Here is a 57,671-nt window from a genome sequence, read left to right on the forward strand (position 1 = left end):
CCTAAAAAGATTTAAATTTGACAAAAAATATTCCTTGTAAATATTACAATTACAAGGTCATAGTGTTTTCTGTTTAATTATTTGCTGTAAAACTGGGGAATTGAGAAAAATAATTTTAATTATTTCCCAACAATTAATTGACACTATCTGGGGATAATGTCTAATTGACATAAATATCATAATAGGATAAAATACTATAGTTATAAGTTTATAAGGAGGGTTCGGAAAATGCCGACAAAGTATATATTCGTTACAGGAGGAGTTGTATCATCTTTAGGTAAAGGAATTACTGCAGCCAGTTTAGGTCAACTACTAAAGAGCAGAGGGTTAAAAGTGACCATTCAAAAATTTGACCCATATATAAATGTGGATCCAGGGACTATGAGTCCTTATCAGCATGGGGAAGTTTTTGTGACCGACGATGGGGCAGAAACGGATTTGGATTTAGGTCATTATGAAAGGTTTATCGATATTAATTTAAATAAATACAGCAATGTAACCACAGGAAAAATATATTGGTCTGTTTTGAACAAGGAAAGAAAAGGGGAATATGATGGGAGAACAGTCCAGGTTATTCCTCATATAACCAATGAAATAAAGGATAGGATAAAAAGGGTTTCTAAAAATAGGGAAGTAGATGTGGTAATAACTGAAGTAGGTGGTACAGTAGGAGATATTGAGTCTCTTCCTTTTTTAGAGGCTATTAGACAGATTAAGAATGATGTAGGCAAGGAGAATGTAATGTATATCCACGTAACTTTAGTCCCATACCTATCCATGGCTGGGGAGTTAAAGACCAAACCTACTCAACATAGTGTAAAGGAGTTAAGAAGTATAGGTATACAACCAGATGTACTTATCTGTAGGACGGAATTGCCTTTATCTCAGGATTTAAAGGATAAAATAGCTTTGTTTTGCGATTTAGACCCATCAGAAGTAATAGAAAATATAGATGCAGAAACCATATATGAAATTCCACTGATGTTAGAAAAGGAAGGATTACCTCAATTGGTAATAAACCATCTTAATCTAGAATGCGATGAACTGGATTTAACTGAATGGAATGATATTGTAAAAAGAATCAAATCTTTAAAGGATAAAGTTACTATTGCCCTTGTAGGCAAGTATATAGAGTTGAAGGATGCTTATCTTTCAGTAGCAGAATCCTTAAGGCATGGAGGCATATTTAATGATGTAGAGGTAGAAATAAAATGGATTCATGCTGAAGATGTAGAAGAGGGAAATGTTAAGGAGATATTTGCAGGAATAGATGGTATTTTAGTTCCCGGTGGATTTGGAGATAGGGGAATAGATGGAAAGATTGCTGCAGTTAAATATGCAAGAGAAAACAAAATACCATTTTTAGGAATATGTTTAGGTATGCAATTAGCTGTAGTGGAATTTGCAAGAAATGTAGTTGGATTGAAAGAAGCTCATTCTACTGAAATCAATCCTAATACTGCCTATCCAGTAATAGATTTAATGCCAGAACAAAAGGATATAGAATTAACCAATGGAGCTATGAGATTAGGATTATATCCATGTAAACTCGTTAAAGAATCTAAAGCTATGGATATCTATGGGGAAGAAATAATATATGAAAGACATAGACATAAATATGAGTTTAATAATCTATTTAAGGAAAAATTAATAGAAAAAGGGCTAATGATAAGTGGTCTTTCTCCTGATGAAAGATTGGTAGAAATAGTTGAACTAAAGGACCATCCTTGGTTCATGGGAGTTCAATTCCATCCTGAATTTAAATCTAGACCTACAAAACCTCATCCTCTATTTGAAAACTTTATTAGAGCTTCAAAGGAAAACAAAACTAATAAATAGAGGAATTTTAAAATACATGTAGAATATATAATGTATAGTTTTTTATTGAAAAAGGGGGAGGTATTTTGTTTACAAACAAAAGCTACCGGAAAACAACCATTTTACTTATTATATTTTTGCTTTTCTTAAATGGTATTGGAGTTTATGGGGAGGGAATGTTTACAGATATAGATACCAATCATTGGGCTTATGATTATGTAGAAAAAGTTGTTGACTTAGGATTGATGGACGGATATGATGATGCTACTTTTAGACCTAATGAGGTAGTCAATACTGCGGATGCTTTGGTATATGTGACTAGGCTTTTTAACATACCTAAAGAAGAAGTACAGAGGATGAGAGAAAGATATTATAATCTACTTAATAGATATGAACTTTCTGAAATAAGAAAAGATGGACTTGCTATAGCCTTGTCCAAAGGGTTGGTAACGGAAAAATTTGTTGAAAACAATTTATTTGTAAAAGGGAAGATTAGAACTGCCACTAAGGTAGAGTTATCTATTTATATTGCTAAAGCATTGGGAATAGTAGAGGAAGAAGGAGAAGTATTTGTATTTTTCTACAAAGATACAGATAATATTCCTGAAGGAGCAAGACCCTATATAAAATTTTTAATAGATAATGGCATTTTAGATGCTAAAGGAGATGGAGAAGGGAAATTTAATCCAGGACAACCTATTATTAGATCCGTATTGGCCAAGATGTTGTGTCTATCCCATAGTAAAATAGATAGAAATCCAGTTGATATTCCAGAAACACCTGTAGAGGAGCCAATAGAAACACCAATAGAGAAACCCATTGTAGAAGACAAAGACCAATTAGTAGGAATTATTGTTGGGAAAATAGATAAGTTTATTTTTATCAATAGTGGACAAAGAGTAGATTCCTATACCTTTGATAAGGAAGCTTCCATAACCATAGACGGTAATGATGCTACATTCCAAGATTTACAACAGGGAATGAATATAAAAGCAGTAGTTTCTGAGGGTAATATACTGAAATCTTTAACGGTGGATAGCAGTAAAGAGATATTTACTGGAACTATAAGTAAAATATATTTAGGCACCATTTCTTCTATGGTGGTAGATTTAGATGATGGTGACACAAAGACCTTCCATATATCAAAGGAAACGGAAGTATTTATAAATGGTAAGGAATCTTATTTTTATAGTTTAAGAGAAGGGGATAGGGCGAAAGTTGAAGCTTTCGATAATTTAGCTCTATCCATAGCTGGTGAAAGTAAAGATGGAAAGGTCGCAGGAGTTATTAAAGATAGAATCTTTGATGAAGAATATATTATATTAGTGGAAAGGGAAGACAAAACTACTTATGAGTATCTTTTAAAAGAAAATCTATTGGTCAATAGGAATTTTAATGGAGTTTCAATAAAGGAACTAAGAAGGGGAGATGAGGTAGTTTTATCCCTATCAGAAGGTGAAGTAGATACTATCGAGGCTAAATCCGTTCCTGGGGAAGATGAAGGATATATTCAAGAAATTTTAATTTCAAAAGAGCCAAAACTTACTATACTAAATAGTAGTGGAGAATTAGTAGATTACTATATTTCTCAAGAGGCTTTGATAAAAATAGATAAGGAAATAAAGGGTATATATGATTTAAGATTAGATTATTTTGCTAAACTGAAACTGGAAAGCGATGAAATAGTAAATATTGAAATAGAAAAATAAGACAGGGGGACGGTTCTCCTGTCTTATTTTTATCGCTTTTATTATCTTTATTCCGTCCTTATAGCATCAAGGGCTGATAGGTTCATAGCTCTTCTTGCAGGATAATATCCAGATATTATACCTATTAAAGCGGAAAAGCCCATGGCTGCAAATATTAGCCATATAGGTATAATACTTATTTTGGTTTCTCCACCTATTCCCATAAAGTCACCGAAGGCAGGGCTAAACTTATTCACTAAGAATGATAAAATATGGCTAAATATTATCCCAACTATACCTCCCAGTAAACCTATCATGGCTGATTCAAACAAGAAAAGTTTCTTAATATCCTTTAAAGAAGCACCTATTACCTTCATTACACCAATTTCTTTAGTCCTTTCATATATGGACATGACCATGGTGTTGGTAATACCTATGGCTGCAACAAGTAAGGATATGGCACCTATTCCACCTAGTACCGCTTGGATTATTCCTGTCATCCTATTCATCTCATCTAACATATCATTTAAACTATAAGCTTCAAATCCATCATCTTTTATCTTTTGTTGTACAGCTTCAACATTTTTTATATCATCTACTCTTATCATAATTCTTTCATATTCCTGTTGGTTACGCTTATTTTGTCCTTGACTATTTCCTTCTGCTTTTTCCTTTTCTTGAATCATTTTTTGGACTACATCAATGGGAGCATATATACCCCAATCCGTTTCCCAATTTCCTTCTTCAAGAACACCTACTGCTTTAATATTATAATCCTTATATTTAGGACGTTGAACATGTTCTCCAGGCATGGTAGGTCCCATACCTGTATCCATATCAAAAGTCAAGACCATTCTATCATTCATAAGGTCTACATCAGGTTCTTCATATCTGCCTCTACGCATGGCTTTTTCATCGTAAAAATTATATTTCATACCACCACCAAAAACTATATTAAGGTTATCCCCAGCCTGTAATAAACGACCTTCTGCAATTTTAAAATCAAAATATTCCATAGCTAAGGGGTCTATACCTTTGATGGAAGTATGGGCAGTATACCTTCCACTTTTAATCATTCCCCAGGTTTCTATTATAGGTGTTACAGCGGTTACATGGGGTATGTTTTTAAAGCTGATTATAGCTTTATCATCTAATTTAGCTTCTCTATTGTTTCTATCAGAAGGCATTCCATCATAACCTCCATAACTTTTATGAACGTTTATGGTATTCAAACTTCCCATTCTAGATAATTGACCTTTAAAAGCCTCCTGCATTCCAAACCCTAGGGATAACATTACTACTATAGAGCTGGTACCTATTATAACGCCAAGTACGGTTAAAAATGTCCTTAATTTTCTTCTCCATAAATTTTTAAGTCCCATTCGGATTAGATCTATACTATTCATCTAAAGCCATACCTTTCTTTTTCCTTTTTTTGTAGAATATAAATCCACCAATGGCTACAGCTAATAAAATAATAGTTATCCAGAATCCTTTACTCTTAAATATTTTCTTAACCCCTCTTGGTTCTTCCATAGGTGGCATGTCTTCGGGGAATTCATCCATAGGCATTGGTTCCATTATATTTAGAGTAAAATCTTTTCTAATTTCCACATTTTCACCAGAAGAATCTTCATAGGTAAATACTAAAGCTCCAGTTAATTCTCCAGTTTCCGTAGGTATTATCATGCCTTCGAAGTATTCAGATCTACCAGTTTCAAAATTTCCTACATAATAACTACCATTTTCCGTTTGGAAATCTCCTTCTAGTTTTACCATCATATTGTAAAGGGTAACTTTTCCTGTATTATAGAATTCCACAAATACTGGGGTAGGTTCTCCTGCAAAGGCTTCTGGTGGAAGACTTAATTCTCCAACTTCCAATTTAGATTGTTGTACTACCGGGACGCCTATTAATTCTATAGCAGTAAACTCTTCTCCTTCATTATCTTCATATTCAAAATTAGCAGTTACGGTGTAGGTTTTGGCTTGGGCATCTGGAACTGTAAACATGGTAATGTTTTTTTCTACCCTTCCCTTTGGTGGGATGTTATCTATGTAGAAAGTATTACTGCTACCTACAGGAGTGAATACATTTCCGCCAGCACTAGCACCAGTAGGGTCTGTTTTTTCATCTGCAGTTAAAAATATTTTAATGTTTCTAACAGTTTTCTGGCTATTGGTGTTGTAAAAGGATAGATTCATAGTATAGTTTTCTCCAGCTTTTACAATGGAAGGTTCAAAACTATATCTATCTATTATTAATTTTGGTTTCCCTTTGCCATCTCCTTCACCAGCTTTGTTTACATAGGCACCTACATACTGAGTTAAAACATATTTATCTTCACTTCCTTGATTCAACTCATCTTCGTATTCAACGGTAATATTTATGGGATAATTCCTAGTTTGTGCTTCTTCAGTGGGAGTAAAGATAAAAGATAAACTTTCAGATTCACCAGCTTTAATTGAGTTTATCTTCTTAATATTGGTAGTCTTTGGTACCAAGGCTGGATCTGTACTCTCTAGTTTAACTAGTATATTAGAAGCATCCATTTCACCAGAATTTAATAAATCGAATTTCAATGTAAAGTCTCCATTAGGTTTAATTCCAGTTGTGGGATAATCCATATTTTCTATTACAATATTTGAACTATTGCTACTTTTACCACCAATGGTTAAATAAATATTTTGTGTATCTTCTATAGTATTTCTCTGGCTGTCCTTGTAAGAAAATTTAACAGCTAATTCATGGCTACCCAGTCTAATATTATTAGCAGCTTTTAAATTGAAATTGGCAGCTGATACGGATTTGCCAGGTACTCTATTAATATAGGATACATTAGATCCAGTTTGTACATAAAATCCTCCATCGCTTTTTAGACCTTCCAATGTAACAGATAAATCCCTAGCATCAATTGTCCCTTTGTTTTCAAAGATTATACTGACCTTTGCTTCTCCACCTGGACCTATTTCATCAGGGTTAGTTGATACCTTATTAATAATAAGTCTTGGTGGAGTACTTCTACTGGTAACTCGTACATAGACGGTTTCGTTAAACTCCCCATCATAATCATAAGCATTTTTATATTTAATATTAATTTTAACTGGATAGTTCCCTGCTACAGCATCGGCTGAAATAGCCAATTTTATCTTAACATTTACTGTAGAATTGCTATTGATTTGAGCTATGCTTTGGGAATTGGTTAATTCACTTACTGAAAAAGGGCTACCACCTTCAAATATAGGTGTTATGACTACATTTTTTGCCTGATAGCCTGTGTTTTTTAGGTTAAAGGACAAGGTCATGGTCTTATCTGCATCTCCACTGGGGATATCACGATTTTCTATGCTAAATACAGGCATCAATTTAGATTTGTCAAAGTCATCTTCATCAGCCATTCCCACAGTGGGTAGTTGTAACAATATCAACAATAATACTAAAAATATACTAATCAATTTTCGCATTAATTTTGCGCCTCCTTTTTATGATTTTCTACTATTTTTTCGATGCTACCATCTCTTAGGTAGATTACTCTATGACCATATGGCGATATTTCAACATCATGTGTTACAATAATCAGAGTTTGTTTATTTTCTTTTGCCATATCGGTTATCAAATCCATTACTTCCAAAGTGGTTTTAGTGTCTAGATTTCCTGTAGGTTCATCGGCAAATACTATTTTAGGTTTGCCTACAAAAGCTCTAGCAATACTTACCCTTTGTTGTTGACCACCACTCATCTCTGATGGTTTATGATTAAGCCTATCTCCTATTCCTACTGCTTCCAACATCTCCTTTGCCATTTTATTTCTAGTTTTTCTGGGTATTCCTCTAAAGGTAAGGCCTAGGCTAACATTTTCCAAAGCTGATAGGGTAGGGATTAAATTATAGGATTGAAATACAAACCCTATATTAAGCTGCCTAAATTTAGCTAATTGTTTTTCATTCATCTTTTCGATATGATGTTTACTAATAATTATTTCACCTTTGGTAGGTTTTTCTAAACCCGCCATCATATTGAGTAAAGTACTCTTGCCAGAACCAGAAGTTCCTAATAGACAAACAAATTCTTCCCTTTTTATAGTTAAGTTTATATCCCTTAAGGCATGGATTTTTTCGTCTCCCATCTTATAAACTTTACTCAAGTTTTTTAGAACAATTAAATCATTCAATAATGTATTCACCCCCCATTCTGTCTAATACTATTATATTATCATAATATGCATATTAATTAGTTACAATATTGTTAAGATTATCAGCTAGTACTAAAAAGTTGTAATTGACAATATTAGGGATGTGTTTTATAATTACCATAGCAGGCCTGACCGACCAGTCAGTCAACTAAATAATATAATAGAAAAGAGGGAATAGAATGCTATCCAAATTTAGTGTAAAAAGACCATATACAGTAGTTGTAGCAGTAATTGTAGTATTGATTTTGGGGGCCATATCCTTTATTAATCTAAATACAGATTTGCTTCCTAGTATAGACCTACCTTATGTTGTAATAATGACAAATTATCCAGGGGCAAGTCCAGAAGAAATAGAGATGATAGTAACAAAGCCTATTGAACAGGCTACTGCTACAGTGAATAATATAAAAAACGTAAGTTCCATATCCAGAGAAAATTCATCCATTGTCATATTGGAATTCAATAACGATACCAATATGGATTCGGCAACCATAGAAATCAACGGCATGCTTGATTTAATTAAGCCAGCTTGGGATGATTATTCAATAAGCTCCCCTATGTTAATGAGATTAAATCCAGATATGTTGCCCGTTATGATTTCTGCAGTAGATGTGGAAGATATGGATATAGTTGAAATTTCAGAAATGGTAAGAGAAAAAATAATTCCTGAGTTAGAGAGTGTCAATGGAGTTGCCTCGGTAACGGGAATAGGATTACTAGAAGAGAAAATTGAAATCCTCATAGATGCTGAAAAGATAGAGGATTTAAATAAAAAAATATTAAATATTGTAGATTCTGAACTCTCAGAAGCAGAAGATCAGTTGATAAAAGCTAAAAAGGAAATTGAAGATGGAAAATCAAAATTAACCTCTGAAGAAGAAAAACACAGTAGAAGTTTAGTTGAAGGTGAAAAGGCCATAACTACAGCAAAAGAGCAGATTTCTTTAGCAGAATCCAAGATATTAGCTGGTAAATCCGAGTTGATTAGAGCTGAGGATGAATTACTAAAAGGATTAAAGGAAATTGATGAAAAAGAAGAAGAGTTAAAGGCTGCAGAAGAAGCATTATTAGCTTTAGGAGGGAATTTAGGAAAAGAAGGTAAGGTTAAGTTAGAAGGTATAAAACAGACTTTAGAATTACTATCAGAAAAAAGAGCTGAGGCAGACAAAGGCTTAGAAACAGTATCCAACAAGATGGCAGAAGTGGAAAAAGAGGAAAATCTAATTAAATCTAAAAAATCTGAAATTGCTATCCAAGAACAAGAGTTAAAGACTGGTAGATTACAATTGACTATGGAAATGGATAAGGCAAAGGCTCAATTGGAAAGAGGAGAAGAAACATTAAATGAAAAGATAGAAGAATTTGATAAAGCTAAGGAAGAGGCTTTCAAAAAAGCTTCTTTAGATGGTGTTATTACTCCAGATATGATTTCAGGTATATTAGCAGCACAGAATTTTTCTATGCCAGCTGGCTATGTATCTAGTGAAGAAGGTATAAAATATCTTGTAAAAGTAGGAGATAAAATAAAAGATGTAAACGTTATGGAAAATTTATTGCTATTTGATACTGGAGAGGATGTAATTGGGAAGATTTATTTAAAGGATGTTGCAGATATATCCAAGAAAGATAATTCTAAAGATATATATTCAAAGGTAAACGGTAATGATGCTGTAATGTTAGTCTTTCAAAAACAAAGTACTTTTTTAACTTCAGATATTTCCAAGGACATTAGGGAAAAATCTAGGGAATTATCTTTAGAGTATGAAGGATTAAGTTTTACTGATTTAATGGACCAAGGTATGTATATTGATATAGTGGTAGATTCTGTATTAAAGAATATAGTCTATGGGGGATTATTAGCTATATTAGTCCTTATATTATTCCTAAGGGATATGAAACCTACATTTATAATAGCAGTATCTATACCCATAAGTATAATTTTTGCTATTGCTATGATGTACTTTACAGGAGTTACTATAAATATTATCTCTTTAGCAGGATTAGCCCTTGGAGTAGGTATGCTAGTAGATAATTCTATAGTTGCCATTGAAAATATTTATCGTTTAAGACATGAAGGAAAGACTGCAAAGGAGGCAGCTGTTGAAGGGGCTAAAGAAATTTCAGGTGCAATTATTGCTTCTACCCTAACTACTGCTTGTGTGTTTTTGCCTATAATATTTGTTAAAGGACTTTCACGACAGTTGTTTGCAGATATGGGTCTAACAATTGCTTATTCACTGTTTGCAAGTCTTATAGTAGCTCTTACTTTAGTACCTACTATGGCCTCTGGAATGTTGAAAAACACTACAGGCAAAGATAAGCCTACTTATGAAAAATTTATTAATGGATATGAAAAACTATTGAGAAGCTCTTTAAACCATAGAGGTCTTGTTATGATTTTAGTTACAGTATTGTTTGTAGTAAGTATATTTGGTGGATTATCTAGAGGAACATCCTTCATACCTGAAATGGATGCCCCTCAAATGTCCATGTCTATAGAAATGCCTGATGATGCCACATTTAAAGATACAAGGGAAATGACCGATACTGTAATCAATCGACTACTTGAAATAGAAGAGATTGAAACTATAGGTGCTTTTCATAGTGATGCTATGAGTAGATTAGGTGGTGGAACTGATAGGGGTTCCATGTCCTTGTATTTATTACTTGATGAAGAGAAAAATATAAGCAATGATGAAATCAAGAGAGAGATAATTGAATTAACGGAGGATCTTGATTGTACCATTAATGTAAGCGCAAATACCATGGATATATCTGCCATAGTGGGTTCTGGAATAGAGGTAGTAATAAAAGGGAAAGAGATAGATACATTACATGATATAGCCTCGGATATGGTGAAATTACTAGAAGAAACAGAGGGGATAACCCAGATAGATGATGGTATAGAGGAAAATTTAACTGAAATTAGAATTGCAGTTGATAAAGAAAAGGCAATGGAGAAGGGATTAACTGTAGCCCAGGTCTTCTCACATATTAATTCAATGATTGGAAAAGATAAAACCTCTACCATATTATCCATTGAAAACAAAGACTATCCAGTAATTGTATTAGATAAAAGACATGAAAGCATTACAAAGGATGAATTAGAAGATTTAACCATAAATACCAAAAAGAATGGAGAAGAAATAGAAGTTGCTATAGGTGATATTAGTGCAATTTCAGAAGCCCAAGGTCTGTCATCTATAAGAAGGGATTCCCAAGAACGATTTATATCTGTAAAGGCTGATTTAGATGTAGATTATAATATAGGCCTTGTAAGTCGTGAGTTTGAAAAGAAACTAAATGATTATAAAGCGCCAGATGGATATAAAATTGAATTGGCAGGAGAAAGGGAAATAATAGATGAATCCTTAATGGATTTAGCTAAAATGCTACTATTGGCTATTGTTTTGATTTACTTAATTATGGTAGCACAATTCCAATCCCTATTATCACCTTTTATAATACTATTTACAATACCCCTTGCATTTACAGGTGGGTTATTGGCTTTGGTTATTACAGGTAATGAGATAAGTTTAATAGCAATGCTAGGATTCCTTGTATTAAGTGGTATAGTGGTAAACAACGGTATAGTATTTGTTGATTACACCAATCAATTAAGAGAAAAGGGTTTTGATAAGACAGAAGCATTGGTATTGGCAGGAAAGACTCGTATGAGACCTATATTGATGACAGCTATAACTACTATATTTGGGTTATCTACTCTATCTGCAGGTATTGGGACAGGGGCAGAAATGGTACAGCCTCTTGCCATAGTATCTATTGGAGGATTAACCTATGCTACAATACTTACTCTATTTGTAGTACCAGTAATGTATCATTTACTCAACAAGGATAAATCTGATGTAGGTCCTATGGAGATAAAAGGATAGGTGAAGATAATAATGGAAGATAAAAGAGAGAATATACTAAATGCAGCAACAGATATATTTTCTAAATATGGGTTCTATGGAGCTAAAATGGAAGACATCGCCAAGAAAGCAGAAATAGGCAAAGGTACCATATATGGATATTTTGACAGCAAGCAATCTTTGTTCTATGAAATGATAAAATATAGAATAGAGGAATATGAAAAGGGGCTGGATAGCTCCTTAAATATAGAAGGTAGTTTAGAGGAAAAGCTATACAATCTATACATCTTTCACGAAGAATATCTAAATAGATATATAGATATTACGCAAATAATAATGACAGAACAGGAAGTATTACCTAAGGAATTAATGGGGGAAATAGCTGCTGAAATGGATAAAATATTTTATAGGATTCAAAAATCAGTTGAAGAAGCTATCCATAAGGAGGAACTAAGGGATAATCTAAATCCCCAATTAGCAGCTATAGTTATCATAGGTTCCATAGGTCAATTCTACGCCCAAAAGATTTGCTATCCAGAAAAAAACCATAACAATGTTGAATTCAAGGAATTAATTGATACAATCCTAAAGGGATTACAATAGAAATATTACAATCATATTACAAATAAGTTCCTTTTTTGGTGCCTGGCACCGAAAAGGGAACTTATTATTTAGTGGTCTAGGATGAATACTTATGTTATAATGGATGTGATTATATTACTAATGGAGGTAGAGATATGGGAAAAGCAATGATTAGAGTGAGAATGAGCTCGGGAGATGCTCATTATGGAGGAAATTTAGTGGATGGTGCCAAAATGCTTCAATTATTTGGAGATGTGGCTACGGAATTACTTATTAGAAATGATGGAGATGAAGGCTTATTTGTTGCTTATGATAATGTAGAATTTCTAGCTCCTGTTTATGCTGGTGAGTTTATTGAAGCGGTGGGTGAGATAACTAAAATAGGGAATACATCAAGGAAAATGGAATTTGAAGCAAGAAAAGTCATTATTCCTAGACCAGATATCAATGATTCAGCATGTGATGTTTTAGACGAACCCATAGTAGTTTGTAGGGCTGAAGGAACTTGTGTAGTTCCAAAGGATAAGAAAAGAAAGTAAAAAGGAGGTTCTTCTATGGATAAACTTATTATAACAGCTGCTATATGTGGAGCAGAGGTAACAAAGGAACATAATCCAAATATACCTTATACTGTAGAGGAAATAGGTAGAGAAGCAGAATCTGCTTACAAAGCAGGAGCAAGTATTATACATTTACATGTAAGGTATGACGATGGTACTCCTACTCAAGATAAGGAAAGGTTTAGAGTGTGCATAGAAGAGATAAAAAGAAGATGTCCTGACATAATTATCCAACCATCAACGGGAGGAGCAGTAGGTATGTCTGATGAGGAAAGGCTTCAACCGGTGGAACTTCTTCCAGAGATGGCAACTTTAGATTGCGGAACATTAAATTTTGGTGGAGATGAAATATTTGTTAATACTGAAAATACTATAAAGAACTTTGGTAAGATAATGATTGAAAAAGGTGTTAAACCCGAGGTAGAAGTCTTCGACAAGGGAATGATAGATTATGCTATTAAATATGCTAAGCAAGGATATATTGAAGAGCCTATGCATTTCGATTTTGTTCTAGGAGTTCAAATGGCTGCAACTGCTAGGGATTTAGCTTTTATGGTACATAGTATACCAGCAGGTTCTACATGGACAGTAGCAGGTGTGGGAAGACATGAAATGCCAATGGCTGCTATAGGCATTGCCATGGGTGGTCATGTTAGAGTAGGATTTGAAGACAATGTCTATCTTGAAAGGGGAGTATTAGCTAAATCCAATGGTGAATTGGTAGAGAAAGTAGTAAGAATTGCAAAAGAACTAGGCAGAGGGATAGCTACTCCAGATGAGGCTAGAGAAATATTAGGATTGAAAAAAAGATAATTTGTTAATAAGTTCCTTTTTGGCATTGAGTCCAATAAGAGGAACTTATTTTTTTATTTATTTTTCGACAAATAGAAGGATTTTATGAGCCAATATAGAACTAATAATTAGGAGGTGTGTCCTATATGCTTATAAATGGATGCAAAACCCTAATTTTAAGGTGTCATTTTTGTGCTAGATTAAAGGAATATGAGCTAAATTTGTTTCAGATTATGAATGGAGAAAAAACTGAATACAAATGTGAATGTGGTGAAACAAATTTTATTATTAAGAAAAAGAACAAAGGAATAGATTTTATAGTTAATTGTTTTAATTGTGGAAATAAGCATTATTATCATATGGATTTGCATACTATATTAAAGGATAATAATTTAAAATATTGTCCTTATGGTACTAGAAATTTCTTTTTAGGCAGTAAGGAGATGGCAGAAAAGATTCTATTAGAGAAAGCAGTGAAGAAAAGGGATAGTATTGATGAAAAGATATCAAATGACTATTTCAATAATTTCAAAGTGCTGGCTAAGATACTAGGCATATTATATACTTTAAAAAAGGAAAATAAAATTAAGTGTAATTGTGGATATTCTAGCATAAATATAAAATTATTTTCCGATAGAATTGAATTAGAATGTTTAAATTGTCACAGTGTAAAAATTGTCTTTGCAGAAACAGAAGAGGACTTGAGTGTTTTATTAAAAAAGGATAAGATAATACTTGAAGAAAGAAATATTTCCTGTATCGATTCCATAAAGGAAAGGGATAGAGATATTAAAAAATAAGAGGAGGCTTAAATTATGTTAGTTACTGGAATAGAAATTTTACAAGATGCTCACAAGAATAACTATGCCGTTGGAGCTTTTAATGTGAATAATATGGAGATAGTTCAAGCTATAATCGAAGCAGCAGAAGAGACTAATTCTCCTGTAATACTTCAAGCAAGTCAAGGTGGATTAAAGTATGCAGGTGTTGAATATATTGCTGCCATGGGGAAATTAGCAGCTGAAAAGGCTAAAGTTCCTGTTGCATTACATTTAGACCATGGTACAGATTTTGACCAAGTTATGCTCTGTATAAGACATGGTTTTTCTTCTGTAATGATAGATGGTTCTAGATTTGATTTGGAAGGCAATATTGCAATAACTAAAAAGGTTATAGAAGTAGCCCATGCAGTAGGGGTATCTGTAGAAGCGGAATTAGGTAAAATAGGTGGAACGGAAGACCATATAACCGTTGATGAAAGGGATGCAACTTTTACGGACCCAGATGAAGCTAAAAGATTCGTAGATGAAACCGGCGTAGATTATTTGGCTATAGCAGTAGGAACTGCTCATGGAGTATATAAAGGAGAACCTAAACTAGATTTTGATAGGATAAAAACTATTAAGGAAATGTTAAATATTCCTTTGGTACTACATGGTTCTAGTGGAGTTCCAAAAGAGGCAATAGAAAAGGCAGTATCCCTTGGAATAAATAAGATTAATATAGATACGGATTTGAGAATGGCATTTTCCAATGCAATTAAAGATTTCCTAAAGAAAAATCCAGATAACATAGATCCAAGAAAAATATTAGCACCAGCCAAAAATGCTATGAAAGAGGTTATAAAAGAGAAGATGAAGCTATTTGGTTCTGTTGGCAGAGTTTAAATCAATACACAATTCACAATGTATAATTGTGGGGCGACCAAAGGTCGCCCTAAGATATGAAGGGTAACTATTAATTTTTGAAGAGGTGAATTATTTTGAAACTATTTATTGATACAGCCAATATAGATGAGATAAGAGAAGTTAATGAATGGGGAGTAATTTGTGGTGTAACAACTAATCCATCGTTGATAGCAAAGGAAGGTAGAGATTTTAAACAGGTTATAGAAGAGATTTCTAGTATTGTGGATGGACCTATTAGTGCAGAGGTCATTTCATTAGAGAAAGAAGGAATGGTAGAAGAAGCTAGAGATTTAGCCAAAATACATCCTAATATAGTTATTAAAATCCCCATGACCAAAGAAGGATTAAAAGCAGTGAAAATCCTATCCAAAGAAGGAATAAAAACCAATGTAACCTTGGTATTTTCTCCTAATCAGGCTTTATTAGCAGCAAAAGCAGGAGCAACCTATGTTAGTCCTTTTGTAGGAAGGTTAGATGATATCGGCAATGAAGGTATGAATATTATATACGATATAGTACAAATATTTGATACCCATGGAATAGATACGGAAATAATTGCAGCAAGTGTTAGACACCCAATCCATGTAATAGAAGCTGCAAAGGCAGGAGCTCATATAGCCACCATACCTTATAAAGTATTTCTACAGATGCTAGCCCATCCTTTAACAGATATAGGGATTGAAAGGTTTCTTAAAGATTGGGAAGGGGTAAACAACTAGCAATTATGAAGGCAGGCTTTGGCCTGCTTTTTTTGTTTTATTATTAATCAATTTAGTTTATAATATAGTATAGCACAATTAATTATAAAGGAGAGATAATAATGGATAGGGATTTAGCTTTGTCTTTAGTGAGAGTAACAGAAATTGCTGCACTAGCTTCTGGTAGATATATGGGTAGAGGAGATAAAATTGGAGCAGACCAAGCTGCAGTGGATGGTATGAGGGCTGCTTTTAATCTTGTTAATACTAAAGGACAAGTGGTAATAGGGGAAGGGGAATTAGATGAAGCACCTATGTTATATATTGGCGAGGTAATAGGAGCGGGAATGGATGTGAGTGCAGATATAGCAGTAGATCCATTGGATGGAACCACTCTTGTTGCAAAGGGTTTGCCTAATGCTATTTCTGTTATATCCATGGCACCAAAGGGTTGCCTGTTAAATGCTCCAGATACCTATATGAAAAAGATAGCAGTAGGGCCAAAGGCAGCAGGAAAAATCCATATAGATTCATCCATTGAAGAAAATCTATATGCAGTAGCTAAGGCTTTAAATAAGGATATTTCTGATTTAACCGTTATTATACAAGATAGGGAAAGGCATAGAGATATTATAGATGAAGTTAGGAGAATAGGTGCTAGAATAAAGCTGTTTGGAGAAGGAGATGTGGCTGCAGCTATAGCTACTGCCTTTGAAGATACTGGCGTTGACATAATGATAAGTATTGGTGGAGCACCAGAAGGTGTAATTGCTGCTTCTGCGCTAAAATGTATGGGTGGAGATTTTCAAGGTAGACTTTATCCTATGAGTGATAAGGAACTGGAAAGATGTAAAAAATTAGGTTGGACGAAAGAAAGAATGGAACAGGTTCTTACATTAGATGATTTAGCCAGAGGAAATGATATTTTCTTTGCAGCTACAGGTATTTCTGATGGAGATCTATTAAAGGGAGTAGTCTATTATGGAGATAATTTAGCTAAAACCCATTCTGTAGTAATGAGATCAAAAACAGGAACCATAAGATTTGTTGAAGCCCGCCATAGATTGGACAAGAATAATATATTGAAGGAATTATTGAAAAAACATTGCTAAATAGTATACACTAATTGACATAAAAATATGCAATGGAATATACTATATAATGAATAAACGATTATAGGAGGCATTTCTATGGATAGAAATTTAGCTTTAAATTTGGTCAGGGTTACAGAAGCTGCTGCATTACAATCAGCCCGTCATCTAGGAAGAGGAGACAAAAACAAAGCTGATGGGGCAGCCGTAAACGGTATGAGAAGAATGTTTGATACCCTTACAATAGATGGGGTAGTGGTTATTGGCGAAGGAGAAATGGACGAAGCCCCTATGCTATATATAGGAGAACAGATAGGAAAAGCCACTGAGGATTCAATAAAATTGGACATAGCAGTAGATCCACTAGATGGGACTACTGCTGTTGCTAAAGGATTATCTAATGCTATATCAGTAGTTGCTGTAGCACCAAGAGGATGCTTATTACATGCACCAGATATGTATATGGATAAGATAGCAGTAGGTCCAAAAGCAGCAGGAAAGGTAAATTTAGATGAAACTGTAGAGACAAATTTAAAAAACCTTTCTAAGGCATTAAACAAGGATATTTCCGATATAACTGTAACTATGTTAGATAGACCAAGGCATGAAGAACTAATACATAAGGTTAGAAAAGCTGGAGCGAGAATTAAGCTTTTTCAAGATGGTGATGTAGCTGCAGCTATAGCTACTTGTTTTGATGATTCTGGGGTGGATATTTTATTAGGTATAGGTGGAGCACCAGAGGGAGTTCTTGCAGCGGCAGCGTTAAAATGTTTAGGCGGGGAAATTCAGGGAAGGCTTCATCCAACTAAGGATGAAGAAATAAAAAGATGCAAAGAAATGGGCCTGAGAGATGTAAATTCTTTACTGACCATGGACCATTTGATTAAGGGAAAAGAGATAATCTTTTCAGCTACAGGTATTTCTAATGGGGAATTATTAAAAGGCGTGGTTTACTATGAAAATTATATGGCTAAAACCTATTCTGTAGTAATGAGAGCAGAGACGGGTACTATAAGATTTATCGAAGCTATACATAGGTTGGATAAAAAACCTGAATATGCGAAATAATATAATTTGACTTATAAATGTTATAATGATATTATGATCCTAATAATACTCATCTGTTTGGCATTTCTTGAGGTATTCCAAATTTTTTACAGGATAAGATTATTTTAATAATATAAAACCGCTATGGAATCGAAAAATAGACTCCCAGCGGTAGCTTTTTAAATATTATGGAGGTGTAGTATTGGATTCAAGTATATTACGTGAAAAAAAATTAGAGGACTTGCGGGTTATAGCTAAGACCTTGGGGCTAAAAAGCATTACTAAATATAGAAAAGATGAATTAATAGATATGATTATGCAAAACACAGTTAAAGAAGAAGAGGAGTTACCTCAGAAAAAGACAACAGAGGAAATAGATATTAGCGATATCGATATGGAGGAATTACCTGACAAGGTTACTGAAGAATTAGAACAGATGGACAACATTGACGGTGCAGAAGGAATATTGGAAACACATCAAGATGGATATGGATTTTTAAGATCTGAAAATTATTTATCGGGAGATAATGATATATATGTATCCCCTTCCCAGATTAGAAGGTTTAGACTTAGAACAGGAGACAAAGTATTTGGTATAACTAGGCCTGCTAAATCGGGAGAAAAGTATAAAGCTCTTCTCTATGTAAAAAGTGTAAATGGATTAGATCCAGAAACTTGCCTTGAGAGACCAGATTTTGATAGTCTAACCCCAATATACCCAAGACAAAGAATTGCATTGGAAACAGTTCCAAATAATCTTTCCACTAGAATTATCGATTTAATAGCTCCCATTGGAAAGGGACAGAGAGGGATGATTGTCTCTCCACCAAAAGCAGGTAAAACAACACTTCTTAAATCTGTTGCTAACGCCATTTCTAAGAATCATCCAGAGATAGAAATAATTGTGCTTTTAATAGATGAAAGACCTGAAGAAGTTACAGATATGAAAAGATCTGTCGATGGAGATGTGGTATATTCAACCTTCGACGAGCTTCCAAATCATCATACTAAGGTTGCGGAAATAGTCCTGGAAAGGGCTAAAAGACTTGTTGAGCATGGAAAAGATGTTATAATCCTATTGGATAGTATTACCCGTCTTGCAAGAGCCTATAATCTTACCATCCCAGCCACAGGAAGAACCTTATCCGGTGGATTAGACCCTGGAGCATTGCATAGACCAAAGAGATTTTTTGGTGCAGCCAGAAATTTAGAAGAAGGAGGTAGCTTAACTATTTTAGCTACTGCTTTAGTTGAAACTGGTAGTAGGATGGATGATGTTATATTTGAAGAGTTTAAGGGTACAGGTAATATGGAGATACATTTAGATAGAAGGCTTTCAGAAAAAAGAATATTCCCAGCTTTGGACATCAACAAATCTGGAACTAGAAGAGAAGACTTACTATTAACCCAAAAGGAATTAGAAACTATTTGGAATATTAGAAAGGCATTAGGGAATGCTCCTACTCAAGATGTAACGGAAACTTTAATAGATAATTTAATGGGGACTAAGTCTAATGAAGAGTTTATAGAAGATATGAGAAATAAAATTTGGTTATAGTTGAAATATTTTTAGGATTGTGCTATAATTAACTGGTCAAATTATGTGAAATAATGTATATTGTATACTTGCAATAAAGAGAGGTGAAAGGAATGAAAAAAGGAATACATCCAGAATATTATGAAGCTACAGTAAGATGTGCCTGTGGCAATACATTCAAAACTGGTTCAACAAAGGAAGATTTAAAAGTAGAAATTTGTTCAGAATGCCATCCATTCTTTACAGGACGTCAAAAGTTTACTGAACGTGGTGGTCGTGTGGAAAAATTCAAGAAAAAATATGGTATGGATTAATTTCTATTATTACAAAACCAAATAGGTTAGTTGCCTATATAGAATATAGCATCTAACCTTTATTTTTATTTGGGACAATGTGGGACAATGGGGACGGTTCTCCCTGTCCCAAAAGAAGATTTATGGGACAGGGAGAACCGTCCCTGCTGTCCCAGTAGGGGTGTTGATTAAATGAAGATAAAAGAAGTAAAAAGACTTCCTGAACATATAACTTCCATTGGTGGGCAAGCATTAATAGAAGGAATTCTTATGAGAGGACCAAAGGATCTGGCTATTGCTGTAAGAAAGCCAGATGGTGAAATAGTTCTAAAAAAAGAAACATTAAATACTTTAGGTATGAGATATAAATTTTTTAGGTTTCCTCTTATAAGAGGTGTGGTAGGTTTAGTAGAATCAATGGCCTTTGGTATAAGGGCCTTAATGTATTCTGCTGAATTCTTTGAAGAGGGTATTGAAGAAGAAAAGAAGGAATCTTTTCTAGATAGGGTTTTTAAGGATAAAAGAGAAGACGCAGAAATAGTATTTACACTAATGATATCCCTCGTATTTACCATTCTATTATTTATATTATTGCCAAGCCTTATCACTAATTTTTTTAAAAAAAACTTAGAGACTCCATTCCTGTTGAATTTAATAGAGGGTTTAGTTCGTATTGTATTATTCCTAATATATGTGACAGTAGTTTCTAGAATGGAGGATGTAGGAAGAGTTTTTGAATATCACGGTGCAGAACACAAGACCATTCATTGTTATGAAAATGGAGATACTTTGACTGTGGAGAATGTGAAAAAATATCCTATACTACATCCTAGATGTGGAACAAGTTTTTTATTCATGGTTATGATTGTAAGTATTCTAGTTTTATCCTTCTTTGGATGGCCTAACCCCTTACAAAGGGTTTTAATAAGATTAGTAATGCTTCCTGTAATAGCAGGGATTTCCTATGAGATAAATAGGATTATTGGCAAAAGTAGTTCCAAATTGGCTTATTATCTATCCTATCCTGGATTAATAATACAAAAAATTGCTACAGTTAAGGAGCCAGATGAATCCCAAATAGAAGTGGCTATAGAGGCATTAAAGGCAGTCCTTACGGGTAAAAAGGAAGAAGACCTATGGAAATAAATCGTTTATTACAAAGAGGAGTAGATCTGATAAAGGATAGACAATATGTAAACCCTGTATTAGAGGCTACTCTTTTATTAAGTGAATTATTAAATGTGGATAAAATCTATATCTATACCCATGGAAAAGAGAAGGTATCTAAGCCTATTGTGGATAAATTTTTGGAATTGATGGAGAAGAGAGCTAAAGGATATCCTATCCAATATATTATTAACAAGAAGGAATTTATGGGTTTAGATTTCTATGTAGAAGAAGGGGTTTTAATACCTCGTCCTGATACGGAAATTCTCGTAGAATATGTTTTAGAATATATAGATGATAAATATAAGGATGATCTTATAAATATATTAGATCTAGGTATAGGTAGCGGTGCCATAGCTTTAAGCATTGCTTATTATAAGAAAAATGCTACCGTATATGGGGTGGATATTCATGAAATACCGTTGAAGGTAGCTAAAATAAATAAGGAAAGATTTAAATTAAACAATGTCAACCTATATAAAGGTGATTTATTTAAGGGGATAGAAGGATTAAATGAAAAATTTCATATAATAACCTCAAATCCACCGTATATACCAGAAAGGGAAATAAATACCCTTCAAGTAGAAGTAAAGGATTATGAACCCAAAGAAGCTTTAGATGGGGGAGAGGATGGGTTAAAATTTTATAGAAGGATAATCCCAGAAAGTAAAAACTATTTAACAGAAGAGGGTTTGTTGATTTTTGAGATAGGCTACAATCAAGGTGATGAAGTGATGCATATGATGATAGATGAAGGTTTTAATAATGTCCAAATATTAAAGGATTTACAAGGGTTGGATAGAGTAGTTTTTGGAATATTGGATAAAGGGAGTTGGAATAGATGAGTCTGTTAATTAAATTGTTTATCTCCTTTTTTAAAATAGGCGCTTTTAGTTTTGGTGGAGGATATGCTATGCTTCCTCTAATAAAAGAAGAAGTAATTGAGGTTCATGGCTGGCTAACAAATGCAGAATTTATAGATATTTTAGCCATATCAGAAATGACTCCAGGGCCTATAGCAATAAATACTGCTACTTTTTTAGGATATAGGGTATCAGGCATATTAGGATCTTTTGTAGCAACCATAGCTGTAGTATTGCCTTCTTTCATTATTATGAGTATTATATTCCACTTTCTAAATAAATTTAAAGATTCTCCTTATACGGATTGGTTTTTTATTGGTATTAGACCAATAGTGTTAGGGTTAATAGCTTCCGCTTCTATATCTGTAGCCATGGATGCGTTTATTGATTTAAAATCCGTAATTATTAGTGTAATATTATTCTATCTGGTTTCTTTTAAAAAGCTTAATCCAATATATGCAATTATATTGGCAGGAATAACTGGAGCAATTATCTATTAAGGTAGGTGGAACATATGCTTTTTGATATGTTTAAAACATTTTTTAAGGTAGGTGCCTTTACCATTGGGGGAGGCTACGCTATGATACCCATAATTCAAAAAGAAATAGTGGATAACAAAAAATGGGTAAAGGAAGAAGAATTTTTAGATATTATCGCCATATCCCAAGGCTCTCCAGGGCCTATTGCTGTAAATGTGAGTATATTTGTAGGGTATAAATTAAAAGGATTAAAAGGAGCATTAGCTTGTACTTTGGGAACTACTTTGCCATCCTTCTTAATTATACTTTCAATTGCCACTGTGTTTTTCCAATTTAGAAATAATCCCATTATTGAAAAGGTATTTTTAGGGATTAGACCAGCAGTAGTTGCATTAATAGCATCTGCTGTATATCGCTTGGCAAAACAATCTAAATTTGATTATAAAAAACTATCAATATCCATAATAACCACTTTAATTATAGTCTTTTTAGGCATAAGTCCTATCTATTTAATATTAGTAGGAGGCATAAGTTCCATATTATATTATAAAAGTAAAAAAATTTAAAAATAATCCTTTATAATAATACATATTTATGCTATTCTAATCTAGTGCATTGGATTTTTTAGTATAAATCATGGTATAATATAAATGAAATTGTTAATTTGATTATAAAATTTATATATAAGATTGAGTTTGGAGAGGAGGTATAATATGTTAGAAAAATTATCCTTTATAGAAAATAAATATAAAGAATTAAGCCTGAAAATAATTGACCCTGAAATTATAAATAATATTGAAGAATGGCAAAGACTTGTTAAGGAGCATGCAGACATAGAACCAATTGTAACCAAGTATAAGGAATACACTAAAGCCCAAAATACTTTAGAAGAAGATAAAGAAATGCTCAAAGAAAAATTAGATGATGAAATGAAGGAATTATTAAAAGAAGAGATAGCAGAATATGAAGAGATTGTTGAAAGATTGGAAGAAGAATTAAGGATACTCCTTATACCAAAGGACCCAAATGATCATAAGAATGTAATCGTTGAAATTAGAGCAGGAGCTGGTGGAGACGAGGCAGGATTATTTGCAGGGGATTTGTTTAGAATGTATAGTATGTATGCAGAAAGACAAGGATGGAAAACTGAACTGATGAGTTCCAGTGAACAAGGCGTTGGTGGATTTAAAGAAGTAATATTTATGATAAAAGGTAAAGGTGCCTATAGTAGGTTGAAATATGAATCTGGAGTCCATAGGGTTCAAAGGGTTCCTACAACTGAATCTAGTGGTAGAATTCATACTTCTACAGCAACTGTAGCAGTATTGCCAGAAGCAGAGGATATCGATATTGAAATAAATCAAAATGATATTAGGGTGGATGTATATCGTTCATCTGGAAATGGTGGTCAAAGCGTTAATACTACCGACTCCGCTGTGAGAATAACCCATATTCCAACGGGGATGGTAGTAGCTTGTCAAGATGAAAAATCTCAGCTGAAGAATAAAGAAAAGGCAATGAAAATACTGAAGACTAGATTATTCGACCAGATGATGAGAGAACAACATGCTGAAATAGCTGAGGAAAGACGATCCCAAGTAGGAACAGGAGATAGGTCCGAAAGAATAAGAACCTATAATTTCCCACAAGGAAGGATTACAGACCACAGAATCAATATGACCATTTATAAGTTGGAAAACTTTTTAGATGGGGATATTGATGATATGATAGATGGTTTAATAACTTCAGATCAAGCAGAAAAATTAAAACAAGTAGGTTAATATATAGACTCGGATAGCAAACTCTATCCGAGTTTTCTATATTATAATATATGAAGAATGAAATTACTAAAGGAGGAATCAATATATGAAATTTGAATTCAATCCATTAGTCTATCATTATCCATCAAGGAGAAATGTAATCTATGGCAAAAAGGGTATGGTAGCTACTGGAAATCCATTGGCAGCAAATGCAGGGTTAGAAATATTAAAAAAAGGTGGAAATGCAATTGATGCAGCCGTAGCAACGGCAGCTACTTTAACAGTGGTAGAACCAACTGCTAATGGCATAGGTGGAGATGCTTTTGCATTGGTTTGGACAAAAGGAAAATTACATGGTCTTAATGCTAGTGGACCTTCTCCTAAAAAGATAAGCATTAAAGCATTAAAACAAAGAGGATTAGATAGTATTCCAACTGTTGGAGTAGTTCCAGTAAATGTGCCAGGAGTTCCTGCAGCTTGGGCTGAATTATGGAAAAAATTTGGTTCCTCATTAGAGTTTAAGGAATTATTAAAGCCAGCTATTTCCTATGCAAGAGAAGGTTTTATTATCCAACCAGGCGTTGGAAGTGTATGGAAAAAATCCTTCAATAAATTTTCTAAAGCATTAAAAGAGGACAAATCCATTGAAGGATGGTTTGATACCTTTGCACCAGAGGGTAAATGTATGAGAGCAGGAGACTTACTCTGTTTGGAAGATCATGGAAATACCTTAGAAGAAATAGGAAACACTCTTTCAGAAACCATATATAGGGGAGAATTAGCTGAAAAAATTGCTCTTTTCTTTAAAGAAAATGATGGATTTTTGGAGCTATCGGATTTAGAGGATTATTATCCAGAATGGGTAGAACCAATATCTACTGATTATAAAGGTTTCGATGTATATGAAATACCTCCAAACGGTCATGGGATTACTGTATTAATGGCATTAAATATATTAAAACAATTAAAACTTGATGATATGAACTCCTTCAATAGCACCCATTATCAGATTGAAGCTCTCAAATTGGCTTTTAAAGACGCTAAAGAATATGTGGCGGATCCTAAGTCCATGAAAGTATCAGTAGAAGAACTTTTGTCCATGGAATATGCCAGAAGTAGGGCTAAACTAATCAATGAAAAGGCAATATTGCCTGAAGTAGGGAAACCTTCAAAGAGTGGTACCGTCTACCTAGCAACTGCTGATCAATATGGGAATATGGTTTCCTATATTCAAAGTAATTATATGGGCTTTGGCTCTGGAATAGTTATTCCAAATACGGGTATTGCAATGCATAATCGAGGTTGTAACTTTAGTTTAGACCCAAATTCAGACAACGCTCTAGAAGGAGGTAAAAAACCCTATCACACTATAATACCAGGATTTTTAATGAAGGATGGAAAGCCAGTTGGTCCCTTTGGAGTAATGGGAGGCTTTATGCAACCACAGGGACATTTACAAGTATTAATCAATACTATTGAGTATAAATTAAATCCTCAGGATGCTTTGGATAGACCTAGATGGCAATGGGTAGGAGATAAAACAATTGAAGTGGAGCAATCCTTTGATAACAATTTGGCCCTTCAATTAGAAAGGGCTTGCCATAATATTGTAGTTAAAGCTGATAGTGTAGGATTTGGTAGAGGAGAAATTATCTGGAGAGACCATAATGGTATATTATGTGGAGCTTGTGAACCAAGAACCGACGGATATGTAGCCGTTTGGTAGACTAAAAATATAATACAATTCCAATTACAAATCCAATTACTATGCCTATAGATGAAGCCCTCCCTTTGTGGAGGGTTTTTGCGCTGGGTATTATTTCATCGCAAATTATATATAGCATAGTACCACCAGCAAAGGATAGGCATAAAGAGATAAATATATTTGAAATCATTCCTATATAAGCACCTAAAAATGCACCTATTCCTGTGGGGATTCCCGTTATTAGGGTGTAGAAAATAATTTTGAGAGAAGATTTATTTCCAACTCTTAAAGGTATGGCCATGGACAATCCCTCTGGTATATTATGTAATAACATAGCTAAGGAAAGAACAGGTCCTAAATTGGACATGGTTAAAAAACTAGAACCTAAGGCTAAACCTTCAGGAAAATTGTGGACTGCTATACTTATGCCTAAAAGCAAACTGCTCTTTACAAGAGGATTTTTTATCATCTGTTCTACGTGCTTTTCTACGAATATTACCAGTATAATACCTAATAAAATCCCAATAATAGCAATAAATAAACCTCCAAGAATAAAGGACTCAGGTAGCAGATGAAAGGTTACAATAAACAACATAAATCCTCCAGTTAATCCTAATAGGAAAGATAGAGTTCTATTGGTGTTTTTAACAAAAAGAGAAACCAACCCACCAAGGCCTGTGCCTACCATACCTACAACAAAACCATAAATTGTTATTATCCATATATCTTTCATATTCTCACCCTTTCTATATAATTAATATTCTAAGGATTAGATAATAAGAACAATTTTCCAATTATAAAGACAGGAGAAAAAATTCTCCTGTCTCAATTATGCATTGTACTAATAGCTAGTAAAATTTAAAAGAAAAATTTGTTTAATTATCCACCTTATAATGTATAATAGTACATGAAGAAGACATGAAAAGAAGGGAAATTATGAAGCCAATAAAAACCAAAGTAATTAAAGTAAATGGAATAAACCCAGAAAAGGAACTGGTAATGGAAGGAGCAAAATTCATTAAAGAAGGAAAGCTGGTAGCTTTTCCTACAGAAACCGTCTATGGTCTAGGAGCAAATGGGCTTAATGAAGAGGCGGTAAAGGAAATATTTATTGCAAAGGGTAGACCACAGGATAATCCTTTAATACTGCATGTATCTTCTACAGAAGACATAAAGCCTTTAGTACAATTTATATCCAAGGAAGCAAAAATGCTAATAGAAAGGTTTTGGCCAGGACCCTTAACAATATTGTTCAAAAAAAGCAATGTAGTTCCAGACATTATAACTGCTGGACTTGATACAGTAGCGATTAGAATGCCTAATCATCCTATTGCTTTTGGGCTCATTAAAAGGAGTGGCGTACCTATTGCTGCACCTTCTGCTAATACCTCTGGTAAACCTAGCCCTACATCAGCTAGTCATGTTATAGAGGATTTATATGGGAAAGTCCATATGATAATAGATGGTGGCGCTACTGGGGTAGGCCTTGAATCTACGGTTTTAGATTTAACTGGGGATATACCCATGATACTAAGGCCCGGTGGAATAACCTTGGAGGATTTACAGAAGGTAATTCCCAGTGTAAAAGAGGATTTGAGCATTATCAAAGATAATAAGAATATTATCCCTAAATCCCCTGGACAAAAATATAGACATTATGCTCCAAAGGCAGATATGATAGTATTTGTTGGAGATGTAGAGGATATGGTTAAAGAAATAATAATAAAAGCAAAAAAAATCACATCTCAAGGGAAAACCGTTGGCATAATGGCTACAGATGAGACCAAGGATAGATATGAAGAAGGGCTAGTAATATCTGTAGGAAGTAGAAAAAACATGGAAACCATTGGTCATAATCTTTTTAACACCATTAGGTTGTTTGACGAAAAAAATGTAGACATAATTCTTGCTGAAGGAGTAGAGTTATCTTATATTGGTACAGCTATTATGAATAGATTAAAAAAGGCTTCAGGAGGAAATATAATAAAGGTATAAGGAGAGAGAAAGGTGAATATACTTTTTGTTTGCACTGGTAATACTTGTAGAAGCCCTATGGCAAAAGCACTTTTAGAGGAGATGGCTAAAGAAAAAGGGCTTGATATAAATGTAAAGTCCGCAGGTGTATTTGCTTTTGATGGAGAAAAGGCTTCTAAAGGTGCTATTGAATCCATGAAGGCAGAAGGATTAGATTTGAAAGGCCATAGAGCAAATATTATCCATAGAGATTTATTGGAGGAGGCAGATTTAATTCTAACCATGGGATTATCTCATAAAGAATTACTAATATCCAAGTTTGATTTTATCCAAGGAAAGGTTTATACTTTGAAAGAGTACGCCTATGGGAAAGAAGAAGACATAGATGACCCTTTTGGTGGAAATATCCAGGCCTATAATAAGGCGAAAGAAGATATAAAAGAAGCGCTAAAAGAAATGGTTAATCAATTGACAGAAGGCAATTGAAAAAGGAGGAGATAAAATTGAAAATTGGCATAGGTAGTGATCATGGCGGTTTTGAATTAAAGGAACATATAAAAGAATTTTTGAAAGAAGAAGGTATTGAATATATGGACTATGGTACCAATTCCTTAGATTCTGTGGATTATCCTGATTATGGACGAAAACTTTCAGAAGCAGTAATAGCTGGAGAAGTGGAAAGAGGCATAGCTATATGTGGTACTGGAATAGGCATTTCCATTACTTGTAATAAGGTAAGGGGTATTAGATGTGCCCTTTGTAGTGATACCTATTCTGCTAGGATGAGTATAGAACATAATAATGCTAATATTATTGCATTAGGTGGAAGGGTAATAGGAAAGGACTTAGCTATAGAGATAGTATCTACCTGGCTTAAAGCAGAATTTCTAGGTGGAAGACATGAAAGAAGGGTAAATAAAATTTCTGATATAGAAGCTAATTTGTGATATAATTATTAAGAAGTTTTTAAACTATAGGAAAGGAGTTTTTTCATGGGAAAGGTTATCGTATTAGATCATCCATTAATTAAGCACAAACTTACATTTATTAGGGACAAAGACACTGGCCCAAAGGAATTTAGGGAATTGGTAAAAGAAATTTCTACCCTGATGGCTTATGAAGTTACTAGGGATTTATCTTTAGAGGAAGTAGAAATTGAAACTCCTTTAGCTAAAACCAAATCCCAGGTTATCTCCGGTAAAAAGCTTGGATTAGTACCTATATTAAGAGCTGGCCTTGGAATGGTAGAAGGGATGTTAGATTTACTTCCTGCTGCCAAGGTAGGACATATTGGTCTTTATAGAGATCCAGAAACCTTTAAACCTGTGGAGTATTATTGTAAATTACCTCAGGATATTGAAGAGAGGGATTTAATCATATTAGACCCAATGTTAGCAACTGGAGGTTCAGCAACAGCTGCCATCAAGTTTTTAAAAGAAAGAGGGGCTACAAATATTAAGTTAGTATGCTTAATAGCAGCACCACAAGGAATAGAAGCAGTCCACAGCAAATATCCAGACGTGGACATATATGTAACTAGTATTGATGAAGGTTTAAATGATCATGCTTATATAGTTCCAGGTTTTGGAGATGCAGGGGATAGATTATTCGGTACAAAATAATACAATAAATTATGCGAGCTAGGTTTCATCTTATGGCTCGCTTATTATTATATGAAGCTAATGGTTAGTTGTATAGGAGGCTAAATAATGGAGAAAAATATTAAATCAAAAGGTTTAGTGGTACTAGGAGCAGCTACAGGGATAAATTTTGTTTCTGGAGTGCTCTATACTTGGAGTGTTATAAGTAAAGCTCTTATTACTCAATTGAACTGGACAAGTAAAGAGGCTTCTTTGCCTTATACCATTGCAACCATTTCTTTTGTAATTGCCATGGTAATCTTTGGAAGGGTTCAAGACCAAAAAGGACCTAAGCTAACAGGTACTATTGGTGGAGTTCTAATGGGTTTAGGATTTATATTATCTGGCTTTACCACCAACCCTAATATGATGATATTGACTGTTGGAATAATAGCTGGAGTAGGTATAGGCACATTAAATGCTTCAACTACGCCACCTACAGTTAAATGGTTCCCACCAGAAAAAAAGGGTTTGATTACGGGTATAGTAGTGGCGGGGGTTGGATTGTCTTCAATTTTATATTCTCCTTTAGCAAATTACATAATGAATATTAAATGTGTATCTATTACTTTCATCTACATAGGAATGATTGGACTTATTGTATCCGTGGTTTTAGCACAATTTTTAAAGAATCCCCCAGAAGGCTATAAACCTATTAGCAAAAGAAACCCTAGGGAGAATAATAATATTTCATTTTCCAATAGAGATTATGAATGGAAGGAAATGATAAAAACTACAAATTTTTATAAACTATGGTTAATGTTAGGGCTTTCATCTTCAGCAGGACTGATGATAACAGGTCATATTACCAATATAGCAAAAGTACAAATCAATTGGGAAAGCGGTTTTTTACTAGTCATATTATTGGCTTTATTTAATACTTTTGGAAGATTATTAGGTGGAAGTATGTCTGATAAAATAGGTAGAATAAATACTATGAGAATTATATTTATCCTTCAAGGAATAAACATGTTTCTATTTAGTAAATATATGAATATTGGCCTTATGTCAGTAGGAGTTGCCATTGCAGGGTTGTGTTATGGCGCGGGTTTTGCCATATTTCCATCAGCTACATCTGATTTATATGGAACAAAAAACTTTGGTGTTAATTATGGGTTAATATATACTGGTTGGGGTCTTGGCGGCACCATTGGCCCTATGACAGGAGCAGCCATATTTGATAGTACCCAAAGCTATAACAAGGCATATATTGTAGCTTTTATATTATTGATATTGTCTGTATTAATAACCTATACCATTAAAAGCCCTAGAGAAAGTATGGGTATAGAAGAAAAATTAAATTGATTAAAGAAGAAATAATTATTTCGGAGTTTCTGGTTCTTTGGAGATGAAAAAATATTTGAAATAGTTTATGGGAGATTAGTCTTTGTAAATAACCCATTTCTATAATTGACTTATTCATCATTATAATATAGAATTTTAAGAGAACTTATATTAAGGAGCGAAAATATATGGAAAATACATTGGTACCATTTATTATATCAGCAATTATATCATTATTCATGACTCCGGTAGCAAGAAAATTAGCCATAAAATTTGGAGCTGTAGATATTCCCAAAGACGAGAGAAGAATACATAATAAACCCATGCCTTTAATGGGAGGGTTAGCAATTTATATTGCAATCCTTATTTCATCTTTATTATTTCTTCCAATAGATAAAACCTTAATTTCAATTATTATAGGAGGAACTATTATATTTATATCCGGTATAATAGATGATATAAAGGGCTTAACCCCAAAGGCAAAATTGGTGTTCCAAATAATAGCTGCTATTATATTGATCTTTGGGGATGTGAAGATAGAGGCAATAACCAATCCTTTCGGTGAACCAGGTACTCTATTATCGTTAAATGGTTTTTCCATTCCTATAACCATATTTTGGGTAGTTGGAATTACCAATACACTGAACCTAATAGATGGTCTAGACGGTTTGGCAGCAGGGGTAGCTATGATTGCTAGTTTATCCTTTTTATTTGTTGCTAATAAATTCAACTATATTCCAGTTATGATTATGTCTGCTATAGTTGCAGGGTCCTGTCTTGGATTTTTACCTTATAATTTCAATCCTGCTAAAATATTTATGGGAGATACAGGGGCTTTATTCTTAGGTTTTATATTGGCTTCCTTATCCATAGAAGGAGTTATGAAATCCGTTGCAACTATTGCAGTAGTAGTTCCAATAATAATTCTTGGAGTCCCTATATTTGATACAACCTTTGCAATATTTAGAAGGCTGTTAAATGGTAGGTCTATTGCAGAAGCAGATAAGGGACATCTTCATCATAGATTGTTAAAAATGGGATATTCTCAGAAAAAAACGGTATTAATATTGTATTCCATCTCTGCTATCTTTGGATTATGTGCTTTTTTTATAGCTAAGACTAATAGTAAAAGGGCAGTTTTTATTGCTGTAATAGTATTTGTTCTTACTATATTACTAGCTGGCAAGATGGGACTAATTAGTGGGAAAAAGAGGGATGAAAATGACAAAGATTAAAGTTATGACAGTATTTGGAACAAGACCAGAAGGGATTAAAATGGCCCCTATTATTAAGGTTATGGAAAATATTTCAGAAATAGACAATACCATATGTATAACGGCTCAACATAGGGAAATGTTAGATCAAGTACTTAACCTTTTTCATATAGAACCAGATTATGATTTAAATATTTTCAAACCTGGGCAAAGTCTTACTGAAATAACCATGAAGGCTCTAGAAGGTTTAGAAAAGGTAATAACCGAGGTAAAACCTCATGTATTGTTAGTTCAAGGAGATACTAGCACCGTATTTGCAGGAGCATTAGCTGCCTTCTATCAAAAGATAAAGATAGGCCATGTAGAGGCAGGCCTAAGGTCAGGAAATCTATATTCTCCTTATCCAGAAGAGGCAAATAGAAAGCTTACTGGGACACTCACGGATTTTCATTTTGCACCAACTGAGACCAACAGGGACAACCTTTTGAAAGAAGGATATTCAGATGAGAAGATATTTGTTACAGGGAATACGGTAATAGACGCCTTACAGTATGCAGTTAAAAAAGATTATAATTTTCAAATACCTTTATTAAATGATTTGGACTATAGAGATAAAAAGATAATACTATTGACCTCCCATAGGAGGGAGAATATAGGGAAGCCTATGAAAAACATTTTCTCTGCCATAAACCAAATAGCGTTAAAATATGATGAGGTGGAAGTAGTATTTCCAATCCATTTAAATCCTAAGGTTAGGGAAATAGCTAACGAAATATTCCAAGGCAATAGAAGAGTTCATTTAATAGAACCATTGGACTATGAGCCATTTACTAATCTAATGGCAAAATCCTACTTAGTAGTTACAGATTCAGGAGGACTTCAAGAAGAAGCTCCAAGTTTGGGAAAACCGGTACTGGTAGTAAGAGAAGAAACGGAAAGACCCGAAGGAATAGAAGCGGGAACTGCTAAACTTGTAGGAACTGATTATGATAACATATTAAAAGAAATGGATATTTTGATATTCAATCAAAAAGAATACGATAAGATGGCCAATGCGGTAAATCCTTATGGTGATGGTAGGGCTTCAGAAAGGATTGCAGATATTATCCTGAAACATGGAGTTCCCAAAAAATAGGAGTGATTTTATGAACTTTCCAGTTCACAGTATAGGGTTTTTGAACTTTTTGTTAAATTCCCTTTTAGATGGCATACTTATTATAGATAAGAATAGAAAGGTTTCCTATGGAAATACTGCAGTTTTGAGAATGCTAGATATAGAGGAAGGAGAACTTAAATCCCTTCCATTTCCGAATTCCATCAAAGATGAAAAGTTAAGAGAGTTCTTCCTTTTAAGTGGGAAAACAAAAGAGAAAGAATTTAATTTAAAAGGTAGCCATCTATTGTTAAAATATATTCCTTATAAGATTGATAATAAGTTATTAAATCATATATTTATAATTCGAGATATAACAGATATTAAGGATTCCCAAAGCCAATTACTAGAGGAAAAAATGAGTTTGGATATGATAGAAGACCTTCTTCAATATGCCTATGAAGGCTTTGCCCTAGTTGACAGTGAAGGTAAAATTGTAAAATGGAATTATGAGGAATTACTAGGGATAAAGGAAGAAGATGCTATAGGGAAACCTGTAAGTCAAGTCATTGAAAATACAAGATTAGACGTAGTTGTAAAAACTGGCAAGAAAGAAATAAGACATATTCAAAGGATACAAGGTCATGATATGGTAGCTAATAGAGTCCCTATTATTCGTAGTGGAAAAATCATAGGAGCTGTGGGAGCAGTATTATTTAGAGATGCTAGCGACATAAGAGAAATGGCAAAGGGATTAATTGAATTGGAAAACAAAATCAATGAATATAAAGGTGAAATTGAAAGATTACAGGATAGTAGATACACCTTTGATAGCATTATTACTCAAGATTCGAAGATGGAATATTTAAAGAAATTAGGGAGAACTGCTGCACAATCTAATTCTACAGTATTAATATTAGGAGAATCAGGTACTGGGAAGGAACTATTTGCTCAGGCAATCCATAAAGCTAGCTATAGAAAATTTGGACCCTTTACGCCAATTAATTGCGCTGCTATACCTAGAGAATTGTTGGAATCAGAATTGTTTGGCTATGAATCAGGAGCTTTTACCGGGGCAAAAAGAGGAGGAAAACCAGGAAAATTTGAATTAGCCACTGGAGGAACCATATTTTTAGATGAAATTGGGGACATGCCTCTAGAAATGCAGGTAAAATTATTGCGAGTATTGGAAGAGAAAGAGTTTGAAAGAGTAGGTGGCAATCAAAAAATAATATTAGATGCTAGAATCATTGCAGCCACCAATGAAAAAATAGAAGAGGCAGTGGAAAAAGGCAGATTTAGAGAAGATTTATATTATAGATTGAATGTAATTAACATAGATATTCCCCCTCTTAGGGAGAGGATAGGAGATATTCCTTTGATATCAGAACATCTACTGAATTATCTGGTGCAGGAGTTGAATACTGAAAAAAAGATTATTGCTAAAGAAACAATAGATATATTGATGAAATACCATTGGCCAGGAAATGTAAGAGAGCTTAGAAATGTGTTAGAAAGAGCTATTAATCTATCCACTCAACAAATTATATTACCTCATCATCTACCAGAGAGATTAATAAAGAATAAAATATATACGGATAGCTGTAAAAAAGTCTATCCTCTAAGGGATGTAGTAGCTGAAGCAGAAAAGGAAGCAATAATAAATGCTATAACTAAGGCAAAAGGTAATAAAACTTTAGCTGCTGAAAACTTAGGAATCCATAGGACTGCTTTATATAAAAAAATTGATAAGTATGGGCTAAGTCTATAATTGTAGCCGAATATCTACAAAACATAGAGTTATGTAGACTATTAGCTACAATCTATGAAAGGACTTTCCTTAAAAATACCAATTGATAAGGCTCATGTACAGCGGTTTGTTAAAAAATAAACAATAAATCGGTGTAGAAAAACATCTACACTCTTTCTTATTATTATAATTCAATAACAGTTTTATCAAAGGAGAAATACATTGTAAACCTTGTAATTTCAATGGATTAAGGAAAATAATTTTTATCCATATAATATTGGCATGATATTTGCAATAATATTATATAGGATAATAAGAAAATTAATATATAAAAAATATTAATAGGAGGTTAGAAGAATGAGAGAAGTTGTTATTGCATCTGGAGTTAGGACAGCAATAGGAACCTTTGGTGGTAGCTTTAAAGATGTTTCAGCAGTGACTTTAGGTACTGTTGTAGCTAAAGAAGCTATGAGTAGGGCTAATATTTCACCAGATATGGTTGATGAAGTCATATTCGGGAATGTATTGCAAGCAGGATTAGGTCAAAATGTGGCAAGACAGGTTTCTATCAACTCAGGAATACCTATAGAGGTACCTTCCTTTACCGTTAACAAAGTTTGTGGCTCAGGGTTAAAGACGGTAGCCTTAGCAGCCCAAGCCATAATGGCAGGAGAAGCAGACATAATATTAGCTGGAGGTACTGAGAACATGTCTCAAGCTCCATATCTGCTGAAGAAGGCTAGATGGGGTCAGAGGATGGGAGATGGAGTCATAGAAGATTATATGGTTAAAGATGGACTTTGGGATATCTTCAATGATTACCATATGGGGGTTACAGCTGAAAATATAGCAGAACAATGGAATCTATCTAGGGAAGAACAAGATCAATTTGCTCTAAGCAGTCAATTAAGAGCAGAAAAAGCTATAAAGGATGGAAGGTTTAAAGATGAAATAGTTCCAGTAGAAGTTCCACAAAGAAAAAAAGACCCAATAATTGTGGATACAGACGAACATCCAAGATTTGGTTCAACTATTGAAGGAATGGCAAAATTAAGGGCAGCTTTCAAAAAAGATGGTACAGTAACAGCTGGAAATGCTTCAGGTATTAATGATGGAGCTGCAGCTTTAGTAATTATGTCCAAGGAAAAAGCTGAAGAATTGGGGATTAAACCTTTAGCTACTATTATATCCTATGCTTCAGCAGGAGTAAATCCTAATATAATGGGAACAGGTCCTATACCTGCAACTAGAAAAGCATTAAAAAAGGCTAAAATGAATATTGAAGATTTAGACTTAGTAGAGGCAAATGAGGCTTTTGCTGCTCAATCTTTAGCAGTGGTGAAGGATTTAGGATTAGACCCAGAAAGGACAAATGTAAATGGAGGAGCTATAGCCCTAGGACATCCAATTGGTGCCTCGGGGGCTAGAATATTGGTTACTCTATTATATGAAATGGAGAAAAGAGAAGCTAAAAACGGGCTGGCGACCTTATGTATAGGCGGCGGACAAGGAATAGCATTAATAGTAAAAAGATAAAAACAATTGAAAATTATCGGGGCGACTTTTGTCGCCCCAAAGATGACAAAATTGTGAATTATTCTAGAAATAAAGTAAAATGACCTCATAAGGATTGTTAAAAAAATCACAATCGAAAAGAATCATAGATAATTGATATTGATGAATAATGGGTAATTGGCTATTACCCATCCAAAAAAATGGAGGTGCATTTATGGAGAAGGTAGTAAGTATAGATGAAGCTATTAACCATATAGAAGACGGTATGACCATTATGGTTGGCGGATTCTTAAGCTGTGGGACTCCCCACAAGCTAGTAGATGCCTTGGTAAAAAAAGGTGTCAAAAATTTAACATTAATTTGTAATGATTCAGGTTTTGTCGATTCAGGTGTGGGAAAATTGGTAGTAAATAAACAAATTAAAAAATTAATAGCTTCCCATGTGGGAACCAACAGGGAAACAGGAAATCAGATGAATTCTGGGGAATTAGAAGTTGTTTTAGTGCCTCAGGGAACTTTAGCAGAACAAGTAAGAGCTGGAGGGTCTGGACTTGGTGGTATATTAACTCCAACAGGTGTAGGTACAGTTGTTGAAGAAGGAAAACAGAAGATTAATATTGATGAAAAAGAGTATCTGTTAGAATTACCATTGAGAGCAGATGTGGCTTTACTATCTGGTCACACTGTGGATAAGACTGGTAATACAGTCTATTATGGAGCTACTAGAAACTTCAACGCCCTTATGGCAACGGCAGCAGATACGGTAATCGTTGAGGCTGAAAATTTAGTGGAAGTAGGAGAGATAGACCCAAATCATGTTGTTACTCCAGGATTATTTATCGATTACATTGCTGTTGGAGGTGACAAATAATGGCTAAAGCTATGATAATGGATAGGGATAAACTGAAGGAAATAATAGCTAAAAGAGTAGCTAAAGAATTAAAGGATGGAGATATAGTAAATTTAGGTATTGGATTACCAACTATGGTAGCTAACTATGTTCCTGAAGGTATAGATGTAACTTTTCAGTCAGAAAATGGATTTATAGGTTTGGGACCAGCGCCTATAGAGGGAGAGGAAGACCAATGTATAGTAAATGCAGGAGGACAGAGTGTAAGTATATTACCCGGTGGAGCTTTCTTTGACTCTTCCACATCCTTTGGGATTATCCGTGGTGGACATGTAGACATAACGGTTTTAGGTGCATTGCAGGTAGATAAAGAGGGGAATTTAGCTAATTGGATGATACCAGGAAAGATGGTACCAGGAATGGGTGGAGCTATGGATTTGGTAGTAGGAGCTAAAAAGGTAATTATTGCTATGGAACACACTGTAAAAGGCAATCATAAAATACTTAATAGATGCAATTTACCCTTAACTGCTGCCAAAGAAGTGGATATGATAGTAACAGAAATGGGAGTAATGGAAATTACAGCTGAGGGAATAGTTCTAAAAGAGATTAACCCAGAGTTTACTGTAGAACAAGTCCAAGAAGCTACAGAGGTAGGACTTATAATAGCGGAAGATTTAGTGGAGATGGAAATATAGAAGAGCCCCAAAAGGGGTTCTTCTATTTAAGTATAAAAAGCATTATAAGGCAAGAATGTTAAATATTGCACAAACTATTAAGAAAATTCTTCAAATAATCTATTTTTTTGTAAAGAAACGTTTGCATTTTTGTTGAATTTGAAGTATATTTATATTATGTATATAATTAATATAAATATATAGTTACATATTTAACAAACTATTGTTTGGAGTGTTTAGTTTGGGTAAAAAGAATGATAAAAATATGCTTCAAAACTTAAGCTTAATAACTCAAATAGGCTTATCTATAATAACTCCTATAATTATAGGAGTATATTTAGGTGGATTTATTGACAAAAAAGTTGGTACAGATATGATATTTACTCTAATATTTATTATAATAGGAGCTGGAGCGGGTTTTTTAAATTTATTCAAACTAGCAGATAAAAACAAAAACAATAGGAAGTGAAATGATGTATAATGATGAAAACCTAACAAATTTGTTAATTAGAAAAACTATTGTATATAGCTTGATTATTGTTGGAATAATGTTTATAGGGTTAAAAGATGCAAAACCTTATGTTCTGGGTTTTGTATTTGGAACAACTATAGGCATATTAGGATTTAAATTAATTGAGAAAACTACTGAAAAAGCAGTTACTATGGAACCATCAAAAGCATATGGCTATTCTATATTCCATTATTTTATACGATACACTATTTATGCAATAGTCCTTATAGTATCAGCTGTAGCTGATTATTTGAATTTTATTACAGCAGTACTTGGATTATTGATGATAAAGATTGTAATTGTAACTTCTGCATTTTATAAAACTAATTACAAGAAAAAAAAGAAAGATTAATCACATTGAAGAAATTTGTTATACTATATTATAGGATTTGAAGAAAGGAGGTTGGAAATATTTGAAAATAGAATTTACATTAAATTTATTTGGTAGGTCTATTTTTATACCAGATACTATCGTTAATGTGTATTTAGTAGTAATCTTATTACTTGTTTTAGCAGCAATAGTAAATAAAAAGGTTAAACAAGTAAGTGCAGATGAGAAACCTTCAAATTTCCTTAATGTGGTTGAACTGGCTGTTGAAGCAGTTGAAAGTTTGGTTAAGCAGACTATGGGAGCTAAACATGTAAGGTTTGCCCCTTATATATTTACTCTTATGGCATTTTTATTGTTTGCTAACCTATTTGGATTGATAGGATTTACACCACCTACATCTGATTATAGTGTAACCTTGACTTTGGCCTTAATAACTTTTACATTGACCCAATTTTTTGGGTTAAAAAACAATGGCCTATTTGGTTACCTAAAGGGGTTTACTGAGCCTATGGCTTTCTTGACTCCTTTAAATGTAATAGGAGAGCTAGCTAATCCTATATCTTTATCTTTCCGTTTATTTGGAAATATTCTAAGTGGTGTAATTATTATGGGATTAGTCTATCAAGCTGTGGGTTTATTGGCACCAATAATTGCCCCACCATTACATGCATATTTTGACCTGTTTTCAGGTGTATTACAAACATTTATCTTTTCTATGCTCACCATGATATTTATAGGTGGCAATTTAGATTAAATTTTCTAAAAATTGGAAGGAGGAAATCAATATGTTACAAGGAATAACAAGTGAAGCTTTTATATTAGGATGTTCAGCAATAGGTGCAGGTTTAGCTATGATAGCAGGTATAGGGCCTGGTATAGGGCAAGGTCATGCTGCAGGTAGAGCAGCAGATGCTGTAGGAAGACAACCAGAGGCTCAAGCAGATATTACTAGAACCATGCTTTTAGGTCAAGCGGTAGCAGAGACAACTGGTATTTATGGATTAGTTATTGCCATAATTCTATTATTCGTTAGACCACTATTAACTGCATATTTGAATCTAGGATTATAAGGAGAAGGGTTCCCTAATACAAAGGAGCCCATCTCATAATACCCCTTATGAAAAGGAGGCTTTGTTATGGAAATAAGGGTAATACCAGAACTCTCATCGATGATTTTAACCTTGTTAGCAGGTTTAATATTATTTTGGGGACTTTCAAAATTATTGTATAAACCAGTTTCTAAAGTACTTAATGATAGAAAAGAAAATATTCAAAAAGATATAGATGGAGCTAAAGCATTAAAAGAAGAAGCTGTGACATTAAAAGCAGAGTATGAGTCAAAGCTTCAAGATGCTAAGAATGAAACTCAGGAAATAATTGAAAATGGAAGAAGACGAGGAGAAGAAATAAAAGAAGATATAATAGTTGAAGCAAAGAAAGAAGCAGAAAATATTGTTGAGAAAGCAAAAAGAGAAATACAAGCTGAAAGGGAAAAAGCCCTTTTAGATGTAAAGATGCAAGCAGGAGAGATGGCAGTATTAATTGCTTCTAAAATAATTGAAAAAGATGTAGACATGGCTTCTCAACAGAATTTAATCGAAAAATTTGTAGATGAGGTAGGTACGAGAGAATGGCAAAATTAGTAGGCAAAAGATATGCTGAAGCTCTCTTTGAAGCTGGTTTAGAATTAAATAAATTGGAAGATTTTAAAGAAGATATTGGTAAAGTTTCGAATATCTTGAAGAATGAAATAGCACTTCAAAAGATATTAAGTCATCCTAAGATTTCAAAGGATGAGAAAAAAGATTTATTATCTTCTATATTTAAGGATAAAGTATCCTATGAGATACTTAATTTTCTATATATTATTGTAGATAAAAGAAGAGAAGGATATTTAATTGAAATATCAAAGGAATTTGAAGAACTGTTTAATGAACATAATAACATTATAGAGGTAACGGCTATAACAGCTATTGATATGAATAAGAAGCTTAAAAACAAGCTAGTTCATGTACTTAGCAACAAAACCAATAAGACTATAATATTAAACAATATTGTAGATAGAAATGTTATAGGCGGAGTTCTTTTAAGGGTAGAAAACAAAATTATAGACGGAACCATAAGAGGACAATTACAAAGTATAGAAAAAACTTTAAAAGGCGCAACATTATAGGAAAGCTGGGGTGAAAAAATGGAGTTAAGACCAGAAGAAATTAGTTCAGTGATAAAAGAACAGATAAAAAATTATGAAAAAAGACTTGATATGGTTGATATAGGAACAGTTATTCAAGTAGGGGATGGTATAGCAAGAGTCCATGGTCTAGAAGCTTGTATGGCTGGTGAATTAATAGAGTTTCCAGGAGAAGTTTACGGAATGGCTCTTAACTTAGAAGAGGATAACGTTGGTTGTGTACTTTTAGGCTCTGATAAGAATATAAAAGAAGGAGATACTGTAAAGAAGACAGGAAGAATAGTAGAAGTTCCTGTTGGTGATGTAATGATAGGTAGGGTTGTTAATGCCTTAGGCCAACCTATTGATGGCAAAGGACCTATTAATGCAACTAAATTTAGACCTATTGAAAGAATTGCACCAGGGGTTATTACAAGAAAATCTGTAAATGAACCTATACAAACAGGAATAAAATCTATTGACTCTATGTTCCCAATTGGTAGAGGCCAAAGGGAGCTTATTATTGGAGATAGACAGACAGGTAAAACTGCTTTAGCAGTAGACACTATAATAAACCAAAAAGGTCATGATGTTATCTGTATATATGTAGCCATTGGACAAAAAAGATCTACTGTAGCTCAAATAGTGGATGTATTTGAAAAAACAGGGGCTATGGATTATACCATTGTAGTTTCTGCTACAGCTAGTGAATTAGCACCATTACAATATATTGCTCCCTATGCAGGAGTAAGTATGGGAGAAGAGTTTATGGATGAGGGCAAGGATGTACTAATTGTCTATGATGACTTATCAAAACATGCCATTGCCTACAGAGCTATGTCTTTATTGTTAAGACGTCCACCAGGAAGAGAAGCATTCCCTGGAGATGTATTCTATTTACACTCAAGGCTTCTTGAAAGAGCTGCAAAATTGGATGAAAAATTTGGTGGAGGTTCTATAACTGCATTACCTATTATAGAAACCTTAGCAGGTGATATTTCTGCATATATTCCAACCAATGTTATTTCAATAACTGATGGTCAAATATTCCTTGAAACGGATTTATTCTTTGCAGGACAAAGACCTGCTATAAATACAGGGTTATCTGTATCAAGGGTTGGAGGAGCAGCTCAAATAAAGGCCATGAAAAAAGTGGCAGGTAGTTTGAAACTTGAATTAGCTCAATATAGAGATTTAGCTGCCTTTGCTCAGTTCGGATCTGAACTTGACAAGGATACACAACGTAGACTTGACCAAGGGGAACGAATGATGGAAATATTAAAGCAGCCTCAATATAGTCCAATGAAAGTAGAAGATCAAGTTGTAATCCTTTATGCTGTAGTAAATGGATTTTTGTCAGATGTTCCTTTAGATAGAGTTGCTCAATTCGAAAAAGATTTCATAACTTATGTAAACAATAATTATCCTGAAATAATTGAGACTATAGGAGAAACCAAGGATTTAACTGATGAAACAACTGAAAAAATTCAAGAGGCTATTGAAGAATTCAAAAAAAGTTTTTAGTATTCCCTTAATAATTTGGGGGTGGAATAATTGGCTGAATCAACACGAGATATTAAAAGAAGAATAAGAGGGATAAGTAATACTAGACAGATTACCAAGGCAATGGAATTGGTTTCCTCTGCAAAGCTTAGGAAAGCAAGAGAAAGGCTAGGTAGTTCAAGACCTTACTACAACACGGTTTATAATAATATACAACAGGTACTTAAAGATACAAAGAATATAAACCATCCTTATTTGAAAGCTAGAAAAGGGGATAGGGCTATATATATAGTCATATCTGCAGATAGAGGTTTAGCTGGAGGATTTAATTCCAATATCAACAGATTAGTTGAACATGAAATAAAAGATAAAAAGGATAAGGTTTCATTAATAACTGTTGGATTAAAAGGAAGAGATTATTTTAAAAGAAGAGGATACAATGTAATAGAAGAGTTTCTTCATATAACTGAAGAGCCTTCTTTTTCACATGCAAGAACCATTGGGAATCTGGTTATGGAAATTTATGAGAAAGAAGAAGTGGATAAAGTATATATAGTCTACACTAAATTTATTTCTACCATTTCTCAAGAGGTTAAGTTGATTAAATTACTTCCCAATGCAGATTTAAAAGAGGGCCCACAGGAAAAAGGTGCTGTTGTCGAGTTTGAGCCTTCTCCTGATGAAGTATTAGATTATTTAATACCAAAATATATACAATCCGTAATATATGGAGCTTTAATAGAATCATCCTGTAGTCAACAAGGAGCAAGGCGAACTGCTATGGAATCTGCTACAGATAATGCAGAAGAGATGATAGATGAACTTCAATTAAGTTACAATAGAGCTCGTCAGGCAGCCATTACTGCAGAAATTTCAGAAATTGTTTCAGGTGCTGAAGCTCTTAAGTAATAGAGAAAGGAGTGGGGATATGGAAAAGAACATAGGAAAAATTGTTCAGGTAATAGGCCCCGTAGTCGATATCCGATTTAGTGAAGAAAATTTACCCGAATTGTTAAATGCCATTGAAATAGATACAGGTAAAGAAAAATTGGTTGTAGAAGTAGCTCAGCATATTGGCGATGATACTGTTAGATGTGTAGCTATGAGCACAACTGATGGTCTTGTAAGAGGCATGGAGGCAGTAAATACTGGAGAACCTATAGCTGTTCCAGTAGGTAGAGAAACCTTAGGAAGATTATTTAATGTATTAGGTCAGGCCATAGATGGTAAGGAGCAAGTAAAGGGAGCAAAAATGGCACCCATTCATAGGCCAGCACCTTCCTTTGAAGAACAAGGAACGTCTAGGGAAATATTTGAGACGGGAATTAAGGTTGTTGACCTTATAGCTCCTTATTCTAAGGGTGGAAAAATAGGATTATTTGGTGGGGCAGGAGTAGGAAAGACAGTTTTAATCCAAGAGTTAATCAATAATATTGCTACGGAACATGGTGGACTCTCAGTATTTGCAGGTGTAGGAGAGAGAACTAGGGAAGGAAACGACCTTTACTATGAAATGATTGAATCAGGAGTAATAGATAAGACTGCTCTAGTATTTGGCCAAATGAATGAGCCACCAGGAGCAAGGATGAGAGTAGGCCTTTCTGGTCTTACTATGGCTGAGTATTTTAGAGATGAGGAAGGTCAGGACGTACTTCTATTTATAGACAATATATTTAGATTTACTCAAGCAGGTTCAGAAGTATCTGCTCTATTGGGTAGGATGCCTTCTGCAGTAGGTTATCAACCTACTTTAGCAACAGAGATGGGTCAACTTCAAGAAAGAATCACTTCTACTAAAAAAGGTTCAATAACATCAGTGCAAGCTGTATATGTGCCTGCTGATGACTTAACTGACCCTGCACCAGCTACAACTTTTGCTCACTTAGATGCAACAACTGTATTATCACGTCAAATTGCTGAATTAGGAATCTATCCTGCAGTAGATCCATTGGATTCTACATCTAGGATTCTGGACCCAGCAGTAGTAGGCCAAGAACATTATGAAGTGGCAAGAGGGGTCCAAGAGGTATTACAAAGATATAAGGATTTACAGGATATAATAGCAATACTTGGTATAGATGAACTTTCAGATGATGATAAACTAATTGTATCAAGAGCAAGAAAGATTCAGAGATTTTTATCACAACCTTTTACTGTTGCTGAACAATTTACAGGAATGAAAGGAACGTATGTACCTATCAAAGAAACAGTTAGAGGATTTAAAGAATTATTAGAAGGGAAACATGATGATATCCCTGAACAAGCCTTCTTTATGGTAGGGACCATCGATCAAGCTTTAGAAAAAGCTAAGAACATGGAGGGATAATTATGGGTTTTATGCTTAAAATAGTTACCCCGGATAGGGCTTTCTTCTCCGATGAAGTAGATAGGGTCATCGTAAGAGGAATAGAAGGGGATTTAGCCGTTTTGAAAAACCGAGCACCTCTAGTAACTCCCCTTGCCATAGGGAAAGTAAGGATAACTAAGGATGGAAAAGAAAGAGTAGCTGCAATAGTAGATGGTTATCTTTCTGTTCAAAAAGATAAAACCACAATTGTAACGGATTCTGCTGAATGGCCTGAGGAAATAGACGTAGAAAGAGCTGAAAATGCAAAGATGAGAGCAGAAAAACGTTTAAGGGAAAAACCCAATGGTTTAGATATACTTAGAGCTGAAAATGCTCTAAAGAGAGCACTAAATAGGTTGGAAGTGGCAAACATTAAAAAAATTAACGATGAAAAATTTAACCGATAAGGTATAAAAAGTACCCTTTCTTGGTAATACTTTTATCATAAGGAAAGGGTATTTTTTTGTGATAAAAATGTTTTGTCCCCCTTTACATTTTTATTCTAATACCCTTTTCCTTAAAAAAAATTGGAGGTAAGGGTATGAAAAGATATGGTAAATTCTTAATGTTGGGAATCATCATTATATTATTAATCCCTGTATTTGGATTTAGTCAGGACAAATACGAGGAAAAAGAATTGTTAATGGGAATTTTAGAGGAGACGGGAGCTGCTTTTTTAGAAGGGGACATAAGTTTAGGTGGGGTTATTCTTGATAGGTTTACAGGATATGAAGAGATTAGAGATATTGGAGACACCCTTAGAAATAAATTGGATATTAAAGGTAGCCCAATAGAATTTGGACGTCAATATAATGAATTAGAAAATAACTATTATTGGGAAGAGCTTATTGAAGAAGAGGGATTTATTCAACTTATAGTTCAAGGTTTTGATAACTATAACAATATAGTTACCATTACGTTATCCTCCTATGTAGACGTAGATCAAGGACCAGGTGAAACATCTCTTTTCATAAATTTAATAAATAAGGAGCAATTTGTTGAAATAAATGATATAATAATAAAGGTGGAAAAGATTTTTGAAGAATATGAAAAACCTGTGAATATTACTACTTGCGTTATTGGAACTTTTGATGGAGAAATAAGTACAAAAGAAAATGAAAAAAGAATTCTAGGAGTGACAAAAGCTATTAAGGGAAGAGTTGTAGAAGAATACAAAGAAGATGGCATTTTAAGTCTTTCAATCTTCACTCCTTATATTGAGGAACATGTATTTACAGGAAATAGTAAGATGAATTTAAATATTGCAGTTCGATTCAATGAATATGAAGATAGGACCTATATTTGGATAGGGACTCCTATAATAACTATTGGCTACTAGAATTAGGAGGGGATTTGTTTGAATAAAATAATGGTGGAAAAGAGTCCTCCATTAAGGGGAAATGTAAGAATTAGTGGAGCTAAGAATTCTGCACTACCTATTTTGGCTGCCTCATTATTAGGAACAGAGGATATTATATTAGAAGATGTACCCAGACTTAAGGATGTAGATGTTATATCTGAGGTATTATCATCTTTAGGGGCAAAGGTAGATTTTTTAGATGAAGGAATTATTAAAATTAATTCTAAAGATATTAATAATTATGAAACCCCCTATGAGTTGATGAGTAAGATGAGAGCATCTTTTCTAGTGATGGGACCTTTGTTGACCCGGCTTGGGAAAACTAAAACATCCTTACCTGGTGGATGCGCTATTGGAACTAGGCCCATAGATTTACATTTAAAAGGTTTTAGGGCTTTAGGAGCAGAAATAGATGTGGACCATGGTAATATTGGCGCCTATGCAGATAGACTAATTGGAGATAGAATCTACTTAGACTTTCCAAGTGTTGGAGCTACTGAAAATATTATGATGGCTGCAGTAATGGCAGAAGGGGAAACCATAATAGATAATGCAGCTATGGAACCTGAAATAGTTGACTTAGCAAATTTCCTCAACAAATTAGGTGGGGATGTTAAAGGAGCTGGTACTAGCAGCATTAGGATAAAAGGAGTAAAAGAGTTAGGTGGTGCGACTCATTCCATCATTCCAGATAGGATTGAAGCAGGAACCTTTATGGTAGCTGCAGCTATTACTAAAGGGGATATAATAGTAGAAAATGTTATTACCAGTCATATAAAGCCCGTAATTGCAAAACTTAGAGAGGCTGGATGCCAAATATATGAAAATGGGGATAAGGTAAGAGTAATAGGAGCCGATGAAATAAAGGCAGTAGATATTAAAACTTTACCATATCCAGGATTTCCTACGGACATGCAAGCTCAATTCATGGCACTTATGAGTGTCTGTAAAGGGACAAGTGTAGTAATTGAAACAGTTTTTGAAAATAGATTTATGCATGTTGATGAGCTAAAGAGGATGGGAGCAGATATCAAAATAGATGGTAGATCTGCAATTATTCAAGGGGTAGATCATTTAATGTCAGCCCCAGTAAAAGCTACGGATTTGAGAGCAGGAGCAGCCTTAGTACTAGCAGGGCTAGTTTCTGATGGGGTTACAAAAATTGAAAACATTTATCATATAGATAGAGGATATGACAATATAGAGGAAAAGATTACGAAGCTAGGAGGAAAGATTTATAGAGTTTAGGCAGAAAACAAGACAGGGGGACGGTTCTCTTGTCTTATTCTATAATGTATAATTGTTGGGGCGACCTTTGGTCGTCCTATTTTTCTTGTTATAATTTTATCTTCCCCAGCATATGATATTGTATACCAAAGGTAAGAGGGGGAGGACATGAAAAAAATTGGAATATATACTATTGTGGTTTTGGTAGTAACTATCTTTATACCGTCCATAATAGTTAAAACCTTTAATTTTGTTCCAAAAGAAAACAGATTGGTTAAAAAAATTATTAAATCTCAAGAGGAAGAAACTCCTCCTGAAGAAGAATTTGATGGACATATAATAGTATATGATACCAGGAATCAACAGGTTATTGAGATGCCCTTAGAAGAATATATAAAGGGGGTTGTGGCTGCAGAAATGCCTGCTGAGTTTCATATTGAAGCATTAAAAGCTCAAGCTATTGCTAGTAGAACCTATGCTATAAGTAGAACACTGAAATATATAGAAGGTCATCCTGATCATATTGAGGCTCCTCTTTGTACAGGCATTCACTGCCAAGCTTATCTTACTTTAGAAGAATTAAATAATCTTCATCCTAAAGACTGGGAAGAGAAATATTGGTCTAAGATTGAAAAAGCTGTAGATTCTACTAAGGGAATCGTTTTATATTATAGAGACGAGATAATAGAACCTCTATACCATTCTACTAGTGGAGGTATGACAGAAGATGCACAAGATGTATTTGCAGTGGATTTACCTTATTTAAAATCGGTAGAAAGCCCCTATGAAGAAGAAGCGCCAAAATTTAGGAGCTTAGTCACTATGACTGGAGATGAATTTATAAATATATTATTAAAAAAATATCCAGGTTCAAATATTACCAAAGATAATCTAGGGGAAAAGATAAAACTAGTAGAAAAAACCAAAAGTGGAAGGATAAAAAAACTAGCCATTGATGGTTCCGTAATAAATGGTAGAGAGATAAGAGAATTGTTTGATTTGAATTCAACAAATTTTAAAATAACCTATAATCCAAAGAACAATATAGTGGATATAGAAACCATAGGATATGGTCATGGCGTTGGCATGAGTCAATGGGGAGCCAATGGTATGGCTAAGAACGATAAGGATTATGAAGAAATATTGAAACATTATTATACAGGAGTGGAGCTACAACAATTTGCAATGGACGACTTTTAGTCGTCTTTTTTTAAGACAAGGGGACGGTTCTCTTGTCTTATTTTTTATACAAATTTATATATCTCCATGTATTAAATAGATAAAAATGGAAACAATACCTAATGGAGGTGGAGGAATGAAAAATAGATGGGCTAAATTGATTGAAAAAGATGGATTTTATATTATCTTATTTATCTGCGTATGTGTAGTAGCAGTTACAACGGTATTAGTTTCTAAGAGAAATTTAACTGAAAGCAATAAAGACAATCTATCTGAGATGGAAGATTTTATCATCATCAATGATGAATTAAATTTAGAATCTACCTTGGGAATATCTAAGATGGAGGAAGAGGAAATAGTTCAGGAAACAATGGAAGAAATCCCAGAATTTGAAGAGGAAGAAATAAAGGAAAACGAAGAAGCTAAAGAGACAATGGCGGAAGCAGAGAAAGAAGAAATGGAAGAGGACTTAGAATTTGTTGAGAAAGAACTTCCTCCAAATTCAATGGAAAACATGATAGCACCAGTAGAAGGGGTATTAGGTACAGGTTATACTAAGGACAACTTAATCTATTCGGAAACTCTAGAAGAATGGACAGGACATAAAGGAATAGATATATTAGCGGAAGAAGATAGTCAAGTAGTAGCTGCTTTATCGGGAATAGTACAAGAAGTATATAATGATGAATTATGGGGAATAGTAATAATACTAGACCATGGCAATGGGTTAATGACTAAATATGCAAATCTATCTACGGCAGATATGGTTAAGGAAGGTATTAAGGTAAACAAGGGGGATTTAATAGGTAAGGTAGGTAGAACAGCTCCCATTGAAATGATGATGGAACCTCATATTCATTTTGAAGTAATCAAAGATGGGATAAGCGTTGATCCTAAAGAACATATGCCAGCCTTTATATACTCAAACTAGCATATATTTGTTCTATTAGGAATTTAAAATGCATATGTATTTACAAAGATTAAAAACCCAAATCAAAGTTCAAAGGGGGTAGACCTATTTGAAAGATTATATAGAAGAAAGGGCATTGGAAATTGCAAAGTACATAATAAGTGAAAAAGCTACAGTAAGGCAAGCAGCAGGTGTTTTTGGTGTGAGTAAGAGCACAGTACATAAGGATGTGACAGAGCGTCTTCCCAAGATAAACCCTCTTATAGCAACTATGGTAAAACAAGTTCTTGAACAAAACAAAGCTGAAAGGCATATTAGAGGGGGGAAAGCAACTAAATTAAAATACAAAGCCATCAACGATTAAATAGGTCCATAAGGAAAGACAAAAGTCTATCCTTATGGGCCTTTTGGTTATTTTGGATAATATTGCAAATAAAAAGGAATTTATAGGTTTATGTAGAATTAATATATGATATAATGTATAAGTATATAGAGATGATAGAAGGGGGCAAATATATATGGCTGCTTTTAGGACGGATTTGGGTATTGATTTAGGAACAGCTAGCATTTTAGTATATGCAAAGGGTAAAGGAATAGTGCTAAACGAACCCTCAGTTGTAGCAATTGATCAAAATACCAATAAATTTTTAGCTGTAGGGGAAGAAGCAAAAAAGATGCTTGGAAGAACCCCGGGTAATATAATAGCTTTACGCCCTATGAAAGATGGAGTGATTTCCAATTATCAGGTTACTGAGAGGATGTTGAAATATTTTTTTTCTAAAGCTATAGGAAGAAGTATTTTCAAACCCAGAGTTATAATATGTGTACCTAGTGGAATTACGGAAGTAGAAAAAAGAGCGGTACTCGAAGCCAGTAACCACGCGGGAGCTAGAAAGACTTTTCTTATAGAAGAACCTATTGCTGCAGCAATAGGTGCAGGAATAGATATAACGGAACCAAATGGTAATATGATAGTGGATATTGGAGGAGGAACTACTGATGTGGCGGTTATTTCTTTAGGGGGTATAGTTATAAGTAGGTCCATGAAAGTTGCAGGGGATGAATGCAATGAATCCATTGTTCGATATATAAGGAAGAAACATAATATGATGATAGGAGAAAGGAGTGCAGAGGATTTAAAAATCCAAATAGGAACTGCATATCCTAGGGAAAAAGAAGTCTTTATGGAAGTTAGAGGTAGAAATCTGTTAACTGGATTGCCAAGGACTGTAAATATATCTTCTAGCGAAATGCTGGAAGCTCTAGAAGAGTCAGTTTCCCAAATAATTGATACAGTTCATTCTGTTTTTGAAAGAACTCCTCCAGAATTAGCAGCTGATATAGGGAATAAAGGAATAGTAATGACTGGCGGTGGCGCTTTATTACATGGAATGGATAAACTTATTACGAAAAAGACTGGGATAAAGGTGAATATTGTTGAAGATCCTATAGGTTCAGTGGCTATAGGAACGGGAAGAGCCTTAGATTGGGTAAATTTATTGGAATCAGATTTAATAGATTCAGATTCAATGAGGATAAAAGGTTAAAGTCCTATTAAAATATGTCGATAGTAATTATTGAGATTTATATATGGATTCAAGGAAGGGGAATTTAAGTGAACCGAGGACTATATATCAATGCTACTTCATTATCTACCAACCAGAAGAAATTAGAAGTTTTAGCTAATAATTTAGCCAATGTAAATACTACAGGTTATAAAAAGGACTTATCTTTAACGGAAACTTTTCCAGAAAAATTATTGTCCAAGATAAATAGCCAAAAAGCCAGACCTAGATTAAGGGGAGAAAATCAAATAGACTATGAAACAGATGGACAGGTTCATAGAGCTAGCACCAGTAACGGATTTTTTGTAGTGGAAACCCCTATGGGAAATAGTTATGTAAAGGATATACGTTTCATCATAGATGAGGAAGGATATTTTAGAACTTTTTATCAAGATGGTAGGGATGATTATAAGACTGATTATGAAAACTTCATAACCGATGGACAAGGGAATCGATTACAAGGGGCTGTAGAGGATGTAGAAGGATTATTACAAGGAATTGTTTATTTTCCACCTTCTTCCGTAGTAGGAACCATGAATGCAGGATTAAAATTCCAAAAAATTGTCACAGATTTTACTCTGGGGAATATGAGTGAAACAGGAGGTACTTACGATTTAGCTTTAAATGATTCTGGGTTTTTTAAGGTAGCAGATGCAGATGGAAATACCTATTATACTAGAGATGGTTCTTTTACAATAAACCAAGATGGAGTTCTTATTACATTAAGAGGAGAAATGGTCCAGGGAATAGATGGAGATGTATATATAGAAGGAAATGAAGTTTCAATAGGGGCTGACGGAAGAGTAATGGTAAATGGAAATGTAGCAGCTATTTTGGATATAGTGGATTTGGAAAATAGAGAATTTTTAAGAAAGATTGGAGATAATCTATATCAAATGGCAGAAGGTGTAGAGGCAGAAGAGATTCCTTACGAAGGAGAAATATTACAGGGATATTTGGAAAGTTCCAACGTAAATACTATTCAAGAGATGGTAGAGATGATAACTTTACTCAGGGAATACGAAGCAGGTCAGAAGGCCATTAGGGTACAAGATGAGATGCTTGAGAAGGCTTCAAATGAAATAGGAAGAGTATAGGAGGTTAGAAAATGAGAGCATTATGGACTGCTGCAACGGGCATGAAATCACAACAGTTTAATATAGACACCATAGCAAATAATTTATCCAATGTAAATACCACATCCTATAAGACTCAAAGGGCAGAATTTAAAGATTTGTTCTATGCTACTTTAAAAAGAACTAATATGGTAGATGAGGAAGGAAGGCCTGTAAACTTAGAAGTAGGCCATGGGGTTATGCCAACAGCTACTAAGAAGGATTTTAGACCTGGGAGTTTTGTGGAGACAAATGGCACTTTTGATTTGGCCATTGATGGAGAAGGTTTCTTTGCAGTACTATTACCTAATGATGAAATAAGATATACTAGAGATGGTAGTTTTAAATTGAGTGTAGACTTTGATGAAGGCACACTGGTAACTTCCGAAGGTTATATTGTACTCAGTGAAGATGATGATGAAATATTTATAGAATCTGGTCTAAGGGATATTACCATTGATGATTTAGGATATATAACAAGAGTAGATGAAGAGGGAGACATGGTAGATTTAGGAAGGGTTAAACTTGTAAGATTTACTAATCCAGAAGGCTTATTATCAGAAGGTTTAAACCTATATAGTGATACGGTAGCTTCTGGAGAAGAAATACCTATAGAACCAGAAGAGATGAGGGGCAGGATAGTGCAAGGCTATTTAGAAGCTTCAAATGTACAGGTGGTAGATGAAATGGTAAAAATGATTACAGCCCAAAGGGCTTATGAAATCAATTCTAAGACCATACAAACTGCAGATGAAATGCTTCAACTAACCAACAATTTGAAAAGATAATGGGGTGGCTTAGGTGGAAATAAATATGGATGTAAATATTGATCCAAAAGAATTACATAATAAAATGGAATCGTTAAAATCCAATAAAGATGACTTAGCTTTAAAAAAAACATGCAAAGAATTTGAATCCATCTTTTTATCCCTAATGTTTAAAGAGATGCAAAAGACAGTGCCAGAGGATGGGCTGGTTGAAAAGAGTACAGGTAGGAAGATATTTGAAGATATGCATATTGATGAATTATCTAAGGAGATAGCTAATAGAGACCAGGGATTTGGTATAGCAGAAATGTTATATGAGCAATTTAAAAATGGATATATTAGTTGGTAGGAGGTAAAAGTAATGGGGAAGAAAGCATTGGCCATATTAGTTACCTTGGCCATATTCTTTGGTGCAGTAAATATTGGATTTTCTCAAAATAGAAATCTTTCTAGACAAGAAGTAGAAAAGGTTATCGAGGAAGTGGCTACCAAAAGGGGTATTCCTAGTATCATAATGAAATGTATTGCAAAAAAAGAAAGTACTTTCAGGCAGTTTAACAGTAATGGAGGACCTTTGCTTGGTGCAGGCAGGTATGTGGGTATAATGCAGATAGATGGAGAAAGTCGTGTCTATAATATACATAAGCTAAAGAATGACCCTGTTTATAATATAGAGGCAGGAGCAGATCACCTATTAGGGAAATGGAAAATGGCTAACGATAAGATGGCACAAATAGGCAATATGGACCCAAATATATTAGAACATTGGTATTTTGCTCTTTGGGGATATAATGGATTGCTAGATAGGAATGATCCAAATAGAAGTTCTAAAACCTATCAGGATAGGATATACGAAATAGCTTTAAAGGATTATAATCAAAAGATAAATATTGTTGATAAAAGATCTGTACCTAGTAGAGGTGGATTTCCTAGAAATGATAGAAGGATTTCAACTCCCGAAGAATATCATGAAGGAGATATTATTAAATACCAACCTGATGATATTGTAAAACCTGATACCATGGAAAAGGTAAATGGAAAAGACCAATTAGTACTCCATGATGGACCTAGAGGTAAAGCTATAGGCACCGTAAAGGAAGACCAAACCATGACCATATTAGAAGGGCCAGTATTAAAGCGAGGATTCTATTTCTATAAAGTGAAAATAAATGAGGATTTAAGAGAAGGCTGGGTTTATGGGAATTGGATAACTTTATCAATGGAAGATTAATAAATGGAGATTAAATTTTCCTTTAGCTGGTAATAATATTAGCTAAAGGAGTGATTATATGGGGAAAAGGATTATATATACTTTTTTTGTTATTATCCTTACAATTTTTACATTAGGAATTATTTTATACAATTAAGAATTTAAAGATGAAAAACTGGACAGAAAATCTGTCCAGTTTTTCGGTTCAGAGGTCTATTATCAATTAGTTATCTGGTAGGTAATGTCCTTGCCATTTACAACAAATTCTATTGAATAAATATTCTTCACATCCTCTGGTGTTTCAATTTTCTTATTGTTTAGTTCTATATATCTAATACCGTCTATTAAATCGGTTTTAGTAGTGTTTCCATTATATATTACCCAAATACTCTTACCCTTTTCAGAGGTTTCAACTAATGTATTATGGAGTAAATCTGCCTCTAACCTATCTTTAAAACCCCCAGCTCCAAATATTGGAGTATTTAAGAATAGAAGTATATGGTCTTCTTCAGCATTGGCTAGTCCATCCTTTAACCATAACCATTGCTGTGGATTTGTGTCCCTAATACCACCTTTAGCGCTACTTGCATCTATAATCATTAAATTTCTATATCTATTAGTTTTATAAGGAGTACCTAGATTAACAACTCTATCCGATTTAACTGTTGAATTAAATTCTCCACTAGTTTTACCAATGAACATGCTTAAATTATGGGGATTAGCTATATTCCTAATCTTATCTACAGCAGCCTGTCCAGCAATTTCTTGAAGGTTATTTGGCAGCCTAGTTATAACAAAGGAGAATCCATTTCCTGTTTTTTCTGATTTAATATTTTTTCCATCTTTAAAACTACTTGGGGTTGGTACTTCTACATTATCATAGTTTGGTGGATAATGAATCATTAAATTGTCTACTAATATTTCTCCTGAATATTTCTTAGAACTATCAATTTCCACTATATAGATTCTATCTAGAGTAATAGGATAGGCTACATTAGAAGGAATAATTCCTTCAACATATTGCCAATCTGTAGAATCTAATGATTTTTTAAAATCTATATAATGATCTTTACCATTACTATCTTTGACAATACCTCTTAACCAAGCTCCATTGCTGTCTCCCTTCACCCATAAGGACAGTTTATTAGGTGTTCCTTTTAAAGCTAGCCCTTTTTTCCCTTCTGGTGTAAATAATATATAGGAAGCTCTAGTTCCATCACCTTGGGTGAAATCATATCTTAAACTCATACTATTTTGCCCTTCTTTAGCTATAGCATTTAGACTAATTTCTCCCTTTACATATTCAGGATAATTGGTTATATTAAAGTTTTCAATTTTTTCAAATCCTTCTATTGGTATTCCTTCACCACTACCAATGGACACTAAAATATTGTTTATACTATTACCTACACGGCCTGTAATAGCGCCAGCGCCAATCTTTTCTCCACTGTAGAATACTCCTTTTTCAATATATCCTATATCTCCTATAACTGACCAATCAATGTCTTCATTATATATTTTGGCCTTAAATCCGTTTTTGTCTTTACCATAGATAGTGCCTATATTTTTTTGGTCATTAACATGTAAAGTGAATTTATTCACTGGGAAAATAATGCTTTTAATTTCATCTAATACTTTAAGATTTAAGGTAGAACTTATACTCTGGTAATTGGCGCTAATAGTTACATTACCAGTAGATTTAGCTCTGAAAACATTGCCTTCTATTTCTCCATCAACACCATCAAAAGTATATTCTACTTTACTTTGGTCTATTTCCACAGGATTATGATACTGATCATATCCTTTTACAGTAAACCTTCTAGAGGTATTAGGGAACATCTTTGTTTCATCGGTATTTAACTTTATATAGGAAAGTTCGCCTTTAGGAGCATTGGAAAAGACTCCTACACCGTTAACAACTCTACGTTCTCCACCTTCAGAAGGCTTGTTTACAACTTTTGCAACCTGTTGATCTATAGGTTTAATTGCCATGGTAGTGGAACCGCCTCCATCAAGATTTAGAGCATTATAGGCTCCTAAACCTTTTAGGATAGCTGCAAATTCTTCTTGGCTAACTCCTTTATATGAAGTATCTCTACCATCAATAGTAGCAATTATTAATTCATTCCTATCCTCTGTAATCCCAATTCCTGTCCTTGGATGTCTTCCTTTAATATCGATATTGGAATTGGTTATTTTACCATCCTTAAGGATAATGCTACCGCCACCAATGGCAAATTTTATATTTTCAAGATTAGGGGTAGTACCTATGGATAGTTTTACTTCATCCCCTACATTAAAATTAGCTAATAAGGGTTCCGCTCTATTCCCTCTTACAGCGATTACATATCCATTTTCCGGAATATTTACTGATTCTTTACCGATTCTAATTTCTTGAACTACATTGTCAACTACAACCATTTCAACCATTTCACCATTGTATACATTATTAGCTTCGCCATTGGCTTCACCGTTGATCTCACCATTGGCCTCACCATTAGGTTCAACAATAGGTTTACCATTAAATTTATTACCAAAGGATTTAGTTCCCCAGTGTTTATTTAATAAGGTTACCATATTCATATCAGCTGCCTTATTAATTAAACTTATGGGGACAGACTTTCCAGAGTTTAATGAGGTGAGACTCATACTTCTATCGAAAAATGTAATATCAGGATTGTTTTCTATATCTAGATAGAATGTAGGAAGGGCATAGGCTCTTTCTATTGGGGAAGATAGTACTTCTCCTTTTTCTATAAAAGTTCCCATTGAATAGGAAAAAGGATTGAATTCAAAAAAATCTCCATTTATTCCTGCAACTGCTTTATTATCTGTTACCATATTGCTTATACTGTCCCTATTGGATAGCCCCTTATTATTAAATAATCCACCTATTTCAGCAAATTCATCATTTAAATCCACTCTCACTACGTTAATATGCAACCAACCATTAGTTGTAAACTTCTTTATATTTTCATATAGAATGCCAGATCCAATATAATCTGAATTCTTTGTTTCATAGATTACATAAGGCATATTAACTGCATCTGCAGTTATGGATGGGGCTGTTGAAGTAATAACGGCGGTTATAACAAGTAATAATATAAATATCTTTCTAATTGATTTATTCAAAAATATCACCTTCCCTTGATTAAACAAATAAGTAAACATCTTCTCCATTTTTTAACAAACTAAATATTTTACCTCTTGCCCCAAGAACCCCCCTTTCTTAATAAAATCCCTTTTTTCATTTGTATATATATTGATATTATACAATGTATATATATCAATATGGTTACAATTGTATTACAAAGACCTAACAAGTGTATTTTTGGCAATAAAAAAAGAAGAATTGAAATTTCAATTCTTCTTAAAATCTATGGTCGGGGTGAGAGGATTCGAACCCCCGGCCCCATGGTCCCAAACCACGTGCGCTACCAAACTGCGCTACACCCCGCCAACCACTATTATAGTATAAGGGATGTAGGTTATAAATGCAAGATATATAAATAAGGCAAAAAGGATAAAATTAGGCCGATAGACCTAATTAAATAGAAATACCTCCTTTAATCTCACTATATTTAGCTAATTCATCATTAAAAATAATATTATTTAAATTTACCAATATCTATAGATAATATTA

At 33.9% G+C, this 57,671-nt stretch carries 55 protein-coding genes and 1 tRNA gene; 50 read left to right on the top strand and 6 right to left on the bottom strand.

From position 1 onward, the window contains the following. Window positions 1-228 precede the first annotated feature (228 nt). Together C3E90_RS03815 and C3E90_RS03820 are read left to right on the top strand one after the other, a co-directional pair. A complete protein-coding gene (locus tag C3E90_RS03815) occupies window positions 229-1,839 on the top strand; it encodes a CTP synthase (RefSeq protein ID WP_236914311.1) in 1,611 nt (536 codons plus the stop codon). A 65-nt stretch (window positions 1,840-1,904) separates the two neighbouring features. After that, a complete protein-coding gene (locus C3E90_RS03820; protein WP_236914312.1) occupies window positions 1,905-3,527 on the top strand; it encodes an S-layer homology domain-containing protein in 1,623 nt (540 codons plus the stop codon). Between the two features lie 47 nt (window positions 3,528-3,574). Here the strand turns inward: C3E90_RS03820 and C3E90_RS03825 are convergent, their stop codons facing one another. Genes C3E90_RS03825 through C3E90_RS03835 form a run of 3 tightly spaced genes read right to left on the bottom strand, consistent with a single transcriptional unit; the run spans window position 3,575 to window position 7,678 of the window. Continuing rightward, the gene (locus tag C3E90_RS03825) at window positions 3,575-4,912 is read right to left on the bottom strand and encodes an ABC transporter permease (protein ID WP_236914313.1); all 1,338 of its coding nucleotides are present in this window, start codon (window positions 4,910-4,912) and stop codon (window positions 3,575-3,577) included. After that, window positions 4,905-6,971 carry a COG1361 S-layer family protein gene (locus C3E90_RS03830; protein ID WP_236914314.1) on the bottom strand — a complete coding sequence of 689 codons (2,067 nt, stop codon included), beginning with the start codon at window positions 6,969-6,971 and terminating at the stop codon, window positions 4,905-4,907. The genes C3E90_RS03825 and C3E90_RS03830 overlap by 8 nt, the downstream gene beginning before the upstream one ends. Next, a complete protein-coding gene (locus tag C3E90_RS03835) occupies window positions 6,971-7,678 on the bottom strand; it encodes an ABC transporter ATP-binding protein (protein WP_236914316.1) in 708 nt (235 codons plus the stop codon). Before C3E90_RS03835 ends, C3E90_RS03830 begins: the two co-directional genes overlap by 1 nt. A gap of 200 nt (window positions 7,679-7,878) precedes the next feature. Here C3E90_RS03835 and C3E90_RS03840 point away from each other — a divergent pair, with 200 nt between their 5' ends. The 17 genes from C3E90_RS03840 (at window position 7,879) to C3E90_RS03920 (ending at window position 25,857) form a co-directional block, all read left to right on the top strand. After that, window positions 7,879-11,592, top strand: coding sequence for an efflux RND transporter permease subunit (locus C3E90_RS03840; protein WP_236914318.1), 3,714 nt, complete (start codon window positions 7,879-7,881; stop codon window positions 11,590-11,592). After that, window positions 11,593-12,174, top strand: coding sequence for a TetR/AcrR family transcriptional regulator (locus C3E90_RS03845; protein WP_236914319.1), 582 nt, complete (start codon window positions 11,593-11,595; stop codon window positions 12,172-12,174). Between the two features lie 134 nt (window positions 12,175-12,308). After that, a complete protein-coding gene (locus C3E90_RS03850) occupies window positions 12,309-12,692 on the top strand; it encodes a hotdog domain-containing protein (RefSeq protein WP_236914320.1) in 384 nt (127 codons plus the stop codon). 15 nt (window positions 12,693-12,707) lie between these two features. Further along, the gene (locus C3E90_RS03855) at window positions 12,708-13,526 is read left to right on the top strand and encodes a 3-keto-5-aminohexanoate cleavage protein (protein ID WP_236914321.1); all 819 of its coding nucleotides are present in this window, start codon (window positions 12,708-12,710) and stop codon (window positions 13,524-13,526) included. Window positions 13,527-13,651: 125 nt separating this feature from the next. Further along, a complete protein-coding gene (locus C3E90_RS03860) occupies window positions 13,652-14,305 on the top strand; it encodes a hypothetical protein (protein WP_236914322.1) in 654 nt (217 codons plus the stop codon). A gap of 12 nt (window positions 14,306-14,317) precedes the next feature. Then, window positions 14,318-15,172, top strand: coding sequence for a class II fructose-1,6-bisphosphate aldolase (locus C3E90_RS03865; protein WP_336513005.1), 855 nt, complete (start codon window positions 14,318-14,320; stop codon window positions 15,170-15,172). Window positions 15,173-15,267: 95 nt separating this feature from the next. Continuing rightward, on the top strand, window positions 15,268-15,912 hold the full coding sequence (gene fsa / locus C3E90_RS03870) for a fructose-6-phosphate aldolase (protein ID WP_236914325.1): 645 nt from the start codon (window positions 15,268-15,270) through the stop codon (window positions 15,910-15,912). Window positions 15,913-16,010: 98 nt separating this feature from the next. Continuing rightward, entirely contained in the window at window positions 16,011-17,003 is a 993-nt protein-coding gene (glpX, locus tag C3E90_RS03875; protein ID WP_336513006.1) for a class II fructose-bisphosphatase, read from the top strand. A 78-nt stretch (window positions 17,004-17,081) separates the two neighbouring features. Then, complete coding sequence (glpX, locus tag C3E90_RS03880) at window positions 17,082-18,053, top strand: class II fructose-bisphosphatase (protein ID WP_236914327.1); 972 nt, start codon at window positions 17,082-17,084, stop codon at window positions 18,051-18,053. Between the two features lie 181 nt (window positions 18,054-18,234). Then, complete coding sequence (gene rho, locus C3E90_RS03885; protein WP_236914328.1) at window positions 18,235-19,590, top strand: transcription termination factor Rho; 1,356 nt, start codon at window positions 18,235-18,237, stop codon at window positions 19,588-19,590. Window positions 19,591-19,682: 92 nt separating this feature from the next. Then, complete coding sequence (rpmE, locus tag C3E90_RS03890; protein ID WP_236914329.1) at window positions 19,683-19,883, top strand: 50S ribosomal protein L31; 201 nt, start codon at window positions 19,683-19,685, stop codon at window positions 19,881-19,883. A gap of 171 nt (window positions 19,884-20,054) precedes the next feature. After that, window positions 20,055-21,008, top strand: coding sequence for a DUF1385 domain-containing protein (locus tag C3E90_RS03895; protein ID WP_236914330.1), 954 nt, complete (start codon window positions 20,055-20,057; stop codon window positions 21,006-21,008). Continuing rightward, window positions 20,999-21,874 carry a peptide chain release factor N(5)-glutamine methyltransferase gene (prmC, locus tag C3E90_RS03900; protein ID WP_236914331.1) on the top strand — a complete coding sequence of 292 codons (876 nt, stop codon included), beginning with the start codon at window positions 20,999-21,001 and terminating at the stop codon, window positions 21,872-21,874. The genes C3E90_RS03895 and prmC overlap by 10 nt, the downstream gene beginning before the upstream one ends. Further along, a complete protein-coding gene (locus tag C3E90_RS03905) occupies window positions 21,871-22,392 on the top strand; it encodes a chromate transporter (RefSeq protein ID WP_236914332.1) in 522 nt (173 codons plus the stop codon). The genes prmC and C3E90_RS03905 overlap by 4 nt, the downstream gene beginning before the upstream one ends. 14 nt (window positions 22,393-22,406) lie before the next feature. Continuing rightward, window positions 22,407-22,937, top strand: coding sequence for a chromate transporter (locus tag C3E90_RS03910; RefSeq protein ID WP_236914333.1), 531 nt, complete (start codon window positions 22,407-22,409; stop codon window positions 22,935-22,937). Between the two features lie 147 nt (window positions 22,938-23,084). Next, the gene (gene prfA / locus C3E90_RS03915) at window positions 23,085-24,152 is read left to right on the top strand and encodes a peptide chain release factor 1 (RefSeq protein WP_236914334.1); all 1,068 of its coding nucleotides are present in this window, start codon (window positions 23,085-23,087) and stop codon (window positions 24,150-24,152) included. Window positions 24,153-24,237: 85 nt separating this feature from the next. Then, the gene (locus C3E90_RS03920) at window positions 24,238-25,857 is read left to right on the top strand and encodes a gamma-glutamyltransferase family protein (RefSeq protein WP_236914335.1); all 1,620 of its coding nucleotides are present in this window, start codon (window positions 24,238-24,240) and stop codon (window positions 25,855-25,857) included. Window position 25,858: 1 nt separating this feature from the next. On the opposite strand, the gene C3E90_RS03925 is transcribed toward C3E90_RS03920, so the two are convergent. After that, window positions 25,859-26,569: a ZIP family metal transporter gene (locus tag C3E90_RS03925; protein ID WP_236914336.1), complete on the bottom strand. Its 711-nt coding sequence runs from the start codon at window positions 26,567-26,569 to the stop codon at window positions 25,859-25,861. 212 nt (window positions 26,570-26,781) lie between these two features. Here C3E90_RS03925 and C3E90_RS03930 point away from each other — a divergent pair, with 212 nt between their 5' ends. The 31 genes from C3E90_RS03930 (at window position 26,782) to C3E90_RS04080 (ending at window position 54,049) form a co-directional block, all read left to right on the top strand. Then, complete coding sequence (locus C3E90_RS03930) at window positions 26,782-27,831, top strand: L-threonylcarbamoyladenylate synthase (RefSeq protein WP_236914398.1); 1,050 nt, start codon at window positions 26,782-26,784, stop codon at window positions 27,829-27,831. Between the two features lie 12 nt (window positions 27,832-27,843). Next, complete coding sequence (locus tag C3E90_RS03935; RefSeq protein WP_236914337.1) at window positions 27,844-28,296, top strand: low molecular weight protein arginine phosphatase; 453 nt, start codon at window positions 27,844-27,846, stop codon at window positions 28,294-28,296. Between the two features lie 17 nt (window positions 28,297-28,313). After that, entirely contained in the window at window positions 28,314-28,757 is a 444-nt protein-coding gene (rpiB, locus tag C3E90_RS03940) for a ribose 5-phosphate isomerase B (RefSeq protein WP_236914338.1), read from the top strand. 45 nt (window positions 28,758-28,802) lie between these two features. After that, a complete protein-coding gene (upp, locus tag C3E90_RS03945; RefSeq protein WP_236914339.1) occupies window positions 28,803-29,432 on the top strand; it encodes a uracil phosphoribosyltransferase in 630 nt (209 codons plus the stop codon). Between the two features lie 99 nt (window positions 29,433-29,531). Next, window positions 29,532-30,755 (top strand): L-lactate MFS transporter, encoded by a 1,224-nt coding sequence (locus tag C3E90_RS03950; RefSeq protein ID WP_442870556.1) that lies wholly within the window; start codon window positions 29,532-29,534, stop codon window positions 30,753-30,755. Between the two features lie 167 nt (window positions 30,756-30,922). Then, entirely contained in the window at window positions 30,923-31,969 is a 1,047-nt protein-coding gene (locus C3E90_RS03955) for a glycosyltransferase family 4 protein (RefSeq protein ID WP_236914341.1), read from the top strand. Then, window positions 31,956-33,083 carry a non-hydrolyzing UDP-N-acetylglucosamine 2-epimerase gene (gene wecB, locus C3E90_RS03960; protein ID WP_236914342.1) on the top strand — a complete coding sequence of 376 codons (1,128 nt, stop codon included), beginning with the start codon at window positions 31,956-31,958 and terminating at the stop codon, window positions 33,081-33,083. Before C3E90_RS03955 ends, wecB begins: the two co-directional genes overlap by 14 nt. 10 nt (window positions 33,084-33,093) lie before the next feature. After that, complete coding sequence (locus C3E90_RS03965; protein ID WP_236914343.1) at window positions 33,094-34,812, top strand: sigma 54-interacting transcriptional regulator; 1,719 nt, start codon at window positions 33,094-33,096, stop codon at window positions 34,810-34,812. Between the two features lie 336 nt (window positions 34,813-35,148). After that, entirely contained in the window at window positions 35,149-36,327 is a 1,179-nt protein-coding gene (locus C3E90_RS03970; protein WP_236914344.1) for an acetyl-CoA C-acetyltransferase, read from the top strand. Window positions 36,328-36,520: 193 nt separating this feature from the next. Beyond that, window positions 36,521-37,177 carry an acetate CoA-transferase subunit alpha gene (gene atoD / locus C3E90_RS03975; RefSeq protein WP_236914345.1) on the top strand — a complete coding sequence of 219 codons (657 nt, stop codon included), beginning with the start codon at window positions 36,521-36,523 and terminating at the stop codon, window positions 37,175-37,177. A 17-nt stretch (window positions 37,178-37,194) separates the two neighbouring features. Then, window positions 37,195-37,854, top strand: coding sequence for a 3-oxoacid CoA-transferase subunit B (locus C3E90_RS03980; RefSeq protein ID WP_272879058.1), 660 nt, complete (start codon window positions 37,195-37,197; stop codon window positions 37,852-37,854). 220 nt (window positions 37,855-38,074) lie between these two features. Continuing rightward, on the top strand, window positions 38,075-38,302 hold the full coding sequence (locus tag C3E90_RS03985; RefSeq protein WP_236914346.1) for an AtpZ/AtpI family protein: 228 nt from the start codon (window positions 38,075-38,077) through the stop codon (window positions 38,300-38,302). 4 nt (window positions 38,303-38,306) lie between these two features. Next, a complete protein-coding gene (locus C3E90_RS03990; RefSeq protein ID WP_236914347.1) occupies window positions 38,307-38,696 on the top strand; it encodes an ATP synthase subunit I in 390 nt (129 codons plus the stop codon). Window positions 38,697-38,757: 61 nt separating this feature from the next. Further along, window positions 38,758-39,429, top strand: coding sequence for a F0F1 ATP synthase subunit A (atpB, locus tag C3E90_RS03995; RefSeq protein WP_236914349.1), 672 nt, complete (start codon window positions 38,758-38,760; stop codon window positions 39,427-39,429). A 31-nt stretch (window positions 39,430-39,460) separates the two neighbouring features. Continuing rightward, window positions 39,461-39,745 carry an ATP synthase F0 subunit C gene (atpE, locus tag C3E90_RS04000; RefSeq protein ID WP_236914350.1) on the top strand — a complete coding sequence of 95 codons (285 nt, stop codon included), beginning with the start codon at window positions 39,461-39,463 and terminating at the stop codon, window positions 39,743-39,745. A gap of 66 nt (window positions 39,746-39,811) precedes the next feature. Continuing rightward, window positions 39,812-40,318, top strand: coding sequence for a F0F1 ATP synthase subunit B (atpF, locus tag C3E90_RS04005; protein ID WP_236914351.1), 507 nt, complete (start codon window positions 39,812-39,814; stop codon window positions 40,316-40,318). Then, a complete protein-coding gene (locus C3E90_RS04010; protein WP_236914352.1) occupies window positions 40,306-40,848 on the top strand; it encodes a F0F1 ATP synthase subunit delta in 543 nt (180 codons plus the stop codon). The genes atpF and C3E90_RS04010 overlap by 13 nt, the downstream gene beginning before the upstream one ends. Before the next feature lie 18 nt (window positions 40,849-40,866). Then, window positions 40,867-42,369, top strand: a complete 1,503-nt coding sequence (gene atpA, locus C3E90_RS04015; protein WP_236914353.1) for a F0F1 ATP synthase subunit alpha — start codon at window positions 40,867-40,869, stop codon at window positions 42,367-42,369. Window positions 42,370-42,399: 30 nt separating this feature from the next. Next, window positions 42,400-43,257, top strand: coding sequence for an ATP synthase F1 subunit gamma (gene atpG, locus C3E90_RS04020; RefSeq protein WP_236914354.1), 858 nt, complete (start codon window positions 42,400-42,402; stop codon window positions 43,255-43,257). A gap of 19 nt (window positions 43,258-43,276) precedes the next feature. After that, window positions 43,277-44,674, top strand: coding sequence for a F0F1 ATP synthase subunit beta (gene atpD, locus C3E90_RS04025; protein ID WP_236914355.1), 1,398 nt, complete (start codon window positions 43,277-43,279; stop codon window positions 44,672-44,674). A 2-nt stretch (window positions 44,675-44,676) separates the two neighbouring features. Next, window positions 44,677-45,102 carry a F0F1 ATP synthase subunit epsilon gene (locus tag C3E90_RS04030; RefSeq protein ID WP_236914356.1) on the top strand — a complete coding sequence of 142 codons (426 nt, stop codon included), beginning with the start codon at window positions 44,677-44,679 and terminating at the stop codon, window positions 45,100-45,102. A gap of 134 nt (window positions 45,103-45,236) precedes the next feature. Continuing rightward, window positions 45,237-46,034, top strand: coding sequence for a YwmB family TATA-box binding protein (locus C3E90_RS04035; RefSeq protein ID WP_236914358.1), 798 nt, complete (start codon window positions 45,237-45,239; stop codon window positions 46,032-46,034). 18 nt (window positions 46,035-46,052) lie between these two features. Further along, window positions 46,053-47,303, top strand: coding sequence for a UDP-N-acetylglucosamine 1-carboxyvinyltransferase (murA, locus tag C3E90_RS04040; RefSeq protein WP_236914359.1), 1,251 nt, complete (start codon window positions 46,053-46,055; stop codon window positions 47,301-47,303). Window positions 47,304-47,450: 147 nt separating this feature from the next. Next, window positions 47,451-48,482, top strand: coding sequence for a stage II sporulation protein D (gene spoIID, locus C3E90_RS04045; RefSeq protein ID WP_236914360.1), 1,032 nt, complete (start codon window positions 47,451-47,453; stop codon window positions 48,480-48,482). A 115-nt stretch (window positions 48,483-48,597) separates the two neighbouring features. Continuing rightward, window positions 48,598-49,392 (top strand): M23 family metallopeptidase, encoded by a 795-nt coding sequence (locus tag C3E90_RS04050; protein WP_236914361.1) that lies wholly within the window; start codon window positions 48,598-48,600, stop codon window positions 49,390-49,392. Window positions 49,393-49,480: 88 nt separating this feature from the next. Next, complete coding sequence (spoIIID, locus tag C3E90_RS04055) at window positions 49,481-49,735, top strand: sporulation transcriptional regulator SpoIIID (protein WP_005584568.1); 255 nt, start codon at window positions 49,481-49,483, stop codon at window positions 49,733-49,735. 154 nt (window positions 49,736-49,889) lie between these two features. Then, complete coding sequence (locus C3E90_RS04060; RefSeq protein WP_236914362.1) at window positions 49,890-50,918, top strand: rod shape-determining protein; 1,029 nt, start codon at window positions 49,890-49,892, stop codon at window positions 50,916-50,918. Between the two features lie 68 nt (window positions 50,919-50,986). Then, entirely contained in the window at window positions 50,987-52,033 is a 1,047-nt protein-coding gene (locus tag C3E90_RS13470; RefSeq protein WP_236914363.1) for a flagellar hook-basal body protein, read from the top strand. Window positions 52,034-52,044: 11 nt separating this feature from the next. Then, window positions 52,045-52,839 (top strand): flagellar basal-body rod protein FlgG, encoded by a 795-nt coding sequence (flgG, locus tag C3E90_RS04070; RefSeq protein WP_236914364.1) that lies wholly within the window; start codon window positions 52,045-52,047, stop codon window positions 52,837-52,839. A 13-nt stretch (window positions 52,840-52,852) separates the two neighbouring features. Next, on the top strand, window positions 52,853-53,167 hold the full coding sequence (locus tag C3E90_RS13475) for a rod-binding protein (protein WP_236914365.1): 315 nt from the start codon (window positions 52,853-52,855) through the stop codon (window positions 53,165-53,167). 12 nt (window positions 53,168-53,179) lie between these two features. Continuing rightward, entirely contained in the window at window positions 53,180-54,049 is an 870-nt protein-coding gene (locus tag C3E90_RS04080) for a transglycosylase SLT domain-containing protein (RefSeq protein WP_236914366.1), read from the top strand. A gap of 198 nt (window positions 54,050-54,247) precedes the next feature. On the opposite strand, the gene C3E90_RS04085 is transcribed toward C3E90_RS04080, so the two are convergent. Both C3E90_RS04085 and C3E90_RS04090 read right to left on the bottom strand, forming a co-directional pair. Then, window positions 54,248-57,160, bottom strand: coding sequence for a phosphodiester glycosidase family protein (locus tag C3E90_RS04085; RefSeq protein ID WP_236914368.1), 2,913 nt, complete (start codon window positions 57,158-57,160; stop codon window positions 54,248-54,250). Between the two features lie 248 nt (window positions 57,161-57,408). Beyond that, window positions 57,409-57,485: transfer RNA gene (locus tag C3E90_RS04090), tRNA-Pro, on the bottom strand. Window positions 57,486-57,671 lie beyond the last annotated feature (186 nt).

Source organism: Clostridium sp. Cult2, from assembly GCF_021655075.1.
In the GTDB taxonomy this organism is placed as follows: domain Bacteria; phylum Bacillota; class Clostridia; order Tissierellales; family Tepidimicrobiaceae; genus Schnuerera.

What these genes read in the sequence shown, in the direction of transcription:
- C3E90_RS03815 (WP_236914311.1), top strand. Translation starts at nt 229, where the DNA reads ATGCCGACAAAGTATATATTCGTTACAGGAGGAGTTGTATCATCTTTA.
- C3E90_RS03825 (WP_236914313.1), bottom strand. Translation starts at nt 4,912, where the DNA reads ATGAATAGTATAGATCTAATCCGAATGGGACTTAAAAATTTATGGAGA.
- C3E90_RS03830 (WP_236914314.1), bottom strand. Translation starts at nt 6,971, where the DNA reads ATGCGAAAATTGATTAGTATATTTTTAGTATTATTGTTGATATTGTTA.
- C3E90_RS03840 (WP_236914318.1), top strand. Translation starts at nt 7,879, where the DNA reads ATGCTATCCAAATTTAGTGTAAAAAGACCATATACAGTAGTTGTAGCA.
- C3E90_RS03850 (WP_236914320.1), top strand. Translation starts at nt 12,309, where the DNA reads ATGGGAAAAGCAATGATTAGAGTGAGAATGAGCTCGGGAGATGCTCAT.
- C3E90_RS03855 (WP_236914321.1), top strand. Translation starts at nt 12,708, where the DNA reads ATGGATAAACTTATTATAACAGCTGCTATATGTGGAGCAGAGGTAACA.
- C3E90_RS03860 (WP_236914322.1), top strand. Translation starts at nt 13,652, where the DNA reads ATGCTTATAAATGGATGCAAAACCCTAATTTTAAGGTGTCATTTTTGT.
- glpX (WP_236914327.1), top strand. Translation starts at nt 17,082, where the DNA reads ATGGATAGAAATTTAGCTTTAAATTTGGTCAGGGTTACAGAAGCTGCT.
- rpmE (WP_236914329.1), top strand. Translation starts at nt 19,683, where the DNA reads ATGAAAAAAGGAATACATCCAGAATATTATGAAGCTACAGTAAGATGT.
- C3E90_RS03895 (WP_236914330.1), top strand. Translation starts at nt 20,055, where the DNA reads ATGAAGATAAAAGAAGTAAAAAGACTTCCTGAACATATAACTTCCATT.
- prmC (WP_236914331.1), top strand. Translation starts at nt 20,999, where the DNA reads ATGGAAATAAATCGTTTATTACAAAGAGGAGTAGATCTGATAAAGGAT.
- C3E90_RS03905 (WP_236914332.1), top strand. Translation starts at nt 21,871, where the DNA reads ATGAGTCTGTTAATTAAATTGTTTATCTCCTTTTTTAAAATAGGCGCT.
- C3E90_RS03910 (WP_236914333.1), top strand. Translation starts at nt 22,407, where the DNA reads ATGCTTTTTGATATGTTTAAAACATTTTTTAAGGTAGGTGCCTTTACC.
- prfA (WP_236914334.1), top strand. Translation starts at nt 23,085, where the DNA reads ATGTTAGAAAAATTATCCTTTATAGAAAATAAATATAAAGAATTAAGC.
- C3E90_RS03920 (WP_236914335.1), top strand. Translation starts at nt 24,238, where the DNA reads ATGAAATTTGAATTCAATCCATTAGTCTATCATTATCCATCAAGGAGA.
- C3E90_RS03925 (WP_236914336.1), bottom strand. Translation starts at nt 26,569, where the DNA reads ATGAAAGATATATGGATAATAACAATTTATGGTTTTGTTGTAGGTATG.
- upp (WP_236914339.1), top strand. Translation starts at nt 28,803, where the DNA reads ATGGGAAAGGTTATCGTATTAGATCATCCATTAATTAAGCACAAACTT.
- C3E90_RS03955 (WP_236914341.1), top strand. Translation starts at nt 30,923, where the DNA reads ATGGAAAATACATTGGTACCATTTATTATATCAGCAATTATATCATTA.
- wecB (WP_236914342.1), top strand. Translation starts at nt 31,956, where the DNA reads ATGACAAAGATTAAAGTTATGACAGTATTTGGAACAAGACCAGAAGGG.
- C3E90_RS03965 (WP_236914343.1), top strand. Translation starts at nt 33,094, where the DNA reads ATGAACTTTCCAGTTCACAGTATAGGGTTTTTGAACTTTTTGTTAAAT.
- C3E90_RS03970 (WP_236914344.1), top strand. Translation starts at nt 35,149, where the DNA reads ATGAGAGAAGTTGTTATTGCATCTGGAGTTAGGACAGCAATAGGAACC.
- atoD (WP_236914345.1), top strand. Translation starts at nt 36,521, where the DNA reads ATGGAGAAGGTAGTAAGTATAGATGAAGCTATTAACCATATAGAAGAC.
- C3E90_RS03980 (WP_272879058.1), top strand. Translation starts at nt 37,195, where the DNA reads ATGGATAGGGATAAACTGAAGGAAATAATAGCTAAAAGAGTAGCTAAA.
- C3E90_RS03990 (WP_236914347.1), top strand. Translation starts at nt 38,307, where the DNA reads ATGTATAATGATGAAAACCTAACAAATTTGTTAATTAGAAAAACTATT.
- atpE (WP_236914350.1), top strand. Translation starts at nt 39,461, where the DNA reads ATGTTACAAGGAATAACAAGTGAAGCTTTTATATTAGGATGTTCAGCA.
- atpF (WP_236914351.1), top strand. Translation starts at nt 39,812, where the DNA reads ATGGAAATAAGGGTAATACCAGAACTCTCATCGATGATTTTAACCTTG.
- C3E90_RS04010 (WP_236914352.1), top strand. Translation starts at nt 40,306, where the DNA reads ATGGCAAAATTAGTAGGCAAAAGATATGCTGAAGCTCTCTTTGAAGCT.
- atpA (WP_236914353.1), top strand. Translation starts at nt 40,867, where the DNA reads ATGGAGTTAAGACCAGAAGAAATTAGTTCAGTGATAAAAGAACAGATA.
- atpD (WP_236914355.1), top strand. Translation starts at nt 43,277, where the DNA reads ATGGAAAAGAACATAGGAAAAATTGTTCAGGTAATAGGCCCCGTAGTC.
- C3E90_RS04030 (WP_236914356.1), top strand. Translation starts at nt 44,677, where the DNA reads ATGGGTTTTATGCTTAAAATAGTTACCCCGGATAGGGCTTTCTTCTCC.
- C3E90_RS04035 (WP_236914358.1), top strand. Translation starts at nt 45,237, where the DNA reads ATGAAAAGATATGGTAAATTCTTAATGTTGGGAATCATCATTATATTA.
- spoIID (WP_236914360.1), top strand. Translation starts at nt 47,451, where the DNA reads ATGAAAAAAATTGGAATATATACTATTGTGGTTTTGGTAGTAACTATC.
- C3E90_RS04050 (WP_236914361.1), top strand. Translation starts at nt 48,598, where the DNA reads ATGAAAAATAGATGGGCTAAATTGATTGAAAAAGATGGATTTTATATT.
- C3E90_RS04060 (WP_236914362.1), top strand. Translation starts at nt 49,890, where the DNA reads ATGGCTGCTTTTAGGACGGATTTGGGTATTGATTTAGGAACAGCTAGC.
- flgG (WP_236914364.1), top strand. Translation starts at nt 52,045, where the DNA reads ATGAGAGCATTATGGACTGCTGCAACGGGCATGAAATCACAACAGTTT.
- C3E90_RS04080 (WP_236914366.1), top strand. Translation starts at nt 53,180, where the DNA reads ATGGGGAAGAAAGCATTGGCCATATTAGTTACCTTGGCCATATTCTTT.